The organism is Burkholderia sp. SIMBA_051, from assembly GCF_046534915.1.
Lineage (GTDB): Bacteria > Pseudomonadota > Gammaproteobacteria > Burkholderiales > Burkholderiaceae > Burkholderia > Burkholderia ambifaria.
This window is the reverse complement of the sequence record NZ_JAWRXS010000003.1, coordinates 1-56,709: the sequence shown is the minus strand read 5'-3', so window position 1 is coordinate 56,709 and position 56,709 is coordinate 1. Positions and strand designations below refer to the sequence as shown.

At 61.6% G+C, this 56,709-nt stretch carries 56 protein-coding genes and 1 tRNA gene (1 of these 57 only partly in view); 26 read left to right on the top strand and 31 right to left on the bottom strand.

What is annotated here, in order from left to right; genetic code table 11:
- Both SB771_RS07710 and SB771_RS07705 read left to right on the top strand, forming a co-directional pair.
- Positions 1–299: the end of an MFS transporter gene (locus SB771_RS07710; RefSeq protein ID WP_175662643.1), read on the top strand. It extends 1,063 nt beyond the left edge of the window; only the last 299 of its 1,362 coding nucleotides appear in the window; the start codon falls outside the window, past its left edge; the stop codon is at positions 297–299.
- Positions 286–1,335, top strand: coding sequence for a lactonase family protein (locus tag SB771_RS07705; RefSeq protein WP_175662642.1), 1,050 nt, complete (start codon positions 286–288; stop codon positions 1,333–1,335). Before SB771_RS07710 ends, SB771_RS07705 begins: the two co-directional genes overlap by 14 nt.
- Positions 1,336–1,404: 69 nt before the next feature.
- On the opposite strand, the gene SB771_RS07700 is transcribed toward SB771_RS07705, so the two are convergent.
- Positions 1,405–2,442, bottom strand: a complete 1,038-nt coding sequence (locus SB771_RS07700; RefSeq protein WP_175662641.1) for an AraC family transcriptional regulator — start codon at positions 2,440–2,442, stop codon at positions 1,405–1,407.
- Positions 2,443–2,668: 226 nt separating this feature from the next.
- Here SB771_RS07700 and SB771_RS07695 point away from each other — a divergent pair, with 226 nt between their 5' ends.
- The gene (locus SB771_RS07695; RefSeq protein ID WP_175662640.1) at positions 2,669–3,781 is read left to right on the top strand and encodes a fatty acid desaturase; all 1,113 of its coding nucleotides are present in this window, start codon (positions 2,669–2,671) and stop codon (positions 3,779–3,781) included.
- Between the two features lie 41 nt (positions 3,782–3,822).
- On the opposite strand, the gene SB771_RS07690 is transcribed toward SB771_RS07695, so the two are convergent.
- Complete coding sequence (locus SB771_RS07690; RefSeq protein WP_175662639.1) at positions 3,823–4,443, bottom strand: HAD family hydrolase; 621 nt, start codon at positions 4,441–4,443, stop codon at positions 3,823–3,825.
- Between the two features lie 224 nt (positions 4,444–4,667).
- Here SB771_RS07690 and SB771_RS07685 point away from each other — a divergent pair.
- A tRNA-Ser gene (locus tag SB771_RS07685) sits at positions 4,668–4,758 on the top strand.
- 932 nt (positions 4,759–5,690) lie between these two features.
- Here the strand turns inward: SB771_RS07685 and SB771_RS07680 are convergent.
- The 4 genes from SB771_RS07680 to SB771_RS07665 all read right to left on the bottom strand — a co-directional run bounded on the left by SB771_RS07680 (position 5,691) and on the right by SB771_RS07665 (position 9,346).
- Positions 5,691–6,899 carry a hypothetical protein gene (locus SB771_RS07680; RefSeq protein WP_410721793.1) on the bottom strand — a complete coding sequence of 403 codons (1,209 nt, stop codon included), beginning with the start codon at positions 6,897–6,899 and terminating at the stop codon, positions 5,691–5,693.
- Positions 6,900–6,943: 44 nt separating this feature from the next.
- Complete coding sequence (locus SB771_RS07675; protein ID WP_410721792.1) at positions 6,944–7,357, bottom strand: hypothetical protein; 414 nt, start codon at positions 7,355–7,357, stop codon at positions 6,944–6,946.
- A gap of 364 nt (positions 7,358–7,721) precedes the next feature.
- Positions 7,722–8,633, bottom strand: a complete 912-nt coding sequence (locus SB771_RS07670; protein ID WP_410721791.1) for a hypothetical protein — start codon at positions 8,631–8,633, stop codon at positions 7,722–7,724.
- Positions 8,634–8,749: 116 nt separating this feature from the next.
- Positions 8,750–9,346: a recombinase family protein gene (locus tag SB771_RS07665; protein ID WP_410721790.1), complete on the bottom strand. Its 597-nt coding sequence runs from the start codon at positions 9,344–9,346 to the stop codon at positions 8,750–8,752.
- A 360-nt stretch (positions 9,347–9,706) separates the two neighbouring features.
- Between SB771_RS07665 and SB771_RS07660 the strand changes: the two genes are divergently transcribed.
- From SB771_RS07660 to SB771_RS07645, 4 genes are all read left to right on the top strand, one after another.
- Positions 9,707–11,335, top strand: coding sequence for an RNA-directed DNA polymerase (locus SB771_RS07660; RefSeq protein ID WP_410721789.1), 1,629 nt, complete (start codon positions 9,707–9,709; stop codon positions 11,333–11,335).
- Entirely contained in the window at positions 11,328–12,062 is a 735-nt protein-coding gene (locus SB771_RS07655; RefSeq protein WP_410721788.1) for a hypothetical protein, read from the top strand. The genes SB771_RS07660 and SB771_RS07655 overlap by 8 nt, the downstream gene beginning before the upstream one ends.
- 304 nt (positions 12,063–12,366) lie before the next feature.
- Entirely contained in the window at positions 12,367–14,952 is a 2,586-nt protein-coding gene (locus tag SB771_RS07650) for an AAA family ATPase (protein ID WP_410721787.1), read from the top strand.
- A 296-nt stretch (positions 14,953–15,248) separates the two neighbouring features.
- The gene (locus SB771_RS07645) at positions 15,249–16,046 is read left to right on the top strand and encodes a hypothetical protein (RefSeq protein WP_410721786.1); all 798 of its coding nucleotides are present in this window, start codon (positions 15,249–15,251) and stop codon (positions 16,044–16,046) included.
- Between the two features lie 28 nt (positions 16,047–16,074).
- On the opposite strand, the gene SB771_RS07640 is transcribed toward SB771_RS07645, so the two are convergent.
- The 5 genes from SB771_RS07640 to SB771_RS07620 all read right to left on the bottom strand — a co-directional run bounded on the left by SB771_RS07640 (position 16,075) and on the right by SB771_RS07620 (position 20,307).
- Positions 16,075–17,181, bottom strand: coding sequence for a hypothetical protein (locus tag SB771_RS07640; protein ID WP_410721785.1), 1,107 nt, complete (start codon positions 17,179–17,181; stop codon positions 16,075–16,077).
- 63 nt (positions 17,182–17,244) lie between these two features.
- Positions 17,245–17,844, bottom strand: coding sequence for a hypothetical protein (locus tag SB771_RS07635; RefSeq protein ID WP_410721784.1), 600 nt, complete (start codon positions 17,842–17,844; stop codon positions 17,245–17,247).
- A gap of 61 nt (positions 17,845–17,905) precedes the next feature.
- On the bottom strand, positions 17,906–18,988 hold the full coding sequence (locus SB771_RS07630; protein ID WP_410721783.1) for a type VI immunity family protein: 1,083 nt from the start codon (positions 18,986–18,988) through the stop codon (positions 17,906–17,908).
- 39 nt (positions 18,989–19,027) lie between these two features.
- Positions 19,028–19,543: a VRR-NUC domain-containing protein gene (locus SB771_RS07625; RefSeq protein WP_410721782.1), complete on the bottom strand. Its 516-nt coding sequence runs from the start codon at positions 19,541–19,543 to the stop codon at positions 19,028–19,030.
- 218 nt (positions 19,544–19,761) lie between these two features.
- Entirely contained in the window at positions 19,762–20,307 is a 546-nt protein-coding gene (locus SB771_RS07620; protein ID WP_410721781.1) for a PAAR domain-containing protein, read from the bottom strand.
- Positions 20,308–21,095: 788 nt separating this feature from the next.
- On the opposite strand from SB771_RS07620, the gene SB771_RS07615 reads away from it, so the two are divergent.
- Both SB771_RS07615 and SB771_RS07610 read left to right on the top strand, forming a co-directional pair.
- Complete coding sequence (locus SB771_RS07615; protein WP_410721780.1) at positions 21,096–21,392, top strand: hypothetical protein; 297 nt, start codon at positions 21,096–21,098, stop codon at positions 21,390–21,392.
- Positions 21,393–21,408: 16 nt separating this feature from the next.
- The gene (locus tag SB771_RS07610) at positions 21,409–22,047 is read left to right on the top strand and encodes a hypothetical protein (RefSeq protein ID WP_410721779.1); all 639 of its coding nucleotides are present in this window, start codon (positions 21,409–21,411) and stop codon (positions 22,045–22,047) included.
- Between the two features lie 52 nt (positions 22,048–22,099).
- Here the strand turns inward: SB771_RS07610 and SB771_RS07605 are convergent, their stop codons facing one another.
- The gene (locus tag SB771_RS07605; protein ID WP_186165079.1) at positions 22,100–22,351 is read right to left on the bottom strand and encodes a helix-turn-helix domain-containing protein; all 252 of its coding nucleotides are present in this window, start codon (positions 22,349–22,351) and stop codon (positions 22,100–22,102) included.
- A gap of 233 nt (positions 22,352–22,584) precedes the next feature.
- On the opposite strand from SB771_RS07605, the gene SB771_RS07600 reads away from it, so the two are divergent.
- A complete protein-coding gene (locus SB771_RS07600) occupies positions 22,585–23,160 on the top strand; it encodes a hypothetical protein (protein ID WP_410721778.1) in 576 nt (191 codons plus the stop codon).
- A 169-nt stretch (positions 23,161–23,329) separates the two neighbouring features.
- On the opposite strand, the gene SB771_RS07595 is transcribed toward SB771_RS07600, so the two are convergent.
- The 9 genes from SB771_RS07595 to acs form a co-directional block, all read right to left on the bottom strand.
- Positions 23,330–23,641, bottom strand: coding sequence for a hypothetical protein (locus SB771_RS07595; RefSeq protein WP_410721777.1), 312 nt, complete (start codon positions 23,639–23,641; stop codon positions 23,330–23,332).
- A gap of 343 nt (positions 23,642–23,984) precedes the next feature.
- Entirely contained in the window at positions 23,985–25,637 is a 1,653-nt protein-coding gene (locus SB771_RS07590) for a DUF927 domain-containing protein (protein WP_410721776.1), read from the bottom strand.
- 87 nt (positions 25,638–25,724) lie between these two features.
- On the bottom strand, positions 25,725–26,903 hold the full coding sequence (locus SB771_RS07585) for a phage/plasmid replication protein (protein ID WP_410721775.1): 1,179 nt from the start codon (positions 26,901–26,903) through the stop codon (positions 25,725–25,727).
- 178 nt (positions 26,904–27,081) lie between these two features.
- Positions 27,082–27,264, bottom strand: a complete 183-nt coding sequence (locus SB771_RS07580; RefSeq protein ID WP_410721774.1) for a hypothetical protein — start codon at positions 27,262–27,264, stop codon at positions 27,082–27,084.
- Positions 27,264–27,587: a helix-turn-helix transcriptional regulator gene (locus SB771_RS07575; protein WP_410721773.1), complete on the bottom strand. Its 324-nt coding sequence runs from the start codon at positions 27,585–27,587 to the stop codon at positions 27,264–27,266. Before SB771_RS07575 ends, SB771_RS07580 begins: the two co-directional genes overlap by 1 nt.
- A gap of 369 nt (positions 27,588–27,956) precedes the next feature.
- Positions 27,957–29,216, bottom strand: coding sequence for a tyrosine-type recombinase/integrase (locus SB771_RS07570; RefSeq protein WP_410721772.1), 1,260 nt, complete (start codon positions 29,214–29,216; stop codon positions 27,957–27,959).
- A gap of 268 nt (positions 29,217–29,484) precedes the next feature.
- Entirely contained in the window at positions 29,485–31,500 is a 2,016-nt protein-coding gene (locus SB771_RS07565; protein ID WP_175662638.1) for a sodium:solute symporter family protein, read from the bottom strand.
- 3 nt (positions 31,501–31,503) lie between these two features.
- Positions 31,504–31,848: a DUF4212 domain-containing protein gene (locus SB771_RS07560; protein ID WP_011657438.1), complete on the bottom strand. Its 345-nt coding sequence runs from the start codon at positions 31,846–31,848 to the stop codon at positions 31,504–31,506.
- Positions 31,849–31,933: 85 nt separating this feature from the next.
- Positions 31,934–33,916: an acetate--CoA ligase gene (gene acs, locus SB771_RS07555; protein WP_410721771.1), complete on the bottom strand. Its 1,983-nt coding sequence runs from the start codon at positions 33,914–33,916 to the stop codon at positions 31,934–31,936.
- A 322-nt stretch (positions 33,917–34,238) separates the two neighbouring features.
- On the opposite strand from acs, the gene SB771_RS07550 reads away from it, so the two are divergent.
- From SB771_RS07550 to SB771_RS07510, 9 genes are all read left to right on the top strand, one after another.
- A complete protein-coding gene (locus tag SB771_RS07550; RefSeq protein ID WP_175662636.1) occupies positions 34,239–35,147 on the top strand; it encodes a DMT family transporter in 909 nt (302 codons plus the stop codon).
- Between the two features lie 115 nt (positions 35,148–35,262).
- Positions 35,263–35,868, top strand: coding sequence for a TIGR00645 family protein (locus tag SB771_RS07545; RefSeq protein WP_011657441.1), 606 nt, complete (start codon positions 35,263–35,265; stop codon positions 35,866–35,868).
- Between the two features lie 34 nt (positions 35,869–35,902).
- Positions 35,903–37,426 carry a fumarate hydratase gene (locus SB771_RS07540; RefSeq protein WP_175662635.1) on the top strand — a complete coding sequence of 508 codons (1,524 nt, stop codon included), beginning with the start codon at positions 35,903–35,905 and terminating at the stop codon, positions 37,424–37,426.
- A 193-nt stretch (positions 37,427–37,619) separates the two neighbouring features.
- Complete coding sequence (bfr, locus tag SB771_RS07535) at positions 37,620–38,096, top strand: bacterioferritin (protein WP_012364283.1); 477 nt, start codon at positions 37,620–37,622, stop codon at positions 38,094–38,096.
- 46 nt (positions 38,097–38,142) lie between these two features.
- Positions 38,143–39,006 carry a glutamate racemase gene (gene murI / locus SB771_RS07530; protein ID WP_175662634.1) on the top strand — a complete coding sequence of 288 codons (864 nt, stop codon included), beginning with the start codon at positions 38,143–38,145 and terminating at the stop codon, positions 39,004–39,006.
- A gap of 149 nt (positions 39,007–39,155) precedes the next feature.
- A complete protein-coding gene (locus SB771_RS07525; protein ID WP_006755389.1) occupies positions 39,156–39,392 on the top strand; it encodes a bacterioferritin-associated ferredoxin in 237 nt (78 codons plus the stop codon).
- Between the two features lie 217 nt (positions 39,393–39,609).
- On the top strand, positions 39,610–40,341 hold the full coding sequence (locus SB771_RS07520) for an energy transducer TonB (RefSeq protein WP_011657445.1): 732 nt from the start codon (positions 39,610–39,612) through the stop codon (positions 40,339–40,341).
- A 34-nt stretch (positions 40,342–40,375) separates the two neighbouring features.
- Positions 40,376–41,107, top strand: a complete 732-nt coding sequence (locus tag SB771_RS07515; protein ID WP_011657446.1) for a MotA/TolQ/ExbB proton channel family protein — start codon at positions 40,376–40,378, stop codon at positions 41,105–41,107.
- Positions 41,108–41,120: 13 nt separating this feature from the next.
- Positions 41,121–41,549 (top strand): ExbD/TolR family protein, encoded by a 429-nt coding sequence (locus SB771_RS07510; RefSeq protein ID WP_006754473.1) that lies wholly within the window; start codon positions 41,121–41,123, stop codon positions 41,547–41,549.
- Positions 41,550–41,914: 365 nt separating this feature from the next.
- Here SB771_RS07510 and SB771_RS07505 read toward each other — a convergent pair whose 3' ends face one another.
- The gene (locus SB771_RS07505) at positions 41,915–42,892 is read right to left on the bottom strand and encodes a LysR family transcriptional regulator (protein ID WP_105832435.1); all 978 of its coding nucleotides are present in this window, start codon (positions 42,890–42,892) and stop codon (positions 41,915–41,917) included.
- A 122-nt stretch (positions 42,893–43,014) separates the two neighbouring features.
- Here SB771_RS07505 and SB771_RS07500 point away from each other — a divergent pair, with 122 nt between their 5' ends.
- From SB771_RS07500 to hemP, 3 genes are all read left to right on the top strand, one after another.
- Positions 43,015–43,887, top strand: a complete 873-nt coding sequence (locus SB771_RS07500; RefSeq protein WP_175662633.1) for a pirin family protein — start codon at positions 43,015–43,017, stop codon at positions 43,885–43,887.
- 98 nt (positions 43,888–43,985) lie between these two features.
- The gene (locus tag SB771_RS07495; protein ID WP_138847426.1) at positions 43,986–44,468 is read left to right on the top strand and encodes an SRPBCC family protein; all 483 of its coding nucleotides are present in this window, start codon (positions 43,986–43,988) and stop codon (positions 44,466–44,468) included.
- A 138-nt stretch (positions 44,469–44,606) separates the two neighbouring features.
- A complete protein-coding gene (gene hemP / locus SB771_RS07490) occupies positions 44,607–44,852 on the top strand; it encodes a hemin uptake protein HemP (protein WP_006760849.1) in 246 nt (81 codons plus the stop codon).
- 319 nt (positions 44,853–45,171) lie between these two features.
- Here the strand turns inward: hemP and SB771_RS07485 are convergent, their stop codons facing one another.
- The 5 genes from SB771_RS07485 to uvrB all read right to left on the bottom strand — a co-directional run bounded on the left by SB771_RS07485 (position 45,172) and on the right by uvrB (position 50,717).
- Positions 45,172–46,569, bottom strand: a complete 1,398-nt coding sequence (locus SB771_RS07485) for a 4Fe-4S binding protein (protein ID WP_175662632.1) — start codon at positions 46,567–46,569, stop codon at positions 45,172–45,174.
- A complete protein-coding gene (locus tag SB771_RS07480) occupies positions 46,566–47,408 on the bottom strand; it encodes an FTR1 family protein (RefSeq protein ID WP_006760847.1) in 843 nt (280 codons plus the stop codon). Before SB771_RS07480 ends, SB771_RS07485 begins: the two co-directional genes overlap by 4 nt.
- 58 nt (positions 47,409–47,466) lie before the next feature.
- A complete protein-coding gene (locus SB771_RS07475; RefSeq protein ID WP_006760846.1) occupies positions 47,467–47,799 on the bottom strand; it encodes a cupredoxin domain-containing protein in 333 nt (110 codons plus the stop codon).
- 55 nt (positions 47,800–47,854) lie between these two features.
- Positions 47,855–48,406, bottom strand: coding sequence for an iron transporter (locus SB771_RS07470; RefSeq protein WP_011657453.1), 552 nt, complete (start codon positions 48,404–48,406; stop codon positions 47,855–47,857).
- Positions 48,407–48,626: 220 nt separating this feature from the next.
- Positions 48,627–50,717 (bottom strand): excinuclease ABC subunit UvrB, encoded by a 2,091-nt coding sequence (uvrB, locus tag SB771_RS07465; RefSeq protein WP_175662631.1) that lies wholly within the window; start codon positions 50,715–50,717, stop codon positions 48,627–48,629.
- 248 nt (positions 50,718–50,965) lie between these two features.
- Here uvrB and SB771_RS07460 point away from each other — a divergent pair, with 248 nt between their 5' ends.
- Entirely contained in the window at positions 50,966–52,165 is a 1,200-nt protein-coding gene (locus tag SB771_RS07460) for an amino acid aminotransferase (RefSeq protein WP_011657455.1), read from the top strand.
- A 148-nt stretch (positions 52,166–52,313) separates the two neighbouring features.
- Here the strand turns inward: SB771_RS07460 and SB771_RS07455 are convergent, their stop codons facing one another.
- Positions 52,314–53,102 (bottom strand): 3-hydroxybutyrate dehydrogenase, encoded by a 789-nt coding sequence (locus SB771_RS07455; RefSeq protein ID WP_175662630.1) that lies wholly within the window; start codon positions 53,100–53,102, stop codon positions 52,314–52,316.
- A 164-nt stretch (positions 53,103–53,266) separates the two neighbouring features.
- Between SB771_RS07455 and SB771_RS07450 the strand changes: the two genes are divergently transcribed.
- Positions 53,267–54,238, top strand: coding sequence for a potassium channel beta subunit family protein (locus tag SB771_RS07450; protein WP_012364295.1), 972 nt, complete (start codon positions 53,267–53,269; stop codon positions 54,236–54,238).
- A 111-nt stretch (positions 54,239–54,349) separates the two neighbouring features.
- Positions 54,350–55,195 (top strand): 23S rRNA (adenine(2030)-N(6))-methyltransferase RlmJ, encoded by an 846-nt coding sequence (locus SB771_RS07445; protein WP_011657458.1) that lies wholly within the window; start codon positions 54,350–54,352, stop codon positions 55,193–55,195.
- Positions 55,196–55,209: 14 nt separating this feature from the next.
- Here SB771_RS07445 and SB771_RS07440 read toward each other — a convergent pair whose 3' ends face one another.
- The 3 genes from SB771_RS07440 to cueR all read right to left on the bottom strand — a co-directional run bounded on the left by SB771_RS07440 (position 55,210) and on the right by cueR (position 56,456).
- Entirely contained in the window at positions 55,210–55,578 is a 369-nt protein-coding gene (locus SB771_RS07440) for a hypothetical protein (protein ID WP_175662629.1), read from the bottom strand.
- Between the two features lie 111 nt (positions 55,579–55,689).
- Positions 55,690–55,836: a DUF3563 family protein gene (locus tag SB771_RS07435; protein ID WP_006478295.1), complete on the bottom strand. Its 147-nt coding sequence runs from the start codon at positions 55,834–55,836 to the stop codon at positions 55,690–55,692.
- Between the two features lie 215 nt (positions 55,837–56,051).
- A complete protein-coding gene (cueR, locus tag SB771_RS07430) occupies positions 56,052–56,456 on the bottom strand; it encodes a Cu(I)-responsive transcriptional regulator (protein WP_105832843.1) in 405 nt (134 codons plus the stop codon).
- Between the last annotated feature and the right edge of the window lie 253 nt (positions 56,457–56,709).

The window sequence follows — 56,709 nt, the reverse complement described above, 5'->3', positions numbered from 1 at the left end:
CGGCGCTGTTCTGGCCGATCCCGCAGGGCTACCTCGACACGCGCGTGGCCGCGGCCGTGATCGCGCTGATCAACTCGATCGGCAACCTCGGCGGCTTCGTCGCGCCGACGGCATTCGGCTATCTGAAGCAACATACGGGTTCGATCACGGGCGGCCTGTATGCGCTCGCGATCGCGTCCCTCGTCGCGGCGGTCGCCGCGCTGTTCGCGCGCACCCACCGGCGCAGCGATCCGCCGCGCGGCCTGCCGGCCGACGAGTCCTTCACGAACACCGCGATGCTCCGCCATGCCGAACACTGATCGCCTGACCGTCGTCGTCTCGAATGCCGTCGACGGCGACCTCGCCACGTTCTCGCTCCCGTCCGACGGCGCGCTGGCGCCGCTCGCCCGCTACCCGGCCGGCGATGCCGCGATGCCCGTCGCCGTGCAGCCCGATCGCGCGCGGCTGTACGTCGCGACGCGCGGCGAGCAGCCGACGATCGTCGCGTTCCGCGTCGCGACCGGCACCGGCGCGTTCGCACGCATCGGCGCGACCGCGATCGACGCGAGCCATGCGTACCTGTCGCTCGACCGCAGCGGCCGCTGGCTGCTCGGCGCATCGTACGGCGGCAATTCGCTGAGCCTCTACGACGCCGCGCGCGTGCGTGACGGCGACGGTGCGCCGCTGCAGGTCGCGCACGGCATCGCGAACGCGCATGCCGTCGTCGTGTCGCCGGACAACCGCTTCGCGTATGTGAGTTCGCTCGGCTCGGACCGGATCTTCACGTTCGCGCTGGTCGAGGATGCCGGCGGCCTGCGTGCGCTCGAACACGGCGAAACGCGCGTGCCGGGCGGCTTCGGGCCGCGTCATCTGCGCTTCGCGCGCGACGGCCGCGCGCTCGTCGCGGTCAGCGAATTCCAGGCCACGCTCGCGACCTTCGCCCGCGACACCGACAGCGGCCGCCTCGGCGACGCGCAGGTCAGCGCGCGGCACGCGGCCGTCGCCGACCTCCCGCAAGGTCACGCGCGCCCGCCCGCGCCGACCGGGCCCGCCGTGTGGGCCGCCGATCTGCACCTGACGCCCGACGAGCGCTTCGCGTATGTCAGCGAACGCACGTCGAGCCAATTGCTCTGCTATCGCCGCGCCGCGGACGGCAGCTTCGAACCCGCGCACGCGACGCTCACCGAAACGCAGCCGCGCGGCTTCGCGATCGATCCGTCGGGACGCTGGCTCGTCGCGTGCGGCGAACAGTCGGAATACGTGGCGGTCTACGCGATCGCGCCGGACGACGGCACGCTGGCGTTGCACGCGCGCGTGCCCGGTGGGCGCGGCGCGAACTGGGTTGCGATCGTCTGATTAGTCGAATGACCACCGGATCGACGCCGTGCGCCCGGTAGGCACCGGTCCGCGCCGCCCCGCGCGCCGTCAGCGCCGCTCGCTCGGCGCGACGCCGGTCCAGCGCTTGAACGCGCGTGTGAAATTCGCGCGGTCGGTATAGCCGACCCGCGCCGCGATCTCGTCGACCGGCAGTCGCGTGCCCTCCAGCAACCGCAGCGCATCGCGCAGCCGGATCTCGTCGAGCAGCGTCGAATAGGTCGCGCCGAATTCCGCGAGCTTGCGTTTCAACGTACGCGCCGATACGTGCAGTTCGCGCGCGACGTCGTCCACCGACGGATAGCCGGCGTCACCGCAGATCAGCAGGTTGCGCACGCGCTCGACGATGCTTTCCGCATAGCCGAGCCGTGCGAGCTCGGCCTCGCATTGCTGGACGATCATCTGCGCGGTCTGCGCGTTCGCGGTGCCGATCGGCTCGTCGAGCAGCGCGGCGTCGCAGCGGATGCGGTTCGCGCTCGCGTCGAAATGACAGCGCGGCAGCCGCGCGCGATAGCGCTCGAACCACGGCGGCTCCGGCCATTCGAAATGCAGCTCCGCACGCGACTGCAGCGTGCGCCCCGGCGCGGGATCGAGCAGCGAGTTGAACAGGATCGCCGTCTCGACCAGGAAGTTTTCCACCGCGAACTGGCGCAGCCGGCCAAGCGCAAACGCCTCGAGCACGTCGATGTCGACGATCCCGTCGAGCTGCGTGAGCCGCACCGAAAAGAACGGCACGCGCGTCGGCAGGTAGCGGATGCCGAGCGCGATCGCTTCGCCGAGCGTCGCGCAACTCATCAGCCCGAAGCCGATCAGCCCGGATTTCGTCAGGCTGCTGCGCAGGCCGATCTCGATCGCGATCGACGGATCGTTCGTCGCGTCGAGCAGGTTGAACACGATCGCCGCCTGCTGCAGCGGCGTGATGCGCGCGTCGGGCTGCGCGAGCCGCTCGCGCGCGACGCCGGAGCCGGCGAGAATGCGCTCGCCCTCGATGCCGCGCTCCTCGGCGAGCATCAGCATGAACAGCGCATACGCGGACGATACCGTCGCCTTGTTCAGCTGGCGCGCGGCATCCGGGGCGGACAGGGCCATGCGGCGGACTCCGGTGCGGTTTCGGCGGATTGTAGCGTCGCTGGCCCGCAATGACACCACGGCGGCACTCTACCCGCGCGGGGCCGCATCGGGTGCTGCCGCGCCGGCGACCGTGGCCCGAAATGACACCATCATTGGCACCGGCGGCCCTCGTGTGCGTGACGGGGTGCGCCTATGCTTGTCACATCGGCATTGCGCCCCACTCTTTCCGCACGGATTCCGGTCGATGAGCCAACCCGCACGAACCGTCTTTCGACACGACGCCGACAAGGTCGCGTATGTCCGCCGCGAGGTGAACGCCGCCAGCGACGCGATCCGCGCGCGCTTTCCGCTGCTCGACAACCAGAATCTCGTCGGCGCGACCGTGATGGCCGTGTCGATCAGCGCGATGCTCGCGATCGCGTGGCTGTATGCGCGCGGCGCAATCGCGTGGTACGTCGCGCTGCCGCTCGCCGCGTTCGTCACGTCGCTGATCCACGAACTCGAGCACGACCTGATCCACCTGATGTACTTCAAGAAGACGCCGTGGGCCTATCACCTGATGATGGCGCTCTGTTGGCTCACGCGGCCGGGCACGATCAACCCGTGGACGCGCCGGCGCATGCACCTGCATCACCACAAGGTATCGGGCGGCGAATCGGATCTCGAGGAATTCGGCATCACCAACGGTGAACGCTGGGGCGTGAAGCGGCTGCTGATGATCGCGGACGGCATGCTCGCCGTCGTGTTGCGGCCGGATGCGATGCGCCGCAAGGTCAGGCAGTACGTCGCCGCGCAGCCGGTGCAGGATGCATCCGAACGCGCGCAATTACGCGTCGAGCAGGTGTCGTCCTACATGCCGATCGGTCACGCGTACTACGCGCTGTGGCACGCGTTCATCGTCTATCACGTCGGGCTGTTCGCGCTGCATGCGTTCGGCCATGCGATCACCGTGCCGGCCCTCGTCGAGCGCGTGATGCACGTCGTCGATTTCCTTGCGGTCGTGTGGCTCGGGCCGAACTTCGTGCGCAGCTTCTGCATCAACTTCGTCAGCTCGAACATGCATTACTTCGGCGACATCGATTCGCGCAACGTGATCCAGCAGACTCAGGTGCTCAACCCGTGGTGGATGCTGCCGTTCCAGCTGTTCTGCTTCAACTTCGGCAGCACGCACGCGATCCATCACTTCGTGGTGCGCGATCCGTTCTACATCCGGCAGTTGACCGCGCGCACCGCGCATGCGGCGCTGCGTGAAGTCGGCGTGCGGTTCAACGATGTCGGCACGTTCAGGCGGGCGAATCGCTGGGGCGCGTATTGTCCGGATCGCGGGATGCGCAGCGTGCAGCGGGCCGACGCGTAACGGCGGCGTGCCGGGCTCGGCTCGGCGCCCCCGTCAATTCATCAATCGCCGATCGGCGGCATCGGTCCGTGCCCGCGGATCCATGCCCAGTTCGCGAGTTCGGCCATTTCCTTGTCGCCGCGGCTGTCACCGTAGGCGAACAGTTTCGCGGGCGCCCGATTTCCCCACCAGCCGCGCAAGCGCACGACTTTCTGCGGGCCCCAGCAGTTCTCGCCGTTCAGCCGCCCGGTGAACCTGCCGCGCTCGAACGCGAGGTGCGTCGCGAGCACCGTGTCGATGCCCGCCGTCTTCGCCCACTTCTCCAGATACAGCGACGGCGACGCGCTGACCAGCACGACTTCGTGCCCGCGCGCGCGATGCTCGCGCACTCGTTCCAGCATGTCCGGACGCACGAGGTTCGGCAGATAGCCGTCGACGAACCGGCGCGCGAGCGCATCGAGCGCGTCGTCGCCAATCGGGCCGAATGCAAACCACGCGAACTTCGCCTTCGCGTCGCCGCGCGACAGCAGCCCGGCTTTCATCGCGACGATCCACGGCAGCGCGCGCAGCCCGGCCCACGCGAAGCGCGGCGTGCCGACCGCGTAACGGACGAAATGGCGGAAGCTGTCGGTGGTCGTGATGGTGCCGTCGAAATCGAACGCGGCGACGATGCGGTCAGTCATGGAGAGGCGGGGAAGCGATGAGATGCGGGGGAAGATAGCAGACTTGGGGGCGGGGGCGGTCATCCCGGATCATGTCGAACGCGGCGAGCACGTCTATCGCCCCGAGGATCGCGCACGGCGGCACGAACGCGCAGGCCACGGAAACCGGATTTCCGGCAGCTTACAGCCGCGCGTCGAAGGGGCTGGCGGGAGGTCGCGGGAGTTTGCTATACTCTCGGTCTTCCGGAGAGATGGATGAGTGGTTTAAGTCGCACGCCTGGAAAGCGTGTATAGGTTAATCGCCTATCGGGGGTTCGAATCCCCCTCTCTCCGCCAGATGATGGCGGAAAACCCCGTAAAGTCAATGACTTACGGGGTTTTTTGTTTTTCGACTCACAAGCCGACTATCAAACATCAATTGCGCGAGTTGCTAAGAGCGTCGCAAGGACTCTTCGGTCGCCCGTCGTGCGCGAGACCCGGCGATACGTGGCATCTAGTCGAGCCGATGAGGGGACGAAAGATCGTTTTCGGCACGGGCTGCATTGCTTCTAAGGCTTGGTTGCACGATCCGCGCCGAACATTGAGGTTCTGGCAGGCCGGGCCCAGCGCGAGTCTGCCGCTGAGCGGTTGGCGCGAGGGATTTTGATGCAAAACTAACGTAGCTTGAAGACGAACCTGCAATCAATAGCTCACGGGGCAACGGCATGAGCCTGAACTACAATTCGCGCATTATTGCAGATGCTCGAATCACCAACGTCAATGGAATGCGCGGCTTGGGAGTAAGTATCCTGCGCCTAAATGTAGAGTTTCGTAAGACACCGTGGAAAGCCGACGAAACGCAGATCGGTGCCAGCGTGCTATGGGGAGTTTTGAACTTGCGAACCGACTCTGGAATTGCCCGAGAGTTGGGGCGTGTGCATCCCGATCTTCCGATTCATCTGGCTCCAAGCCCTGACGGCGGTATTGTCTGCCACACCTTTTCCATTGCTCTGAGTGACGCTCAAATGTTCGCCATCGAAGAAGTGCGGACAGGCGGAAACGTCGAGCTGAGGTTGAATCTCGTAGCATCGGGATTCTCTGCTCAATACGGTCACCTAGCCATCACGGACGACATTCCTTGCACGGTGAACCTTAGCGACTGGGCGCGAATTTTGAAAGAGCTCGGGCACGGCGATGTAATCGTGCTCGGCGTTCACCTTCCCATTGGGGAGGAGGCAGTCCCGCTGCGCTCAGCCATCGAGTTTCTCCACCAAGCCAATAGGCATCTGTTAAATGGCGAGTACGACGCAGTCGTCGCGCGGTGCCGTTTGGCCATCGAAAGCGCGCAGAAAATTCTTGGCGATGAGGCTGCCACACGAGATGCGATGCTGTTGTACCAGAAGCACCGTGTGAGCATGTCGACACTTCAGCGTGAACAGATGATTCGAGAGGCCGTAAGGAACTACACTCATCTCGCACATCACGTTGATAGCGAGGGGGGAGTAGAACAGTATGGGCGCTCGGACGCGACCTTCCTTCTCATGATGGCGGCTGCGGTAATCACGAGAGCCGCAGCGAGAGCGCCAGCTCATAAATGAGGTCGGGGGTGTTCGCCGCGCATCACGTAGAGCGCTCGATTGGTTGATGCGGCGGACTGTCTTCTCGACGTCGCTAAGCGCCGCGTCGATCTGATTCCTTTGAATGCTCCGAACCTCGCGTGCGAAGCCCTCAGTGCCTAGGGCCGACTTGATGCCGCTTACTGAATCCATGAGGCTACGACTAAACGAGCTAAAGGCGTCGTAGTTATCTTGTTTGACGGCTGACAGAGTTGCAATGTCCAGCCCGTCCAAAACAGGCACGTTCAGCGAAAGTAAAGCTTGTAGGTGACCATCTGATAGCCAGTCGTGTCGCTGATGAAAAAGCGACGCGGCACCGAAATGTCGAGGAAGATCGACTTCGCGCTTCAGGAACTCGAGTTCCATAGCTAGAGGCGGGATGAACGGAGCATAGACAACCTGACCGGTCCTCATGTAGTCCCGTCCGCGGCCACCAATCCAGTCCAAAAATTCCGAAGGGATTGGGTGGTAGTTCGAACCCGCATAGGCGACGTGCAGTCCGTTGTTCAAGGTCTTGGTTGTATTGGTCCAGTAGAGGTCCGGACGATAAAGCAGTGACAGCGGCGACGGTGGGAGCTCGCGAAGTTCATTCAAGGTATCCGGCAAAAATCCCGGTAGGTAGTCGCCGGTCGGGACCGGCATATCGCGATAACCCGCCCTGTCCGCAGCCCAGTCCCGTGTGTCCCGAAGTATCAACGTGTCTGCCAGCAGAAAGAGGCGCCTTGCGAGCGTCTCGAAATTGCTGAACGACCGCACGTTCAGGATAAGGTTGAATCCGTGATGCGCCGTCAGGGCCGCGGACAGGGCTTCGCTATTCGCTCGATACCAGAATTCGACCAGACCAGTAAAGTCGTCTGAATCGCGTTCAGTGAAATCGAACAAGTCTCGCTGAATTCGCGCTAGAAGCATATCGGGGCTAGGTTTGATCATTGGTCGCGTTCGGCAAACGTTCCTAGATTCCACGGTATCGGTTGGCGTAGACTCCGTTCGACATGGCTTATGTAGCGCGACACGTCGGGTGCCCAATCAAAGTAAAGTCCGGCTCCAGATGCACGAATTTCGTCGGCGGCTTCCGGAGTTACTTCAAGTTCATCAGAGAACAACAGCCTCTGTTGCTCATCGCCGACCACATGGACCAATACGTCGAACCTGTACTGACCAGCGGCGAACCTAAACACCTCCCTATTTGGCGCAAGCAAGAAGTGGTGGTTGGCTTCAACACCGGTTTCGCCGACGAATAGACCGCTTCCTCGGACAAGCTTTTCTCGCTCGCCATAGACCCAGATATTGAAAACCTGCTGCGCCTCGTCACGGGTTAAGAGGACATGCATGCTTTCCACTACTCGGCCTCGTTTGGACGTGGCAAACATCAAGGATCGTAAATATATCTTTGGCGATACTGAGGCGCCCTCCCATCGCGAACTATCCGTCCCAAAGAAAATCTGGGTCGGGCGAGTCATCCTTACCGTTCCCCGGTGAACCAGCGTGAGCCAAGCTGTAATTACCGATACGGCGAGAGCGAGAACTGATATCGTCACTGAGACCACTTCCGCCATATGCTTTACCTCATCAGGAAGACGATGAATCTCACGAGAAAAATAGCCTTGAGCGTAATGGCATGCCGCTGCACCAGCCTGATGGCATCCCCTTGGCGTGCAGGTTGCACGCGCCGTAGTTCTGCATTACGCAACGAAAGCGTCGAGGTCAAGTTTCGTACGTTGAAGGATTCCTCAAGCATTCTCTGTCTGCGCCGTTGAATCGTCCGTGAGGCTGGAAACTCATTAGGTTTCCATGCTTTAGAACTTGGTAGCAAAACTCAGTGCGGTGCCGCGGGGTTCCTTCGAGAATATCGTTGTAGTCAATCCACCCCCAAACATACACAAATTGATTACCGGCTGCGACGTGATCGAGCAGGGGGATAGGAATGTCGACATGTGCCGAGTGCGCTTCTGCACGAGGACCGATCATCAATAAGCGGCGGCTTGCGCCTGCGCGATCCGGGAAATCAAAATCTGCAGGCATCGGTTGATTCATTGGTTGCCAATTAATATTGCAGAGCGCGTTCTTCGTCGGCGTGCTCCCGCCGTTTGACCATGCAACGGCGATCCGCCAGTTGTTGACCAAGCCCGGATCGGAAGACTCGACCTCTGTGGCGGTAATTTCACCCACAAAAACATAGGCGCGTAGCTGCCTCTCGGCGGTGGCGTCAGCCCCGGTTACGAGTCGACGCGTAGCTCCCCAAAGTCGAGCGGTATAGAGCGCCAACGCGCCGGTGACAAGTACGAGTAAGCCAGTGAATCCGACCAACCACCATTCAGATGCGAATCCCCACAGACGTTGTGTTTCTGGAACCCCTTGCTTCTGACTGGATGCGACTTCCGACGTAGGTTCCGTGCTTGGGAGCACGCGTACGACTAGCGGCATATCCTCAGTCCCGCGTCGATCGACTGAAGCTTGCTTGCTCACTCCGTGGATGACTCGTTTTGTGCCTACACTCGCTGCGTTTCCATCCATCAATTGCGAAGCACTTCCCCCGATAGAGATCAAGCTCATGACGCAGAACAACACGGTCCTCAGCAATGCAGCGGATACGTTCAACATATGGCACACGTCCATGAAAATGATCTCATGCCTTTTTGCTACTTATTGTGCGCGCCAATGAATTCCGCGGCTTTGCAGGACTGGCAAACCTATTTGCCACGATGTCGCGGCATCAATTGTATGGCAACGGTTTAAGCGCTACGCTCGGCACACGCCCGCTTGACGGTCGCCGTTCCAACGCCAAAGGTCTCAGCAGTGACGCGGATGCTCGCGCCGTGCTCTTCCCGCCATGCTCTGATCGCCGCGTAGTCGTGTGAGCGCGCGCGCCCCCTATATTTTCCTTCAGCTTTTGCGAGCGCCACACCCCGACGCTGCATCTCTGCACGATTCTTGTAATCAGCCTCCCCCTGCGCCGCCATGAACGCGAGCACAGCGTCGCGCGTCGCCTTCTGGATCGGGTCTTTCTCGTTACCGTCAAACGTCATTCCGTTCAGCGTGCAGTGAACGCGCACACCCAACGCCATGAGCCGTTGCATCGTTCGGTGTAACTCGTCGTAGCGGCGGCTAATTCGGTCGAGCCAGCGCACGATGAGAATACCGCCGTGCCGTAGATCGTGCTCGACTTTCCGCCATTGCTCCCGCTCGTCAGGCGCCACGTGGTAGCCGCTCACCCCCTCGTCTATGAAAATATCGGCGTCGCACACGCCGTGACTTCTGGCGTCCTCGTATTGGCTCGCGGCGGTCTGGCCGTCCGTGGTCGATATCCTGCCGTAGTACAGTTTTCTCATGATAGACCCGGATCAATAGGGTTGATAGATCAATTCTATCATGGATCGAAAACACGGTTGACTCTATTGATCCAGGATGGCGGCCCCTGGCACTTGGGCCATTACGGTGTACCCAATTGAGCCGTCTCTCACTGGCCCAACCGAAGCATCCACTGGCCGGTACAAATCAACGTCCCAAGTGACCGGACGACGGCCCCAAGCTGGTGAGCTCCCGCGAAACCCTTGGCTTCGGCGGGAATGCAATCACGACGTCCGCAAAAATTTGCTTGCCCTCATGATCGAGCAATCCGAAGGATATACTTTGCGTACCCGCAGGCTTTGCCCTGTGACGCAACTTCTCGAGAATAGGCGAGCGTTAAAATGCCAGAGGTCACGTTGCAACACTTTTCCCGCGCCGCGGCGGATATCGGTGCGCACGGCGACAACGATACTCTTCCGTTTGATTTGGATACTCGATTTGTGCAGCAGCGACAAGCCGAGTTCGCGGACGTGGCTTTTGGCCTCTTCGACGAATTGCAGCGAGATGGTTCAAGCAACAGCAAACGCAAGATAGACGCCCTGAGCATCTTCAATGAGCGTCTTCTCACGCCCACCGGATCGGCTGGGTTTCGCGTTACGACAAAAATTCATCCTTTCTGGTCCGTCTACTTCAATGGCCTAGGTGTTGCAATAGCCGATGCGCTTGAAGACCAACGTGATCCTCACGCGCGTTCATACCGCTTCCGGCGCGACGGCACCGAGGAGTTGTTTGACAGAAGCTTCTCGTGGCGATCGTTCCGAGAGGCTACCGTTGCTGAGGCCCGCAGCATGCCTGACGATGCGATAGTTGTTCAGACCGACATTTCCAGCTTCTATGAGCATGTTTCGCATCACTACGTCCAAAACTCAATCAACGATCTTTTTCCTGACGGCCGGGTTGGCAATCAGATCACCGCGTTACTAGGGAAATTTTCGGCGGGCCGCTCGTTCGGGCTTCCTGTCGGCGGCCAAGCATCGCGCGCACTGGCTGAACTATTCTTGAATCCGGTCGATCAGCGCATGACCGTCAGCGAAATCCGGTGGTTCCGGTACGTTGACGACTATGTGCTCATCGCACCGTCGAACGCCGATGCGTACCGCGCGTTGTCGGTACTTTCCTACGCTCTGGCAGACTACGGCCTCACTCTAAACCGGGGCAAGACCGTCATGCTGACGACGAAGCACTATGTCGACTACGTCACGGCACAACTGGGCGGCGACGAAGATGGTGCATCCCGACTTCGGGCAGTCGACCTGCATTTTGATCCGTATTCGGACACTGCCATCGACGACTATGAATCACTGAAGGAGACGGTGGCGACGTTGGAGGTTCAATCGATTCTGGCCCAAGAGCTTGAAAAAGCTCTGCCGGATAACTTTCTTGTCACCCAAATCAGTAGAACGTTAAAGCTTCAGCAACCTGTAATCGCTCTTCAACTTGTAGCGACGCTTCTCGCGCCGGAGAACCTTCACGCCTTTCGGGGGTCGTGGTCGACGATCATGCGAGGGATAACTGGTCTGCGGGCGGACCCAGCGTTCGATAGCATCGCGCCGGAAGTTGATTCCATGCTTGACGCAATCGCAGACCATTCGTCTCACTTGCTTCGGGCAGAGGCCAGCATACTGCACTATCTGCGAACTCTACAGGCGCGGCGCACTACTGAGCGTGCGACATTCGTCCAGCGCACCTATGAACGCGCTCGGTCCGAAACGGTGAAGCGAGCGTGCATTGAGTGCTGGCGGCGCTGGAAGGACCGAGCTGCGTTCACTGCTCTCCGCGGCACTTGGTCGAGCATGAGCCCCGAATGCCAGCGGTTAGTTTGGCTGGCAGCGGATTCGTTTGGCGATCAGGGCGATGGATTCAGGCGCCAGGTCGAGCTCAATTTTAAACACGCCCTCAAATTGGGAATTGAACGGCAGGACAAGGCGACGTTTGCGTCGATTTATGAAGGATGGTGCTCCGATGCCTAAGCTGCTGCATGACCCGCGGACCGTGGCGCGAGATGTGCCCGGCTTGTTTGACGCCGTGTTTCCTCGGTTGACCACCGGGGTTGTTGCGTACCTGAACAAAAGGAAAAGCTCTGCCTCGGGGATGCAGCCGATCTCCGCCGAGTTGCTCGAGCAAAGCAGCCTCGACCGCGCAATGTTGTTCGAGCTTGGTGTTGCTGCGGGCGAGATGCTTTTAACGTCCGGAAACGCAAACTGGGAAGAGTGCAAGCGGGTGGCGCTGGCAAGACAGCGCCGATACTTCGACGCTGAGCTACCCGACAAGATCACGGACGTAGACCAAGTTATCGCAGAGTTGGTCGGGCGGAACATTGCCACGAGCATCGGTCAGTTTGCAGTTGAGCGAGCGCAACCTGTCATTGTCGCCCCCCTTATACCTGGTCTTCGTTGGGTATCCTCCGGCCGCGGTGACTTTTCGACGGGGCCTAGTCTTATTGAAGTCAAATGCTCGAATCGGAATTTTTCAGCAGCGGATTATCGACAGGTAGTACTGTATTGGTTGCTTGGATATGCTGCGGCAGTCGAGAATCGTGGGCAGGAGTGGTCGGAGGGTATTCTGCTGAATCCGCGCTTGGGCCACTATGTTTCGTTCAAATTTGACGAAATTTTGCATGTCATCGGAGCTGGGCGAACAAAGGTCGAGGCTCTGCAGCTCTTTGCGTCTATGGTTGGAGACGACCGCTTGCGCTAGACCGAAGTTCGAGCATCGATCGTTGTTGCTCTTGTCAATCGAGGCGCGAGGACATACGCTTATTGGACGTCGGCAGAGCCAGTCGAATGAGAACATCGTAAGGGGCGACCATGGCAACGGGGAAAAAGGCTGCGTCTGACGCGGCAAAGATTCTGCGCGATCCGAAGTCCAGCAAAAAGCAAAAAGAAGTGGCGGCTTCCGATCTTTCTCAGCGCAAAGGTGCGACAAAGACCAGGACAAAAACAAGATAAGAATCTGCGCAGTTCGGCATGGTGTGCCGAAGGCGCAACCGCGTGGGGGCAGGATGAGTAAAGACTCATTTGAAGAATGGTTGGCCGAGCGTCCGCGCTGGCTGCAAACGGCGGCTGCGCGGTTGCTCGGATCGCAACGATCGCCAGAGGACAAGGATATAAACGCCCTTGCCGAACTCTGTCTTGCCGAGGCGGCGAAAGATCAAGCCGCCGTATACGAGAAGGTGCCTACAGGTGCGTTTGCTGCTGCGATCGCGGCGCTGAATATCAGATTGTCCAAAATCGAGAAAGTGAATGGAGTCAACGCGATCCGGCAGGACGCCACACTCGATTTTGACAACAAGGATTTCGTCATTGTCTATGGTCCAAACGGTGCCGGGAAGTCCGGCTTTGCGCGGCTGGTCAAAAACGCGTGCGGTGCGCGAACGCGCACGGACCTTCTTCCCGACGTCTTCTCAGTGAAGTCCGTTCCACCTTCGGCAGAATTCGTGGTGGTGCAGAATGGCGCGTCCGAGCCCGTTGAATGGACGGCGGCAGCGGGGCCAGCCGCAAAGCTCCGGCATATCCACGTTTTCGATTCTGCCGTCGCCGCCTCGTACGTCAACGATAAAAATGTGGCGTCTTATGAGCCGCGCCGCATGCGGTTCATCTCGCGGCTAATCGGAATATCGGAACTGGTGGCCGCCGAATTACTGCGGCGGAAAAACGCGTTGCCGACAAAGCTTCCGCTAATGCCGCCGGACCATACTGACACGAAAGCTGCGGTATTCTGGGCGGCGATTAAACCTGTGACAACGCAGGCAGCCGTAGATGCCGCGTGCGTTTGGACCGCAGCTGACGTGGACGAGCGCCTCAAGATCGAGACGAGCCTAAAGCAGCAAGACATTTCCGGTCGCCTGAAGGAACTGGAGCGCCAGAAGAAGCTCCTCGTTCAGCTTGAAAACGAAGTGAAGAACCTTCGTGATGCGCTGTCGGATGACAAGCTGCTCGCAGTTCTGAATGCTCGACGGGACGCGGCCGAAAAACGGAAGGCGGCTACAGAGGACGCCGAGCGCGTGTTTGCCAATGCACCGCTCGATGGCGTTGGAAAGGAAAGCTGGCGCCTGATGTGGGATCAGGCGCGGCAGTATTCGGAAGAACTGGCTTACCCGGATAGATCCTTCCCTGCTGTCGATGAAAGCGAGGATAAATGCGTCTTGTGTCAGCAATCGCTGGATGACGCGGCGCGCACCCGGCTGTCGAGCTTCGAAACGTATGTGAAAGGCGGACTTGAAACTGGGGCGAATACTGCGGAAAAGCTGCGCGACTCTTTGATCAAGGCTTTACCTGCGTTACCGTCCGTCGACAAATGGCGCCTCGACGTTGGACTCGTGAAGATCGAAGCAACCGACGCTGACAGCTTGCTTGAGGATATTCAGGCTCGCCGCGCGGCGGCCGAGACAGCTATTGTCGCGGCCGACGTGCCGCCAGTCAGCTGGGCGCAGTTGGATGAGGGAATGGTCGCTCTTACGGCATCGCTGTTGAAAGAGGAAGCGATTCTTACCGAGTTGCAGAAAGATGGGAAAAAGGCCGAACATGAAAAGACGCTGAAGGAGCTTCGCGCGCGCGAATGGATGACGCAGCAGAAGACTGCTCTGGAAGCGGAAATTGTTCGGAAAGGCATCATCGGCAACATTGACGAAGCGATCCGTTTGACGGGCACGAATGCTCTCACCCGCAAGAAAAACGATCTCACGGACGAGGAGCTTGCGAAGGGCTATCAGGAAAGATTCCTCGCCGAGATATCGGCCCTTGGCGGGAAGCGCCTACTCGTCAGTCCAGAGCCTTTGCAAGAGGGCAAGGGCCGAATTTCGTTTGCGCTTAAGCTACGCGACACGAAACAGAACGCCGCGGCCCATGCCGTTCTGAGTGAGGGAGAAAGCCGGATTGTCGCGCTGGCAGCCTTCCTCGCCGATATCACCGGCTCTGGGCAGTCGATGCCGTTCGTTTTTGACGATCCGATTTCATCTCTCGATCAGGAGTTTGAAGAGCGCGTTGCCGATCGCCTGGTTGAGCTGTCGCGCACACGGCAGGTGATCGTTTTCACACACAGACTGTCATTGCTGGCTCTTCTAGAAGATGCGTTGGATAAGGCCAGCAAGAACGCAGCGGCCACGGGAGGCGGTTCGCCGTCACGAGCCTTCATATCCTTGCGACGACTTGGCACGCTAGTGGGCGTCGTGGATACGCTTGATGTGAGAAGAGAACGTCCCGACAAAGGCTTCGCGAAACTGCGTGATCACCGGTTACCCGTTTTGCGCAAGCTTATAGATGCGGGCGATGTGGGTTACGACAATGAGATGAAAGCGGCCTGTGGCGATTTTCGAATACTCGTCGAGCGGTCCGTCGAAAAGGTCATGCTGAGTGGCTTAATCGAGCGGTTCCGGCGCTCCGTCCAGACTCAGCAGATTCGCGCATTGGCGAAGATTACCCCAGAAGATTGTGTGCTCGTCGATCAGATGATGACGAAATATTCTAGGTTCGAACATTCGCAATCCGCCGAGGTTGATGCCAATCTTCCGGGCGTTGACGAGCTGGCTGATGATCTCAAAACTATGATCGATTGGATAGGGGAATTCGACAAGCGCGCGGTGGCGTAGAGATGAGGCATTTTCTTACGCTTGCGCCGACGAACTTCCGAGATTGGCCGGGAGTTGGCGATGATATTACGCGTCAAAAGCGAACTTTGCGTGGAACGGAGATCGACTTGGACGCATCGGACAACATGATTCAATGCGTACGTTGCCCCCGAGATCTATACCGCAAATACTGTAGAGTAGGCAGACGCCGATTAGCAACAACACATCAGCGCAGATTGATTGAGGGTTGATTTCATAACCGCCGTTTTGGATCGCAGGTTTTGCGATTGATATCATTTTTTTGCACTAGGAACACCATGTCCGCCAACATCTCCACGTCAATTGAATCGATTGAGAAATGCCTGCGCGAGGCTGGCAACGCATTTCTAAGCGCGTGCTACAACCGAGGTGGCGGAGACCATGACGACGATGATGACGTCGCCGACTACTACGTAGAGAGAGCGTTCGTTGAGCTGCTGATACTTCTTGAACATTTGGGGCTAGTCGAAACCTACCGAACCGTCTCTTCGATGCTTATTGAGGCTCGGAAGAACTTCGCTGATAGCAAGATGGGACCGGAGGAGCCGTATCTGGTTTGGCCTGAAAAGTTGAGAATGTTTGTTGACGGAGTCTCCAGCCTCCACGGACTGGGTGATACCGCCAAGTCGGAAATGCGGGACCTGACAGCAATCATCAAGAGATCGCTCTACGTCATCTGTGATACCAATCTCTTTCCGAAACTACCAAGCCGCGAGGCTGACGTGCATGACCGCATCGAGGCCATACTCAAGTGCCACTTTTCGGACCTAAAGAGAAAGCCCTCCTTGAACAAACCTATCAAGAATTTTGAACCGGACACCGGCATCCCATCCTACAAGACACTGATAGAGTACAAATTTGTGACGAATGGAGCGGAAGCCAAGCGTGTCGTGGACGAAATCCTTGCCGACACAAGTGGATACAGATCATCACAATGGAAGAATCTGCTATTCGTGATCTATGAAACTCATCGCGTCATGCCGGAGGAGAGCTGGACCTCACTCCTCCGGGAATGCGAACTTGGGAGCAACTACGACGCGATAGTTCTGTCTGGCGACGCGAAACCCGGAGTCTGACTTTGCTCGAGCCGCCAGCGAAGGCAGGCTAACCTCGAGTACCTCGCGGGACAAAAACACGAGTTTCGCACTGCCACGACGGCCCTACGCCTTCGACATCCAACTGAAATCTGAATCGCTGCCAGTCACCATCGGCCTCCGGCAGTAGTTGCTCGACCTGTCGAACTCGCGTCACGCTATGCATCGGCGTATATTCCTGCCTCCCGATTGGGTCGCGATAAGGGATACAAGCCAATCGGATCACCTCAAGTTTGATCAACCGGGGGAGCCACGGAGAACCTCTGAGGTCGTCAAAATATTCCTTGATTCTTGCTCCAAATGTCGGACTCGAGGAAATCTCGCCGCGCAAGGTGGATAAACACATCGAAATTTTTTGTGGAAGAGAATCCAAACCAGACACGATAGCAAGGTCGCCATTCGAAACAAAAAGATCGTGTGCGTCATTTAGCGCAAGGTCGGCCGGTAAGCGGTGGGCATTCGTACGAGGGACGCTGGGGCGCACGTCGCACGAAATGATGCATCCGCGATCTGTCTTTTCCCATGTAGGCGCTGCGAGTAGCTGTCGACCGTCGCCTAAGGCGTTGACTAGCACGTAACGATCATGCGGTTCAATGCTGGCGAAACTCTCGCTGAACCCAATCAGCGCGGGGATGTCGCCAATCAAGAAGTGATCGACATGTATTCTCCAAGATGTGCCACTAGCTCCAACCAGCTCACCCGTAAGAACGAGGTCTGGGCCGATCGCCACAAAATCCAAGTCCGTGGTCGATCTGGAACTCGCATGGTCGACCCCATACAGGCGAGACTCGTGATCGGATTTCATCGTGCGCAGAACATCTGCCGTGTAACGATTTGGCTCTCGATCGATCAGGATGCTGTGATTCGAACATAACCAAATTCCGTTCGCGATGTCGGAACGCTCGTTCGCCTTCATGCCTTCGAGATATCGTGGCCCACCTGGCGAGGCCGCGTGTATGTGTGCTGCCACACCAATACTGACGATTGCGCTCGGCGAATCTTCACCGGGAGCAGAGGTACGAATTCCGCACCCGGAAAAGGAACAGCGGTGATCGGCGCGCTGTGCGAGAACTCGCTTGGTCTTCTCGGAAAAGTCGTCTCGATTAGATTTGGCCATATTGGGGCTCCCAAGACGCTATAGAGGCTGCATCTTGCGAATTCGATCGATCCGCGTTCGACGCTAATCTTGCAACTCGGAGCGCATCTGTTTGATCATGCGAGTCAGAGCGCACTGAAACTCCTCGTATGCGTCAGCGGCCGGTTGCTGGAACTTTGCCGTTGGATTTGGCGCTTGGAGAATCGAAATAGTATCGCCGCCAATCTTTATCCTGCGCGGTGTTGCAAGGCAGTGAAGCGACGACCATTTACGAATATGCTCAGCGACATCTTGATATAACCTGATCACGGCTTCAGACCCAATAAGATACAGCTTTGCGTTGATTTCGCTCAATTCCCTGTCCAGCGAAAACTCCTCCGCGTTCTGCACCTTCTTGATGGACTGTTCCAGCGCGACAATGACACTCGAGTAAAGGTCTTTAATTTCCTGCCGCCGTTCCCGAGATTCGATCAGCGACCGTTCGTTTGTGTCTCCGGAGGATTTCAGTTTCCACGCAAGATATGCGCTACTCAGCGCGAAGATACCGGCAATGACGGCAGCGATAACGACCCCGTAGTCTTTCATTGCGGACAAGTGATAAGTTGTGGGTGGCTCGGCACATGTTACCTGATCGGCGCTTGTCCGCTGAGCACGATTCATCGATGGGCCGTGGCTGGTATGCATCGAGCGCGCCGGATCGAACGTTGGCGCGCCCCTGACCCTTACGGACCGAGCGTCGCGAGAGTTATAGGGAATTGGGTAATGCGTTGGCCGCCGAGAGAGGTGGCGCGTCGAGGATAGCCGCCTTGGCAGCAAGCAGTTTATCTTCGTCGAACTCGAATCTGCGAAGCCATGCGGCGGTCGATTCCTTGGTGTTGTAGACGGGAGCATCGCCGTTGACAGTGCCTCGCTGAAGGCTGTCGAAACGCTCGGCACGGATCGGACGCAGGGCTTTGTCTAGGACGATGTAGGCTGGAGGTGGCGCTGGCAATTCATCTTCGCTGTCGGACAACCCCGATTCGGGCAACACACCTGCTCGAATAAGGACACCGGCTCCATAGTCTCCGATGGAGAACCAATCGGGAGGCAATTCTGAACGTAGCGTCCGGACACCGCCAACCCGCTCGAACATTTCCTTGCTGATCGCTGTCAGCCAATCAACACTTTTGATCTGGTCCCGCAGGTCGCGCTCAGCGTTCGCGCCGGGATAGCCGACATCAAGTCCAGGCATGATCTGGCTGATCCAATATTCGGTCGACTCATTCTCCGTCTGTGCGGTTGGCGACAGGTTGACGGCAAAACCGGCATGGCCGCGCAACGCGTTGAGCCGCTGAGCGAAGCGGAAGAACAGACGAGCGAACATGTCGGGGTCTTCTTGAACGGTGACGACCGGAAGCGAAAAGTAAAGCGCATCGACGCCGCGTGTGCCCATTTTCTCTTCCCAGCCACGCATTCCGAAAACGTGGAACTCCCAAAAGCCTGCGTCGCTCGCGCGTTCGCCACTCATGTAGTCGAAGTCGAAGCGATCGTTTTCACCGAGCTTGCCAGCAAGTTCTCGCATCGACTTAGCCTTCTTGAAAGCTTGCGCCGCCTTGCCGTTATGCCAAAGGAATGTCAACCGATCACCGGCCACTGCGCAATATTCGTCGAAGCACTGCGCGACTGCCTCGCGGACCGTCACATCATAGGCTTTCTCGAAATACAGGCAGCCCCGAATGACGACCGCCGCGCCGATCCCCTCGTGTGAATGACGAGGTTCCAACAGGGCGTTGGGTATGAGGGCCTTCGACTGGTTCTCCTTGGCCCATTGCAAAAAATTCTTGTCCATCGTGTGTCTCAGTCAAGCGCGGCAAGCGCTCAAAGGCTATCAGGGAATGGGCAGTGGCGGGAGAGGCGGCGGCATGCCACCAAACCCCGGCAGAACTGGCGGACGCGAGGAAAAAAGCGCGCGAAGCGAGCGACCCAGCTCGGACACCGCGTCGGAAACTGCGGCCTTGACGGGATTCTCGTCGCCATCATCTTGCGAGCAGTCACAATCGCTAGGGCTAAGCACAGTCGTCTTGTCGGGAGAACCGGCGATTCGGCCGTCAGCGGCCTGCTGTTCCCGATCGATCGTCTGCGGTGGAAACTTGATCTCTACCACGGAGCGCAGGTTGTCCTGCGTCGGGGGACGTGAGGGATCGCTGACGATGACCACATCCGGGCGGCGCACCGCCCCTGCACCTGCTGGGTAGGCGTCCAACCCGCCGGGCCAATATTTCTGAATCCAGCCGGGCAAGTAGGAATGGGGCTCCAGAGGCGTGGCTGAGCGCATGATAGGCGTGGGCGGCTCCTTGGACATGTCGTAGTTGACTTCGGCCTTGTAGGGGCTTTGCCACTCCATCGACTTGTCCAAGTCTCTGAGATTGCGTGAGACGCACTGCTGCTTCAAGTCCGCCCCGTCTTTGCCAGCGTCGGGCTGACGGCTGCACACGCAAATGGCTTTGCAGAGAACTTTTTTGTCCGTCGGGCTGAGGACGGTTGGCCGAAGGCGGACGGCCGTTGTTTGGCCACCCCCGGACAAACGGCCTTGGCCAGAACCTGCTCCGTAGGTCTCGCCGCTCATGCGTTACGGTTCCAGCCGACCGCTTGGGTTGATGCCGACGAAAACTGGAGAGATGCGGGCGCGTCGGCCTCATGCCACTCCGTGTAACCGTTCAAGTCAGTTTCGCCAGAGAGGGTTCGGCCATCGGCGGTGTGCAATGTGTACGGATGGTTGGGGACCGGTTCGCCAGTGGTCTCGTTAATGACCTGGAACCGGCCGCGATATCGACCATCTGAACGATCCGAAGTCTCGTGGGAAACCGACGCTCCACCGCCAGCCACCATGCCCGCGCCGGTCGGAACGTTGGCCGACGCAAGCGATTGCGACGAGATCAGTGTCGCGCCACAAGCTGTTTTGTCACCTTCGAAAGCCGGTGGACGACCGTTCATATTCATGCCGGGGTTTTTGCTCGTGACAATCGGATATGCGCCGCCGCATTTGAGGCAAGAGACCATGTCTCCCAGTCGCGCGATTCGCTTGCCGTTAATTATGCTGATCGAGGCGCAGCCGAATACCTTTCCGCCATGGGAGGTCGTGTCGCCTTCAACGATAAATGCGCTCATTGGTTTACCGGATGCTTGGACGCTCGTCACTGTACATCATTTGTCTGCTGATAAGGTGAACGCGCGATGGCATATACCACGGTCACGAACCGGTAGCGTTATCGCTCCGAGAGAAGTCTTGCTTGGACAGGCTGAAGCTCGCAAGAACTAGGTTCGGCGCGACCTCTCCAAACATTCGGACTACCAAACACCTAAATCAACTCGATTTGCTCAAAAATTAAGCAAAATTGCCATTTTTCGACTCCCAAACGGGCAAATGCAGCGATAGATCCGCCGCAGAATTAATTTCAATACCCTTTCATTCTGAGATGTGCGCCGTGCCGCCGCTGCGTGACCGGCCCCTACCCAAACCCTATCCGGGGCAAACCGAAGCCGCTAGCGGGCCGGAAAACGGGTCGGAGGGCCATTCGCGGTGCCCGCGAAGCGTCCGAAGCGCGGCTGGCTTGCCGGTTCGGTAATTATTGCCGATTTTGAGGGAAATCGATGCGTCCCTGTTTTTATGAACGAGTCGTTTGTGCTACATTTCTCCCAATGAAGGGCCGTCCGCAGCCGTTTTGGTGCGATTTTGGGAAAAATCGCATTGTTTTGCCGTCTGCCCCTGTAGTGCCTGCCCGCTTTCTGGCTCCGCCTGAGAGTTGGACCTTCAGCAGTGCCCTCGGTCCAATTCGCCGCACCTCTTTTCCTGAAACGCCACTGTAGTCGCCTCGCGTTTCAGTTTTTCTAGTTCAGAGCCTGATCCCGAACATCCGTTCGGTGCCGTTGCTCGCCTTAATAAATTCGGATACCTAATGATGAGAGCGATTCATCTCGAACCCCTGTTTCCTCTTGGACGCATCCTTGCCACGCCGGGAGCGATTGATCTGCTCGATAGAACCGGCACCAATGCCGATGACCTATTGCGACGCCATTTGCGGGGTGATTGGGGTGTCGTCTGTTCGGCCGACGCGTGCGCCAACAATCTGGCCGTCGTGAATGGCACTCGCATCCTCTCGGTCTACGAACTGGGGGGCCGCCGGGAAAAATTGTGGGTGCTCACCGAGGCGGACCGCCGAGCGACGTTCATTATCCGGCCCTCCGAATACTGACCCGATGGAGGCCACCGTGCAGAAACTCCATCCGGCTCTTCGGTCCGGCCGACGCCTTACGCTTACTGGCTCCGATATTCCGGCATTCAGTTTCCAAGGCTGCTGGGACGGCGGCTGCGCGCTGCATGCGACGGCAATGGCGCTTGCGATGCTTGGTTGCTTGTCCGATCCGCTACGTGTGCCGTCGCGTCGTCGCGACTGTGAAGCGGAATTCTGGCGTCGGGCGCAGCCGTTTTACCTCTCCGGCGTGTCGCTCGAAGAACTGCAAGCGCTGATTCGGGAACTCAAATGGGGATTGCGCCCGACCTGCTTTGAGGGAGCGCACGCCGACGTTTTCCGGTTCACCGAACGAGAAGTGTCGCGCGGTCGACCGGTGATCCTGACGTTTCGACAGTCGCGCCGGGCGACCCTCCACGCGGGACTTGCCGTCGGCATCGAAGGTCGGAGGATCGGCCGAATCTTCGATGGACACACGTTGTTAGTGGTCGATTCCGCCGAAGCGGAACCCGTACTCGCGACCTACAACGCGCGGCTGACGCGGACAGAGGACCACCGTGGCCGCCCCACCGGCCACGCGCAGTACATCACCGGGTTCGATAAGCGAAAAGTCGCACTCACCGGCGCAATGTCAATCCGGGGCAGCAAGCCGCCATAGCTCGTGCGGCCCTTGCCCGCCCACTTTGACGTGTGCAGCCTTCTGTAAGGACTTACGGACGCTCAAACAATTGGACGGGCTCGACGTCAAGGGCAATTGCCAAACGTTCAATGTTATCGATTGATACGTTCACTCGGGCACGCTCGACTTGACTGATAAACGTGCGGTCTAACCCAGCAGCAAAGCCCAGCTCTTCTTGAGACAACGACTTCGCGACGCGATTGGCGCGGATGTTGTAAGCCAGCACGTCCCGAAGGGAGACGAGTTTAGCTTTGGGATCGGGGCCTCGGAGCGGTGCGGACATGCCCCGATCTTTACGATATGATGCGTTTTCATCTACGGACTTTGCATCACATAACGGCTGTACGAGGATTCTACGAAGGGAGCGAGAGATCGTGGACTATGCCGCGCTATACCAATAGCCAAGTCGTGCAATGACGACGGCAGCACCGATCCCGCAAGGGGCTTACTCGGACGCCCGGACAATTTCCATTCAACTGTAGGGCTATCTTCTATTCGTTACGGAGACCAGAAACCATGAGAATTTCGCGAATTTCGATCGTTCTCGCCATCATTGCGCCTGCCGTCGCAAACGCGCAGATGAACCAGATTTTTGGGGCGATTCATTCAGCTCAGTACGCCGTCACAGAAGTGAAGAACCTGATACCACAGCAAGACACCGCCCAGCAGCAAGCGCAGCAAGCTCAACAGCAACGGATCGACTATCTGAAGCAGCACTCGCCTTGCAACGCCAACTGTCCGCTCGATGCTGATGACAAGCAGAAATATGAGGCTATGCAGCGGCGCGATCAGCAGCAAGGGCAGCAGCAACTTGACGCTGCGCGGACAATCGCGGGCATGTGTCCCGACCTGACAAACTCGAAGTTCAACTCTGGGGAACGGATTATTCGATGCCGCAATAAGGGGCTAACGGAGGAACAACAGATGGCCTTTGTGGGTGGTTTGCCGGTAGTGGCTCAAGCCTATGCGACTTCCATGGTCCAAGATATCTACGAAGACAACATCGTCGATCCTGGCAGGGGCAAGGCAATTTCTGAGTATTACAACGGTTGCATGCAGCGCGGAACGGCGTGCGCCCGGCCGAAGTGGTGATTCGGGCCGTCGATACCCAGTGGCGACAATTGCGCTGGGTTGCCCCTGCAATTGCGGAGCGCTAGCAGCAACGCGGGGATTTGACTCGCAGCACGATATGTTCAGCGATGTCAGTCGGGGCTACCATGGGAGCCCCGACGTTAAGCACGTTGTTCCTTCGCTTTCTCATCTACACCTTAACGTTATGCGGAATTGGCGAACCTGCGGCTTGCCAGATCGTCACGGCCAGTGCGACGCGAGTACTCGTGGTTGATGAAGCGAACGGTTCCACGTCGTCGTTGATGAGGTAGTGATGCCATTGCCGATCCTCGCCCTCGGTCGACAAGGCAAGAATCGTGCAATCCGGCATTCGCGCGGCAACCGCGTCTTCAATATTCCGAAAGTTAGGGCGTGTCGTCTCAATGACTACGACGCCGTCGTTCGAAAGATCACTGCATACTGCGTCGAGATCAATCGGGTCTCTGTGAAAATCGATCAGCATGAAATCCCCGCATGCATCCTTGAATGTAGTTGCTCGTCTGGCGGTTTCCGGGTCGTGAGGGACATACTATACAGCGTCACTGCCACCAGTGAAGCGCCTCGAGCGCGGGCGAGGTGATCACGGACTGCTGTATCAGCCGCATTCAGCTCACAACCTCTTGCGCCGGGGACGAGACTTGACGGAGAACGGTTCAGTGATCCCCAGCGACTTACGCGAAGCGTGGGTTTGAACGCCCGTGGGCTAACCTCATTGTTCCTCACGCCACCTCATATTTCGCGTAGATTTGTAGATTCGTATAGCATCGGGCGCGTGTCCATTGACCGACAAGCGCCCTGTACAGCTTCTACTCCGCAAATATCGCGTCCTTGCGCAAGGCGTAGGTGCTCGGCTTCAAGTTGGGATACCCGACCACGACAAACTGACTCGTCGGACGACCTTGCAGCCCGGGAACCAGAAGTCCCTTCCGGACCAAGGCATCTTTAACTGCCTTCTTGCCATACTTTTCGTTGATTTTGCGCATGGCCTGCGGGAGCAGCAACACCATATCCGTGCCGTTTACCGTGTGGGTGAATCCGACCTGCGTGTCACGATCGGTATCGCAAAATGCCGAATACGGCGGCAAGCGATTCCGATGCCTCAGCACGAGGTCGCGCACTTCCTCCGCAATGTCGTCCTCCCGCGTATGCGAATCCGCCCGGTACTGCTTTAGTGCATCAGCGAAGCAGCGAAGCATGGCGTCAACGACTTGCCCGTACGTGACACAGAGTACGCCAGCGTCAATAGCAACGAACGCCGAAAAGGCCGCAAATGCGAAGTGCTCAAGCATGCGCTCTTGAACACCGTCTGCAGCATCTAGGTTGCAGCCCTCGCGAATATTCGCCTTCAGTCCGGGATAGTAGTCTTCGTGCTTTCGACGAACCGCCGGGATGCTCGCCGCAATGTACTTGCCAAACGACTGCCATGCGATCCCATGCACCTCACGCAGCTTCGAGCGAACCACTGCGGAGAACGCTGCGCCGTTCCTTTCACCGTGCAGGTTGTCGAACGCGCCGTGCTGGCCGTTTACAGGCAGCGTAATGAAGCGTGCGAGCTGACCAGCCACCGCTTGCTGGCCGCTACGACGAATACGCTCAGCCGGGCTTTCTTCGCCCGCCGAGATAATCACGGTTGACAACTGGGCCTGATCGGCAAGACCGCCGTTCGTCTTCGCGCGCAATCTGCCGCTCCCGTTCGTGAGGCGATACACTGATTGCCCGAAAGACGCGATATTCGACTGGCCGAGTTCGTCAATGATGAGCGGCAAGTCCTTGTGCTGCGCCGCGTACGCTTCCAAACCGTTCGCGGTCGCTTCCCAGTTAGCAAGGACCTCCGGCGAACCAATCAGGGCTTGCACGAGGCGCAGGATCGTCGATTTTCCAGTGCTGGAGCTGCCGACCAGATTCACGCAAACGCCGCTCTGACCGAACAGCTTCAGGAGCGCCGACGCGAAGGCGAAGCAGAGTGCGACGATCATGAGTGCATTGCCTCTGCACAGGGCTGTCAGAGCGTTCCAGTCCGCGAGCGTACCCGCCGATGGGCGCACGTTCGCCTGAACACGGACTACGCGCTCGACACGATCGGAAAAACGTTCGTTGCCGAAAACGTAGCTCAGCTCTTGGCCGTGGTCGATCCATCCGTCGCGCTCTACACGCAGAATCGTCGTGCCGCCGCGGCAGGTGCGCAGGAAATCCGCGACGTGCTTCGGCGCATCGTTCGAGTGCAGATCGACACCGTGTTCGATCAGGTGACGCGCAAGCTGCTTCGGGCTCAGGATCAAGGTGACCGGAATCTCGATCTCCTTCCAGGCGTCACCCGCGCCCTTGATTTCCACCAGGTACGCGGGATGGCCGCCGTCCGCATTGACTACTTTGGCGATGTACGTCATTTCGGAGCACGGCAACTTCCACACGTCAGGGGGCGCGTTGAGCGCCGCACTTTCAACGTCAGTAAGGTTCATATTGTTTGGTGTTCCATTTGCGGCCCGCGATGCCTCGTGATAGCGCGGGCCGTAGTTGAAATTTGCGTCATGCCTGTTCGTACAGTTCTACGCGATCCTAGACACACGCCCCTTTACGGGAGACGGCAATGCGCTTGCTTCACAGGGCAGCGGTGCGAACCGTGCCTCGATCAACCGCGTCGGTGTCGGTTTGATACGCGAAGCGGTCAGCACTTTCGCCAGCGGCACGAATTTGGCGCGCGCGGGGGACTTCAGGTCGATCTTCTGCTTGCGGAACGTCGCGCGATGCCGAGCCATAGTGCGCACGGAATACACCAGTTCCATCGGCGCGTTCAGCTTGTGCAGCGCGACGACGGGTCGAAGGCGATCCGGCACGCCATCGAAGTCGGCACGGGTCATCCCCGACGACACGACATTGAGGACTGGGACGTTGCGGTAGTAGCGGTTGAAAATCTCCTTCGGCGCATCGCCACGCCATGCCTTAACGTTCTGCAATCCGCGCTTCTTCAATTCCGCACTCCGCAAGCGAACTTCAATGCGCAGCAGGCCGTCACACTCGTTGCACATGGCATCGAAGAATCCCTGCTCCTCGTTGCCCCCGCGCTTCGCTTTGGGGAGGTACTTACGGCGTACGTCTTCACCCTTGTCGTAAAAGATAATGCTGTAGTAGCGGCTGTTTTGCGGCGTCCAATAGACCGAGGTGAACGCCTTCCTCACCATGCAATCGTGTTCGATCAGTTGGCGCGCGATCTGACGCAAACACGTCTTCACGAAACGACCCGAGCCGAACTGCAGGTTGACGGCCAAATCGACACGATGCAACGTCACATGCTCATCGATCAGTTCCTGCATCGGCACGACAAACGAAAATCCCAGCTTCTTCTTGAGGTGCGAGATCACGCACGCCAATCCTTTCGCGAGACGCTGCGAAGTGAACACGTTCTGACCGAGGATGAACCCGAACAGCGAGCCTTCCACGCGCAACGTCTTGGTGATCGGGTTGTATCGGACCTGCAAGCTGTGCATGCCGTACTTTCCAGTGACCGGCAGGCGGTTGGTGCTGCTGAACACAAGTTCGCCGTCACCGTTGCTAACCAAGCAGCGTGTCTGATTAGACACGTCCCACTCGATGCCGCTAACCGTGAACTCGACCGTATCGACGTTCACACAGTCGGCCGGGCGGAACGCCATGCCGATCTGCGCGAGCGTCGTGGTCGTCGCTTTCAGAGGCGGGCTGACAATTTGACTCGGACGAACCCTCATCATGCATCCTTGCGCAGCGATGCCAACGGTTGCGTGATGAGGCTATCCGAACCGCATGCCAATTCGTCATCCGCCGGTTGATCTTGGATCATGGATTTTTTCATAAGCATACCTATGTAACTAGAAGGATGTCATATTGGGTATATAGAGTATGTAATTACAGCCGACCGGAAATTCGCGATCAGCCGATATCGCGCGCACACGCCGTAATTGGCATCATCCGCAGCAGCGCCATTGCGTTAAAGGTTGCGGTGCAGCTCGAGATGGCCGAGACAATACGACTGCTGCCAATCACGAGCACGACGCCAGCAGTCGGCGTCATCTCACCGACTAAAGGCGACACGGTTCGCGGCTGTTGCGTCATTATTCGGCCCCCTTCGAGGCGAGGAATGCCTCGATTGTGGACAGGGGCCACACACGGATGCGGGCAGTGATGCGTAGCGGCACGAGCTGGTTCGATTTGACGAGCTTGTACAAAGTCGTCCGCCCGATCTTGAGTATCTGGCAGACCTCGTGCGCGAGAAAGTTGGGTTCGACGCCGGGCGCACTCGGATTGACCGTGCCAGTGTCCGACAGCGGCACGGCGACCGCATGCTGCGCAACCTGCGAATTGGTCGTGACCAGAGAGCCGTCCGAAAGGGCAGCGGCCAGAGGCGACGGAACGGGAGATTTTTTGCGTGATTCCATTTGCGTACTGGTTCGGGTTGACACACGTTCATGTGTGCAACGTCCAGACGCAGAAGGGGCTACCCGATCTGTTCACGCACGCGACGGCGATTCGCCAAAGCATGCGCTGCGCTGGACGCGCAAACATAAACAGACAGGTAAACCCCGCTCACGCAGTGTGACGGGCGTTCAGCTGACGGCTCCGAATCGGCTAACGACTCCGACTCGGGAACTTCACCGATTTGGTAGATATAGGTGGTCGATTTGTCAGAACCGATCCGGCTCACTGCTCCGGATCAGAACACTTCGGCAAACTGGCCTACCGATCTACGAAGACAGAATCTAGTACGCGAAATCTAGATTGTCAATCTTCGTAGCTGTTCCTTGGCGTCATGCGTGTTCATCTGAAGCCGGTACGTGATTAGGTTCTGTCGGTGCGGATGGCATCGCCACCGCCTGCTTACTGTCGCAGTATTTGTCCCAGTCTTGCATCAACGCCGCACGCTTCGCGAACAGATCGCCGCGAGCATATGCCGCTTCGGCCTTGTCCTTGATGCCATGCGCCAGCGCAGCCTCGCAGACTTCGCGCGGATAGTGTGTCGTTTCGCCAGCCCAATCGCGGAACGTCGAGCGAAAGCCGTGAACTGTAATATCGTCGCGCTTCATGCGCTCCAGCAGTTGCAACATTGCCATGTTGGACAGCGGCTTCTTGTCGCGAGCTCCCGGAAAAACATAGTCCCCCCGCTGCAATTTCTGCTGGGCCTTGACAAGTGCAATCGCGCGCTCCGAGAGCGGTACGCGATGCTCCTTGCGCATCTTCATACGCTCGGCCGGAATGGTCCAGACGCCTTCGTTCAGATCAAATTCCTGCCAAGTCGCGCCAATCGTCTCGTTTGTTCGCGTGGCTGTCAGAATAAGGAACTCAAGTGCGCGCGCGGCAGTGCCTTCCGCAGTTCGCAGAGCTTTCATGAAGTCAGGAAGGTCCGCGTACGGGAGAGCTGGGTGATGTTCTACCTTCTGGACGCGGGAGCGCTTCGGCAGCAACGTGTCCAGGTGGCCCTTCAAGCGTGCAGGATTTTCGCCAACGCGGTAGCCGCGAACCGTGGCCCAGTCGAGTACCGACTCGATACGACCTCGAACGCGGGACGCCGTTTCGGTTTTCGTCGTCCAGATCGGCTCCAGCACCTTCATAACCAAAGCGGTATCGATTGCAGAGACGGCGAGCGAATCGAAGATCGGATACGCGTATGTGGCGAGCGTGTTCGTCCATTGGTCCGCGTGCTTGGCGTTCTTCCACGAGGCCCGGTGCGCTTCGATGTACTTCTCGGCGCAATGCTGGAATGTCACCGCATTGGCTTGTGCGATCCCCTGCGCCGCTCGTTCAGCGTTGCGCGAGTCGATAGGATCGATGCCGTCGAACAGAAGGCGGCGGCAGTCAAGGGCGCGTGCTCGGGCGTCAGCAAGACCGATCGTGTGTACAGGGCCAAGACCCATTCCGCGCGCTTTGCCGTTCCGCATGTAGCGGAAGAGCCACGACTTGACCCCGGCAGTAGTGATCTGCAGATACAGACCGCCGCCATCGGCATACAGCCCCGGCTTGGTTGTCTTGGTGACGGTCAGTGGACTCAGTTTGTTTATGGCTCTCGGCATAGATCAACTATCAATTCGACTATCAAATGATAGTGTGATTGTAGCGCAGTTCGTTTTCGTTCACTTGACGACGAATTCCCACAAACCCCAATGGAGGCAAGGGCCTCATCGATATTTCGTGAACTTTGGCGAACGCCGATGCATTCAATACTGACGGACCCTCTCTCCGCCAGAATTCAAATGCCCGCGCAAGCGGGCATTTTCGTTTGTGGCCCGCCACCCCGCCCCTCCCAAACCGCCCCCGGTTGGCCGTCCCAAGCGACTCCCCTCACGGATGCCGAATATAATCCACCAACGCCCTTGTATATTCATCCGGCGGCCGATCGACCAGACTGACCACGATCGCCACCACAAACCCCGCCGGCACCCCGAACACGCCTGAACTGATCGGCTCGATCCCGAACCACGTCCGCCCCGCAAATCCCGTCAACTGCGTGAAATACGGGTACGTCGACACGATGTAGTACACGCACACCGCAAGCCCCGTCACCATCCCGGCGATCGCGCCGCGCGTCGTCGTCCGTTTCCAGAACACCCCCAGCACGAGCACCGGAAAGAAACTGGACGCCGCGAGCGAAAACGCCGCACCGACGAGAAACAGGATCTTCCCCGTATTGAGCGACGCGACATACGACGCGAACAGCGCAACGCCGAGCAGCAGCACCTTCGAGACCGTCACGCGCCGCTGGCTCGATGCATCGGGCGCGACCATGCAGTAATAGACGTCGTGCGACAACGCATTCGCGATCGTCAGCAGCAATCCGTCCGCGGTCGACAGCGCCGCGGCCAGCGCACCGGCCGCGATCAACCCCGACACGACATACGGCAGCCCCGCGATTTCCGGCGCGGCCAGCACCACCATGTCCGGCTGCATCTGGATTTCCGACCAGTGGACGATGCCGTCGCGAATCACCTCGACGACGCTGATCAGGTCCGGTTCGAAGTGATGCCACTGCGTGACCCACGCGGGCAGCTCGGCGATCGGCCGCCCGACGAGGCTGGTGAGAATCTCGTACTTGATCATCACCGCGAGCACCGGCACGCTCAGGTAGAACAGCGCGATGAAGAACAGCGTCCAGCCGACCGAGCGCCGCGCGGAGGCCACCGACGTCGTCGTGTTGTAGCGCGTGAGGATGTGCGGCAGGCTCGCGGTGCCGAGCGACAGGCACAGCAGCAGCGCCAGGAAATTCCGCTCGCGCGGCTTGCGCTCGTCGTCGCTCGCGGCAGGAAACGGCTCGTGCATCGGCACGGGCGGCTCGGCGCGCGCCAGCAGGTCGTCGCGCGCCTGGGTCCAGATCACGCGCGCGCCCGTCGGGTCGCGCGGGAAGTCGGCCAGCTCGCGCTCGCGCTGATTGATCTCGCGCAGCGGCCCGTTGTGGCGCCGCAGGTCCGCAAGCTGGTCGACGAGTTGCCGGCGTGCGTCCGCATACGATCCGGGCAAGCGATCGAGCTGCGCCTGGACGAGCGCGGCCTGCCCGCGATACGCATCGCGCACCTGCTGCTCCTCGGCCGCATCGCGCACCTGCGCCTCGCGCGCCGCCACACGCTCCATCAGCTTGCCGTAATTGAACTGCGGCACCGGCCCGAGCCCGTTCTTCATCGCGATCAGCGACACGGGGATCAGGATCGCGCTGATCAGGATGATGTACTGCGCGACCTGCGTCCACGTGACCGCGCGCATGCCGCCGAGAAACGAGCACACGAGAATGCCCGCGAGCCCGCAGAAGATGCCGATCGCGAAGTCGACGCCGATGAAGCGCGTCGCGATCAGCCCGATCCCCTGGATCTGCGCGACCAGATAAACGAACGAGCACAGGATCGCCGCACCGGCCGCCAGCGCGCGCACGGCCGTACTCGAAAAGCGCGTGCCGAGAAAATCGGGAATCGTGTAGCGCGCGAGCTTGCGCACGTACGGCGCGAGCAGGAACGCGACGAGGCAGAACCCGCCCGTCCACCCCATCACGTAGGCGAGCGCATCGTAGCCAGTTGCGTAAAGCGAGCCGGCGAGACCGATGAACGACGCCGCCGACAGCCAGTCGGCCGCGGTCGCCATCCCGTTGAACGCGGACGGCACGCGCCGCCCGGCCACGTAGTATTCGACGAGATCGGACGTGCGCGACAGCAGCCCGATCACCGCATACACGGCGATCGGCACGAACAGGAATACATAGCCGATCCAGACGCCCGAGCCGGCCGCGCGCTCGATGCGCCACAGCAGCAGCACGAAGCCCAGAAAGCCGAGCGTATAGAGCGCGTACGCGCGAATCAGTCGATGCGTCAGCATGGATCAGCGGGCATGGTGCGGATTGCCCGCGTGCGCGGCATGCTCGTCGTACGCACGCCGCAGCGCGCGGTCCGCGCGCTGCATCAGACCGATATAGACGACGATCAACACGAGATACACGAGAATCGCGCCCTGCGCGCCGACGTAGAACGGCAGGCTGAAACCGGCGAAGCGGATGCCCGCGAGCGCGGGCGCGAAGAACGGCACGACGAACGACACCGTGAAACCGATCGCCATCAGCACCAGGATCAGCGCGACGTTGAAACGCCAATAGCGCGCATGAGCGCGCGCGAGCGGCTCGGGAACGGGCGGCGGCGCGGCACGCGCCGGACGGGACGGAACGGTCATGCCGTTATTTAGCAAAAAGCCCCTGCGCGGACAATCGGGATTGCCGCGCGGGGGCTCGTGCGCACGACGTGCGCAACGGGTTCGATCAGCGCACTTCGGCGAGTTGATCGAGGATCGCCGGGTTCTCGAGCGTGGACGTGTCCTGCGTGATCGCCTCGCCCTTCGCGACCGAGCGCAGCAGGCGTCGCATGATCTTGCCCGAGCGCGTCTTCGGCAGGTTGTCGCCGAAGCGGATGTCCTTCGGCTTCGCGATCGGCCCGATCTGCTTGCCGACCCAGTCGCGCAAAGTCTTCGCGAGCGCCGCCGCTTCCTCGCCTTCCGGGCGCGAACGCTTCAGCACCACGAACGCGACCACCGCCTCGCCCGTCGTGTCGTCCGGACGGCCGACCACCGCCGCTTCCGCCACCAGCTCGTGCGAGACCAGCGCCGACTCGATCTCCATCGTGCCGAGCCGGTGGCCCGACACGTTCAGCACGTCGTCGATGCGGCCCATGATCGTGAAGTAGCCGGTGTCCTTGTCGCGCACCGTGCCGTCGCCGGCCAGATACAACCGACCGCCCAGTTCCTCCGGGTAGTAGCTTTTCTTGAACCGCTCCGGGTCGCCCCAGATCGTGCGGATCATCGCCGGCCACGGCCGCTTGACGACCAGGATCCCGCCTTGCCCGTTCGGCACGTCCTGGCCGGTCTCGTCGACCACCGCGGCCATGATGCCCGGCAGCGGCAGCGTGCACGAACCCGGCACCGTCGGCGTCGCACCCGGCAGCGGCGTGATCATGTGGCCGCCGGTTTCGGTCTGCCACCACGTGTCGACGATCGGGCAGCGCTCCTGGCCCACATGCTTGTGGTACCACATCCACGCTTCCGGATTGATCGGCTCGCCGACAGTGCCGATGATGCGCAGGCTCGACAGGTCGTAGCTCTTCGGATGCACCTTGTCGTCGGCTTCGGCGGCCTTGATCAGCGAGCGGATCGCGGTCGGCGCGGTGTAGAACACGGTGACCTTGTGATCGCCGATCATCTTCCAGAAGCGCCCGGCGTCCGGATAGGTCGGCACGCCCTCGAACACGACCTGCGTGCCGCCGCACGCAAGCGGGCCGTACGTGATGTACGTGTGGCCCGTGACCCAGCCGATGTCGGCCGTGCACCAGAACACGTCGGTGGGCTTCCAGTCGAAGGTCCACTTCATCGTCTGCGCGGCCCACAGCAGGTAGCCGCCGGTGCTGTGCTGCACGCCCTTCGGCTTGCCGGTCGAGCCCGACGTATACAGGATGAACAGCGGATGCTCGGCGCCCACCCACTCCGGCGCGCACGTGTCGGACTCGGCGTGGGCGAGTTCGTGCATCCACAGGTCGCGCCCGGCGTGCCAGTCGACCTTGCCGCCGGTGCGGCGATAGACGATCACGCTCTTCACCGCATCGCAGCCGCCCATCGCGATCGCTTCATCGGCGATGCTCTTGAGCGGCAGCGTCTTGCCACCGCGCGCCTGCTCGTCGGCGGTGATCAGCGCGACCGCGCCGACGTCGACGAGCCGCTCGTTCAGCGATTTCGCGGAGAAGCCGCCGAACACGACCGAGTGCGTCGCGCCGATGCGTGCGCAGGCCTGCATCGCGACGATGCCTTCGATCGACATCGGCATGTAGATGACGACGCGGTCGCCCTTCGCGATTCCGCGTTTCTTCAGCGCATTCGCGAAGCGCGACACGCGTGCGAGGAGATCCGCATAAGTGACGCGCGTGACGGTGCCGTCGTCGGCCTCGAAGATCACCGCGACGCGCTCGCCGTTGCCGGCTTCGACGTGACGGTCGAGGCAGTTGTACGACGCGTTGAGTTCGCCGTCGTCGAACCACTTGTAGAACGGCGCGTCGCTCTCGTCGAGCACCTTCGTGAACGGCTTGTGCCACGAGAGGCCTTCGCGGGCGAGACGCGCCCAGAAGCCCTCGTAATCGCGCTCGGCTTCGGCAGCCAGCGCCTGATAGGCCGGCATGCCGGAAATGGTTGCCGCCTTCGCAAGCGCCTCGGGCGGCGCAAACTGACGGGTTTCGTGAAGAACCGATTCAATCGCAGACATCGACTACCCCTTGGTGAACATGAATCCTCTGCATGGCGGCGCGATCGTGCGCACCGCGTCTTGGCCGGCGCACGCGTGCGCCGCTGTCTCCCACCACCTGCGCGCGCCTCGAAGGCACGCACGATGCTGCGCCGCACCACGTCACGCGACGGTGAACGTATGGCCCGGCGATTTCCACGATAAGCGCTCGAACTTACCCGTCACTTACGCGGCCTCGCCGTTTCGCACGCCGCCACGCTACGGTCGACGCTTGACCGTCGGCTTTACGCTGTTACAACTGCGACCCTACAATCGTAACTGAACTCGCCCCCCGGACTCCAGCTTGAATCGCTACGCCCTCTTCCTCATTCTGTCGATGCTGTTTGTCGGCAGCAACGTCGGTATCGGTAAATCCATCGTCGTCTTCGTCCCGGTCGCCATCCTCGCCACGCTGCGCTTCGTGATCGCGATCGCCGTCCTGTGGCCGCTGTTCAGCCCGGTGAAGATGCGCGCGGTCCGGCGCGCGGAATGGCTGAACCTGTTCCTGCAGGCGTTCTTCGGCACCTTCATGTTCACGTTGCTGATGCTCAACGGCGTGCAGCGCACGAGCGCGGTCGCGGCCGGCGTGATCACCAGCACGATCCCCGCCATCGTCGCGCTGTTCGCGTGGCTGATCCTGCGTGAAAAACCGAACGGCCGTGCGCTCGTGTCGATCGCGCTCGCGATCGCCGGCGTCGTGACGATCAATCTCGCGAACGGCGGCGCGTCCGCGCATGACGCCGGCGCCGCCTCGTCCGGCTCGCTGACCGGCAACCTGCTGATCCTCGGCGCCGTCTGCTGCGAATCGATCTACGTGATCCTGTCGCGCCGGCTCACGCAGACGCTCGCGCCGATCGACATCTGCGCGTACACGCACCTGTTCGGCCTGTTCCTGATGCTGCCGCTCGGCGCGTCGGCGTTGTGGCAGTTCGATTACGCGAGCGTGCCGGCCGGTACGTGGGCGCTCGTCGTCTGGTACGGGCTGTCGGCCAGCATCTTCTCGTTCTGGCTATGGATGAAGGGCATCCGGCACGTGCCGGGCAGCCTCGCCGGCGTGTTCAGCGCGGTGCTGCCGGTCGCGGCCGCCGCATACGGCATCGCGTTCCTCGGCGAACGCCCGACGCTCGCCCACGGCGTCGCGCTCGCGTGCGTCGTCACCGGCATCGTGCTCGCGAGCCTGCGCGTCAAACGCGCGCCGGCCGCGGCTTCCTGATCCGTCCCCTGCTCTCCCGGCGCGTCGCTGCAGTCGCGCCGGCCGACGCGTTACAATAGCGCGCCTTTTCAAGATTACCCCCGATACCTGCGCACAGCGCCCCCGTACCTCCATCATGTCTGCCTCGCATTCGCCCGGCCACACCCGTCGCTCGCTACGCCCCCTTCCCGCGCTGATCTTCATGAGCCGCTGGCTCCAGGTTCCGCTTTATCTGGGCCTGATCGTCGCGCAGGCCGTCTATGTATTCCTGTTCCTGAAAGAAGTCTGGCATCTGCTGTCGCACGCGACCAGCCTCGATGAGATCAGCGTGATGCTCGCGGTGCTGGGCCTGATCGACGTCGTGATGATCTCGAACCTGCTGATCATGGTGATCGTCGGCGGCTACGAAACGTTCGTGTCGCGCCTCGGCATCGAGGGCCATCCCGACGAGCCCGAGTGGCTCGACCACGTGAACGCGGGCGTGCTGAAGGTCAAGCTGTCGATGGCACTGATCAGCATTTCGTCGATCCACCTGCTGAAGACCTTCATCAACCCGGACCAGCACACGACGCACGCGATCATGTGGCAGGTGATCATCCACGTGTCGTTCCTCGTATCGGCGCTCGTGATGGCGTGGGTCGACCGCCTGACGACCCATACGCACCCGGCCCATTTCCACGAGACGCACGCGCCGGCAGCGAACGAGTCCCGCAAGCCGGCCGAAGCAGCCGTCAACGCATAAACGCATTCCCCACTGTCCCCACAGAGTCTCAGCCATGACCGTCATCAAACAGGAAGACCTGATCCAGAGCATCGCGGATTCGCTGCAGTACATCAGCTACTACCACCCGCTCGACTACATCCAGGCCCTCGGCCGCGCGTACGAGCTGGAAGAGAGCCCGGCCGCGAAGGACGCGATCGCGCAGATCCTCACGAACAGCCGCATGTGCGCCGAAGGCAAGCGCCCGATCTGCCAGGACACCGGCATCGTCACGATCTTCGTGAAGGTCGGCATGGACGTGCGCTGGGACGGCGCGACGATGGGCCTCACCGACATGATCAACGAAGGCGTGCGCCGCGGTTACACACACCCGGACAACGTGCTGCGCGCATCGATCGTCAACCCGCCGGAAGGCGCCCGCAAGAACACGAAGGACAACACGCCGGCCGTGATCCACTACGAGATCGTGCCGGGCGACAAGGTCGACGTGCAGGTCGCGGCGAAGGGCGGCGGCTCGGAGAACAAGTCGAAGTTCGTGATGCTGAACCCGTCGGATTCGATCGTCGACTGGGTGCTGAAGACGGTCCCGACGATGGGCGCCGGCTGGTGCCCGCCGGGCATGCTCGGGATCGGCATCGGCGGCACCGCTGAAAAGGCGATGCTGATGGCGAAGGAATCGCTGATGGAGCCGATCGACATTCAGGAAATCATCGCGCGCGGTCCGAAGGACTGGGTCGAGGAACTGCGCGTCGAGCTGCACGAGAAAGTCAACGCGCTCGGCATCGGCGCACAGGGCCTCGGCGGCCTCGCGACCGTGCTCGACGTGAAGATCATGGCTGCTCCGACGCACGCGGCGTCGAAGCCGGTCGCGCTGATCCCGAACTGCGCGGCCACGCGCCACGCGCACTTCGTGCTCGACGGCTCCGGCCCGGCCAAGCTGGAAGCGCCGTCGCTCGACGCATGGCCGAAGGTCCAGTGGGAACCGAACACGGAAACCAGCAAGCGCGTCGACCTGAACACGCTGACGCCGGAAGAAGTCGCGAGCTGGGCACCGGGTCAGACGCTGCTGCTGTCGGGCAAGATGCTCACGGGCCGCGACGCCGCGCACAAGCGCATCGCCGACATGCTCGCGAAGGGCGAGAAGCTGCCGGTCGATTTCACGAACCGCGTGATCTACTACGTCGGTCCGGTCGATCCGGTGCGTGACGAAGTGGTCGGCCCGGCAGGCCCGACGACGGCCACGCGGATGGACAAGTTCACCGAGACGATGCTCGCTCAGACGGGTCTGATCTCGATGGTCGGCAAGGCCGAACGCGGCCCGGTCGCGATCGAGGCGATCAAGAAGCACAAGGCGGCCTACCTGATGGCGGTCGGCGGTGCGGCGTACCTCGTGTCGAAGGCGATCCGCGGCGCGAAGGTGCTCGCATTCGAAGACCTCGGCATGGAAGCGATCTACGAGTTCGACGTGCAGGACATGCCGGTGACGGTGGCCGTCGATTCGTCGGGCACGTCGGTGCACCAGACCGGTCCGAAGGAATGGCAGGCGAAGATCGGCAAGATCCCGGTCGCAACCGCTTAAGCGCGATCGAACGAAAGGCCGGACAAGCGTCCGGCCTTTTTACTTCCCATTCTCATTCTCGCGCGCGGCCGGTTACGCAAGGCTGATTCTCATTACACGCAAAAGGCAGGCCCGGCAAGGCTTCGAGGCTTGGCTTTTCTCGGTCGAGCGATTATCGTTCGGTTTCTGAAGCCCCACTGAACAAGGAACAGCCATGCAAGGCGACAAGAAAGTCATCGAATACCTGAACGCCCAACTGAAGAACGAACTCACGGCAATCAACCAGTACTTCCTGCATGCGCGCATGTACAAGCACTGGGGCCTCGACAAGCTCGGCAAGCATGAATACGACGAATCGATCGGCGAAATGAAGCACGCCGACTGGCTGATCGAGCGCGTATTCATGCTCGACGGCCTGCCGAACCTGCAGGACCTGCACAAGCTGCTCATCGGCGAGGAAACCGAGGAGATCCTGAAGTGCGACCTGAAGCTCGAGCAGATCTCGCAGAACACCTGCAAGGAAGCGATCGCCTACTGCGAATCGGTGCGTGACTACGTGTCGCGCGAGATCTTCGAAAAGATTCTCGACGACACCGAAGAGCACATCGACTGGCTGGAAACGCAGATCGACCTGATTGGCAAGGTCGGCCTGCAGAACTACCAGCAGACGATGATGGGTTCGCCCGAGTAAGCGCCATCACGGCCACCACCGCCACGCCCGCCACCTCGCCGTCCGCATGACGATGACGCACCAGCCAGCCGCTTCCGGGGCCCGCCCCGCCGCCCCCGTCGGGATCTTCGATTCGGGGCTCGGCGGCCTGTCGGTGCTGCGCGCCGTGCGCGCGCACCTGCCCGGCGAGTCGTTCGTCTACGTCGCCGATTCGCAGCACGCGCCGTACGGGCCGCGCGACGAGGCGTTCATTACGGAACGCACGCTGGCCATCGGCGAGTGGCTCGCCCGCGAAGGGGCGAAAGCGCTCGTGATCGCGTGCAACACGGCGACGGCGCGAGCGATCGCGGCGATCCGCGAACGCCTGTCGATACCTCTGGTCGGTGTCGAACCGGGCATCAAACCGGCCGCCGCGCTGTCCACGACCGGCGTCGCGGGCGTCCTCGCGACGCAATCGACGCTGAACAGTCCGCGCTTCCAGGCGCTGCTCGACCGCTACGGCGCCGGCCGCCGCTTCATCTGCCAGCCGGGCCACGGGCTCGTCGAAGCGATCGAACGCGGCGACACGAACTCCCCCGCATTGCGCACGTTGCTCGAGCGTTATCTGCAGCCAATGCTCGACGACGGTGCCGATACGCTGGTGCTCGGCTGCACGCACTATCCGTTCTTCACAGAAACGATTCGTGACATTGTTGGCGACCGCCTGACGATCGTCGACACGAGCGATGCCATCGCCCGCCAGCTCGCGCGGGTGCTCGACGAACGCGGCCTGCGCGCGCCGGCCGGCACGCGTGCCGCGCCGCCGCGCTTTTGCTCGACGGGCGACGGCCGGCAACTGCACGCACTCGCGTCGACGCTGCTTGGCCTCGACGCGCCCGTCGAATCCGTCACCATTTCCTCGCCGAACGCGCGCGCCTGCGCGACCGCCTGACGCGCGCCGGCGCACCGCCGGCACGCCCTCTCCTGCTATCCCGCCGCTTGAAGGGTCCGATGACCTTAAAAAAAGCCGAACCCAGGCTTGTCAACCTCCGCAAATTTAATGATAATAATTCGCATTACCGTTAGCTATCGCAACTCATCATGATCGTCTGCGTGTGCAAGTCAGTTTCGGATCGCAAGATTCGCGCGTCCCTCGCCGAGGGCGTGGGTTCCTTCGACGAACTCCAGTTCGAGCTCGGCGTGGCCACGTGCTGCGGCAAGTGCGAGGAGTCCGTACGCGACCTCATGGCCGAGCAAGGCGTCTGCGCGAGCCGGTGCGGCGTCGAGCACCACGCTCATCCGATCCCGGTCACGTTCTACGACCGCAAGGCCGCCTGAGCGGCGCCGAGCGTGCGCATGCGGCCGCCGCCGCATTTTATGTCCGACCGTCAGCAAGCCATTTTCCGCGCGAGCCAGCGGCTTACCTGCCAAGGAGCCTGTCATGGAATTGCTGATCGGATTTGTGACCACCGTTTGCATCTCGCTGCTGATCTTCCGCAAGTAGTGCCGATTCACCCGCCGCGCCCCGGGTGCGACGTCGTTCTTTCAAGCTAACATGCAGGCTTCGCAATCCGCTCCTGCCGGCATCCTGCCGGCTGCTCCACGTATGAATCCCCGGGTCATCACGGTCGCGGTCGGTGTGCTTGCCGCACACGCGATCATGCTGACGGCTGCGTGGCTCCATCGCAACGCGCCGCCGCCGAAATCGGTCGAAGTCCAGTCGATCACCGCGCAGCTCATCACGCCTGCGCCGATCGCCCAGCAGGTCGCGGCCGAATCGATCCCGCAACCCGCGCCGCCGAAGCCCACCCCGCGCGTCAAACCGAAGGTCGAGCCGAAGCCGGTGCAGAAGGCGGCCAAGCCCGCGCCTCAGCCGGTGGCGCAATCGCCTGCCCCGTCGCCGACGCCCGCGCCGGCTGCCGATCCGACGCCGGCTCCCGCCGCGCCCGCCGCTGCAGCGCCGGCCGCAACGCCCAGCCCGGCTCGCGAAACGATGCAGGTCAGCGCGCCGAAGAACGTGCCGACGCTTCAATGCAACTTCGTGAAACCCGACTACCCGTCGATGTCGCGTCGCCGCGGCGAATCGGGCACCGCCTATGTTCACTTCGTCGTCGGCGTGACCGGCAAGATCGAAAGCGTCGAGCTGCAGAAGAGCAGCGGTTATCCGCGCCTCGACGATGCCGCACTCGACGCGATGCGCTCGACCACCTGCCGCCCGTATATCGAGAACGGCCAGGCGATCCGCGCCGCCCGCACACAGCCCTACAACTTCGGGCTCACCGACTAACCTGCCTCATCCGGAAGATTCAAAGGAAACAAAAATGCAAAGCTACGGTATCGCGCACGTCTGGGCGCAAGGTGATTTCGTCACGCGCGCCATTGCGATCACGCTGCTCGTGATGTCGGTCCTGTCGTGGATCGTGATCATCGTCAAGGGCTGGAACGTGATTCGCCTGAACCGCCTGACGAAGAACGCGGAACAGGCGTTCTGGCATTCGGATGACTTCGACGACGGCATCAAGAAGCTCGGTCTCACCGCATCGACGCCGAGCGACAACCCGTTCCTCGCGCTCGCGCTGTCGGGCAAGGAAGCCGCCGATCACCATCACCAGACGCAGCCGCACCTGCACGACCGCATGGACGTGTCCGACTGGGTCACGCGCTGCCTGAAGGACACGATGGACGAAGGCATCTCGCGCATGCAGGCCGGCCTCGCGATTCTCGCGTCGATCGGCAGCACGGCGCCGTTCGTCGGTCTGTTCGGCACGGTCTGGGGCATCTATCACGCACTGCTCGTGATCGGCGCAACCGGCCAGACGTCGATCGACCAGGTCGCGGGTCCGGTCGGCGAATCGCTGATCATGACGGCCTTCGGCCTGTTCGTCGCGATTCCGGCCGTGCTCGGCTACAACGCACTGACGCGCGCGAACAAGGGTGTCGTCAGCAAGCTGCGCCGCTTCGCACACGGTCTGCACGCCTACTTCGTGACGGGCGCGCGCCTCGCGTCGTCGTCGCCCCGCGACGGCCTGCGTCTCGCGACGCGCGCCAGCTGAGACGAGGTGAACCATGGCAATGAACACCGGCTTCAGCGATGACGACGACGATGGCGTGATGAGCGAGATCAACATGACGCCGCTCGTCGACGTCATGCTCGTACTCCTGATCATCTTTCTCGTGACGATCCCGGCGATGCAGCACGCGGTGAAGATCGACCTGCCGCACGCGAGCAGCCAGCCCGTCGACGAAAAGCCGCAAACGGTCGACGTCGCGATCCAGGGCAACGGCACGATCCTGTGGAACGACCAGACGGTCACGCGCGAGCAGCTGCAGGCGCACATCGCGGAAGCGGCACAGCATCAGCCGCAACCGGAGTTGCACCTGCGCGCCGATCGCAAGGTTGCCTATGAGCGTGTGGCGGAAGTGATGTCCGATGCGCAGGCCGGCGGCCTGACGAAGCTCGGCTTCGTGACCGAGCCGACCGCGAAGGCGAAGTAACGCACGCGCGTTTGGCGGGTCGGCGGCGGCGCCTGACCGGCCCCACAAAGTAAAAGGCCTTCATCGCCAGATGAAGGCCTTTTTTCATGCGCACGCGGGCGCCTTCGGGCGGCGGGCTCTTCGGCGGTATCGGTTGCGCCTCGAGCAACGCAATGCGGCTACCGTGGTCTGCACGGACTGCGCGTTCTGCCCTATCTGGCTCGCAATATATGCGGCCACCTGATTCCGCTCAGAACTTCCTTCGCGAAATGGGATTTCAATATAGGCCCGCGCGCGAACGCATTCAAGGCCCCTGCGATTGAAACTTGCGATTGCCGGCGGCACTTCAATGACAAAACAAATTTGCCACGACGCGCAGTTTGCATTCAGGTGGACGAAGCATCGGCCGCCGCGGCTTCCTTCTTGTCGCGCTCCGGGCAGCTCGGCTGCTTGTAATCGCCGTGATCGAGCTTCTCGACCAAATAGTCGACGAACGCGCGGACCGCGGGCGGCATCCCCTGCCGCGACACGAACACCGCATAGAGTTGCGGCACCGGCAGCGTCCAGCCCGGCATCACGGGCGACAACTGTCCGGCGCGCAATGCATTGCCGTACATCATCTCCGGCAGCGCCGCGATGCCGAGGCCGTCGAGCACGGCCTCGCGGATCGTCATCAGATCCGCCGTCACGAGCCTCGGATCGTGCTCGTGCAAGTGGCGCGTGCCGTCCGGCGCGATCAGGTTGAACACGTGCCGTCCGTCGACGCTCGGCGTATCGAGCGTCTCGAAGCGCGCCAGATCGTCCGGCACGAGCGGCGGCGCATTCTGGCTCAACAGGCTCGGCGCGCCGACCAGCATCTGCTCGGTCCGCCACAATGGCCGCACGACGATGTTCGCGTTCTGCGGTGGCTCCGAACGCACGCGCAACGCGACATCGACCGAATCCTCGAACAGGTCGATCACGCGGTTCGTCACGCGGATGTGCACCTTCACCTCGGGATAACGGTGCAGGAATTCGGGCAGGATGCGCGACAGCATCGTCTGCGACAGCGTAACAGGGACGCTCACACGCACCGAGCCGCGCGGCGACGAGCGCAGCTGCTGCACGGCGTTCATCGCGGCCTGGGCTTCGGCGAGCATCGCCTGGCAATGCTGGTAGAACAGCTCCCCCGCCTCGGTCAACGCGAGCTTGCGCGTCGAACGCTGCAGCAGCCGCACGCCGAGCGCCGCTTCAAGTTCAGTCAGGCGCCGCGACAGGCGCGATTTCGAGATACCCAGCACGCGCTCCGCAGCCGAGAACCCGCCGTGTTCGACGACCTGCGAAAAGTACATCAGGTCGTTCAGGTTGTGTGCATCGATGTTCATTTCATCGTTCCAATTTCAGAACAATCCATTGCGAACCGCCGCAAATCGGACCGCAAAACGCCCAATATAATAGCGCTATGTTTCAAAAATAACGCTATTCCGATGATTTCGAGGGCTTCTGCATGACGACCGCTCGCTCGCTTGACCGCACCTACCCCGCGCTTCGCACCACCGAAGGCGGCGGCTTCGTGGTTCACCGCCCGTTCCCGACCCGGCTGCTGATGGATTTCGATCCGTTCCTGTTGCTCGATGAAATGGGCCCCGTCGACTATGCGCCCGGCGAAGCCAAGGGCGCGCCCGACCATCCGCATCGCGGCTTCGAGACGGTGACCTACGTGCTCGACGGACGCTTTCGCCATCGCGACTCGGCCGGCCATGCCGGCACGCTCGGGCCCGGCGACGTGCAGTGGATGACGGCCGGCGCGGGCGTCGTGCACAGCGAAATGCCGGACCCCGAATTCGCGCAGGCGGGCGGCCGCTCGCACGGCTTCCAGCTGTGGGTGAACCTGCCGCGCCGCGACAAGCTGATCGCACCGCGCTACCAGGAAATCCCGGCCGACCGCATCCCGAGCGCCACGTCGCCGGACGGCCGTGCGCAGGTCCGCGTGATCGCCGGCGAAGCGTTCGGTGTGCGTGCCGCGATCGAGACGCGCACGCCGATCCTCTACCAGCATTTCACGCTGCAACCGGGCGCAACGGTCACGCAGCCGGTGCCGCCAGGTTATCGCGTGTTCGCCTACCCGCTCGACGGAGCGGGCCGCTACGGGCCCGACAGGCAACCCGTCGACGCACGGCAGATGGTCGTCTACGGTGACGATGGCGACGCGGTGACGTTCGAAGCCGGCGATACGCCGCTCGACCTGCTGCTGATCGGCGGCGTCCCGCTCAACGAGCCGATCGTCCGCTATGGCCCGTTCGTGATGAATACCGAGGAAGAGATCCGGCAGGCCGTCGTCGACTACCAGACGGGCCGCATGGGCCGCATCGAAGCGTGACGCGCAATCGGGGCCGCAGCTGCCGCGAAACGGCTTGTTTTGCGTCACAATAACTTCTTGATCCATGTGGCTGCCGCCACCAGAAGGAACCCGTCCCCTTGAACTTCGAACATCTGATCCAGATCAACTCCGACGATCCGGCCGTGCCGTCCCTTACCCGCGACCAGCTCTGGGAAGGCCTCGTGCTGCGCGCCGAACAGCCGCAGCTGTTCGTGATCGGTCTCGACAGCTGTGTCGTCCACGAACGAACGGACACGACGCTCGAACGCGAGCTGCACTACGGGCATGCGATCGTGCGCGATCGCGTGACGTTCATCCCGAACCAGCAAGTGCGCTACGACATCCATGCAGCCGGCGGTGAAATCGGCGGCTCGCTGACGATGACGATCGAGGAGCGCGACGATCACGAGCTGTTCCTGCGTTTCGAATACCGCACGACGCTGACCGTCACGGACGACAGCGAGGAAGCGCGTCACACGCACGGTATCGTGAAGGAAGCGTATCGCACGTCGGACATCGACACGGTGCGCCTGATCCGCGAATACGCACAAGGGCGCAAGGACCCCGACCCGCTCCACTGACGTCGACGGCGGCCGGCGGGCCGCCTCTTTGACTCACGCTATCGGGTTTGTTGCATCGATCGATAAAGAGTTTTTGTAAATGGGAATAGTTATCATTTAGAATTCATTCCATCGCATCGACTGTTACCGATCAACCGAATGACCGACACCACGCGCCCGACCACGCTGACCTTGCGCCGCACGACTGGCACCGCAAGCGGCAACCGTCAGAAGACGGCAGCGGTCACGACGCCGGCGAAACCCGCCGGAAGCCGCGATGCCGGCACACGGACCCTCAGCAGCGATGCGCTGCTGCAAGGTCACAGCCACATCAGCATCGCGCATAACGGAGAGACCTATCAGTTGCGTGCCACGCGGCTCGGCAAACTGATCCTGACGAAGTAACGACAGAGTATTGTGGGGACCACCTCCCTGAGAGGTGTTGGGCAGTAGCCAGCGTAACGGCTTGCACGCGAGATCTAGACCCCTTCGTGCAAATACACTCAAGCAGCCGTTGCAGCAAGCCAAGCCACTTTTTTGGTTCTCACACATCGAAGAAAAAAAGCGACACGTCGAAAGACGTGTCGCTTTTTGTTTGGGCGTCCGCAGACAAGGAAAAGGCGTCGCGGCTATCGGCGCTGCAGTTTCAGCGGACTCCTGAGCCCGGCAGCGGAACACCTCGCCTGCTACTCCGGCGCGTGGCCGCCAGGCCTTCAATCCCGCATCAGAAACCCCAGAACATCAACCACCACGCGCTGTCGATCACGGCCAGGCCAGCCGCGAACCACGCGAATGCAGCCAGTCGGCGCGGCCACGCGGCATAGCGCCCCGTCACCTTCCAAGCGAGCCACGCGCTCCACGCGTTGGCGCAAACGAGAATCGCGATGCGCACATCCGTCGCCCAGCCGAGCGGCACATGTTCGGCCCGCAGCAGCGACAATGTCGTCGCCGACAGCCCGAGGAACACGCCCGCACCCGCGATCGGGATCAGCGCCTGCGCGAGATGATGAAGACGCACGCGATCGAAACGGCCGAGCATCAGCGTCGCGCCGGCCAGCAGCACGAGCAGCGCGGTACCGTACACGAGCCCCGTGCCGACGATATAGCTAACGACCAGCCCGCCGTCGAGCCACGAGAATACGTCGTTGCGATCCGGATAATGCGTGAGCAGGAACCACGGCGCGTTGGTCTCGAGCGGCCACGTGATGTCGCGGTCGATCAGCCAGCCCGCGAGGAATTGCTTGATCTGCACGAACCACGGGCTGACGGTCCAGTGGAACGCACCGATCGCGACGCCGAGCAGGCCGTACAGGATCAGCGCCGTGTCCCACGGGTTCGCCTGTTGCGCGCCGAGATTCACGACCTCGTCGGACGGCGAGCGCCACGACAGTTCGATCGCATCGCGGTGCCCGCTGCAGCGGCCGCACATGTGGCACTCGGCGGCACCTTTCATGTTGCGCAACGGCACGAGCGGCGCGCAGTTGATCGGAATCACGCGATGTCCGTGCTCGCCGTTCTTGTACGAGCGGCGCCACGCATCCTCGTCGACCTTATAGCGCATCGGCGCGAGCCGCGACAGCAACCCGAACACGCCGTTGACCGGGCACAGGTACTTGCACCACACGCGCTTCTCGCGACCGTACAACAAGCCGATCACGATCGCGCCGACGGTCGAGCCGCCGAGCACGAACAGCACGGCGAGCGGGTACTGGTACACGCTGACCATCTGCCCATAGATCGTCGTGAGCCCGAATGCGACGAACGGCCAGCCGCCCCACCGCATCCAGCGCGGAATCGCGCCGCCGCGGCCGAACCGGCTCGCATATTCGGTGAGCGCGCCTTCCGGGCACAGCACGCCGCACCAGACGCGGCCGAGCATCACCATCGACAGCAGCACGAACGGCCACCAGATGCCCCAGAACACGAACTGCGCGATCAGCGTGAGGTTGTTCCACAGGTGAGCGGAATCGTCCGGCAGCGGCAACACCGCCGGCACGATGATCAGGAATGCATAGACGGCGACGACGATCCACTGGATGCCGCGGATCACCGCGCCGTGGCGCTGCATCCACTGGCCGGCCTGTGCGAGCCAGCCCGGCTTGGCTGCGGCGGCAATGCTCATGCCGTGCGGCCCGCTGTGACGGCCGGGCGGCGGCTCGCGCGCTTCATCAGCAGCCAGACGACCGCCCAGTACACCGCATAGGCGACCAGGTTGGTCAGCGCCGGATGCGCGCGATAACCGGTCAGCGTCGCGACGAGCGAACCGAACGTGCCGGAATCATCGAGGATCGCGGACGTGTCCCACAGCTGCGAGATGCCGAGCGGCAGGATTTCCTTGTCGATCAGCTTGTCGACGCCGGTCTGGAACAGGCCCGCGCCGAGGAACAGCAGCATCACTTCGGTCACGCGGAAGAAATGCCGCCACGAGAAGTACTTGCCGCCGAGCTGCAGCAGATAGAACGTGAGGAACGCGAGGCCGAGGCCGATCACGACCGCGAGCATCTGGCTGGCGTCCACGTGCCCCGACTGGCCGAAACCGAGCCCGTACAGGAAGATCACCGTCTCGCTGCCTTCGCGGGCGATCGCGAGCGCGACCAGCACGGCAACGCCCCACCAGTTCGAATCGCGCGTGCTCTGCTGCAGCGACTGCTCCATGTCGCGCTTCAGCGTGCGGCCGTGCCGGCGCATCCACAGCACCATCTGCACGATCAGCACGCAGGCGATCAGCACCATCGCGGTCTGGAAATAGTCCTGTGCGTCGCCGGACAGCACTTCGGTGAAGCCGACGAGTGCGGCGCCGAGACCGACGGCCATCAGCAGGCCGACCGCCACGCCCGTCCACAGAAAGGGCAGGCCGCGGCGCGCGTCGTCGTCGCCATTCTTCAGCCATGCATAGAGGATGCCGACGACGAGCAGCGCTTCGACGCTCTCCCGCCAGACGATGAACAAGATCTGACCCATTGAATCCTCCTGACGTGCGGGGCGCGGCATTCGTGCACCCGTACGCAGATAAAACGCATTACTTCGCGACGATCACGCCCTGTGCCTGCTGGTGGAAATCGTCGAAAAACTTGTACTCGCCCGGCGACAGCGGGGCGACAACCACGAACGAATCGGCGCCCGGCGCGAGCACCTTCTCCTTGCGCAACTGCACGCTCTCGAATTCGGCGGCGCCCTTGCCGGTATTCCTGATCTCGATCTTGAAGCGCTGACCGGCCGGCACTTCGATGCGGGCGGGATTCAGCTTGCCGTCCGTCATCTCGAGCTTGAACGTCGGCAGATCGGCGGCATGCGCCGCGCCGGCGAGCCACAGCGCGGCGGCTGCGGCGACGATTTTCTGGGGAAATTTCATTCTGGGTTCTCTACGCTGACGGCGCGCCGAAGCGCGCCGTCCGTGATGCCACCGATCAGTACCCGCCCTTCTTGCCGATGCCGGCGAACGGGAAGTCGTATTCGAGGGTGACGGGCTTGAACCACGGACCCACACCGGTTTCCTTGTCGACGTGACGGCCGAATGCCATGTGGCCCGACTGCATCGGCGGCTTGACGATCATCGTCAGGTGGTACTTGCCCGGGCCGGCCAGCTTCACGTTGTCGCCGTAGTGCGGGCCATCGCTCGCGACCATGCCCATCAGGTCGCCTTCGGCCTTCCACTTCGTGTCGCCCTGCTTCGTCAGCTTGTACGTGACCTGCAGGTACGGCATCCAGTCGCCTTCCGCGAAACCCGTCGGGTTGTTCTTGACCGCGTGGATGTCCGCCTCGAGGTGGATGTCCGAATCCGACGCCTTGCGCATCATCCCTTCCGGATCCATCGTGATCGGCTGCAGGTATACCGCGCCGATTTCCATGCCGCCCTGGATCTGCTGCTTGCCGATCGGATATTCGGCCGCCGAGGCCGACATCGCGGCCAGCGCCGCCGCTACCGCAACCGACGTGCGGATGAACGAAGAACCCAACATGGACACTCCTTGTTATTTGTCTGACACGCTGCCAACCGCCCTCCTGGACGGCTCGCCGGAAACACTAACGCAATGAAGAACGTTAATGCGAACTATTCTCAATACTTGCGAAGTGTAGCACCGAACCGGCTCTGGAACAAACGAGACCCCCGCTAAACCCCTGATGCGACAAGGCTTACAGCCGAGTTACCGGGAGGTTTCAGTGACGTTTTGGAAAGGTTTACCGGCCGCCGTTGATGTGGTCGCCCACATTCGCGCCGAACACGCGTTCGCGCAGCAGCGCCAGCTGATCGCGGGTGGCCGCGGCCTTTTCGAATTCGAGGTTCTTCGCGTAGTCCGCCATCTGCTTTTCGAGTCGCTTGATTTCTTTCGCGATCTGCTTTTCCGACATGTCCTCGAACTTCGCGCGTTGCTGCGCTTCCTTCAGTTCGGCGCGCGCGTCGTCAGCGTTGTAGACGCCGTCGATGATGTCCTTGATGCGCTTCACGACGCCGCGCGGCGTGATACCCATCTTCTCGTTGTGCGCGATCTGCTTCGCGCGGCGCCGCTCGGTCTCGCCGATCGCGCGCTTCATCGATTCGGTCATCGTGTCGGCGTAGAGGATCGCCTTGCCGTTCACGTTGCGCGCCGCGCGGCCGATCGTCTGGATCAGCGAGCGCTCGGCGCGCAGGAAGCCTTCCTTGTCCGCGTCCAGAATCGCGACGAGCGACACTTCCGGAATGTCCAGGCCTTCGCGCAGCAGGTTGATCCCGACCAGCACGTCGAACGTGCCGAGTCGCAGGTCGCGGATGATCTCGACCCGCTCCACCGTGTCGATGTCGCTGTGCAGGTAGCGCACCTTGACGCCGTGGTCGGCGAGGAACTCGGTGAGCTGCTCGGCCATCCGCTTCGTCAGCACGGTGATCAGCACGCGCTCGCCGGCGTTCACGCGCGCGTTGATCTCGGTCAGCACGTCGTCGACCTGCGAGCTGGCCGGGCGCACTTCGATTTCCGGATCGACGAGGCCGGTCGGCCGCACCACCTGCTCGGCGATCTGCCCCGTCACGCGCTTCTCGTAGTCGGCAGGCGTGGCCGACACGAACACCACCTGGCGCATCTTGCGTTCGAACTCCGGGAACTTGAGCGGCCGGTTGTCCAGCGCCGACGGCAGCCGGAATCCGTAGTTGACGAGATTCTCCTTGCGAGCGCGGTCGCCGTTGTACATGCCGTTCAGCTGGCCGATCAGCACGTGCGATTCGTCGAGCAGCATCAGCGCATCGGGCGGCAGGTAGTCGACGAGCGTCGGCGGGGGCTCGCCGGGCGCGGCGCCCGAGAAGTGCCGCGAGTAGTTCTCGATGCCCTTGCAGAAGCCGAGCTCCTGCAGCATCTCGAGATCGAAGCGCGTGCGCTGCTCGAGGCGCTGCGCCTCGACGAGCTTGCCGTCGCGGTGGAAGAACTCGAGGCGCTCGCGCAATTCGTCCTTGATCGTCTCGACCGCACGCATCACGGTGTCGCGCGGCGTCACGTAGTGCGACGACGGATACACCGTGAAGCGCGGAATCTTCTGCCGCACGCGGCCCGTCAGCGGATCGAACAGCTGCAGCGTCTCGACCTCGTCGTCGAACAGCTCGACGCGCACGGCCATCTCCGCATGCTCGGCCGGGAAGATGTCGATCGTGTCGCCGCGCACGCGGAACGTGCCGCGCTGGAAGTCCTGATCGTTGCGCGAGTACTGCATCGCGATCAACCGCGCGATCACGTCGCGCTGGCCGAGCTTGTCGCCGGCGCGCAGCGTCAGGATCATCTTGTGGTACTCGGACGGGTTGCCGATACCGTAGATCGCCGACACCGTCGCGACGATCACCACGTCGCGGCGCTCCATCAGGCTCTTCGTCGCCGACAGCCGCATCTGCTCGATGTGCTCGTTGATCGACGAGTCCTTCTCGATGAACAGGTCGCGCTGCGGCACGTACGCTTCCGGCTGGTAATAGTCGTAGTACGAGACGAAATACTCGACCGCGTTGCGCGGGAAGAACTCGCGGAACTCCGCGTAGAGCTGCGCCGCGAGCGTCTTGTTCGGTGCGAATACGATTGCCGGGCGGCCGAGCCGCGCGATCGTATTCGCCATCGTGAAGGTCTTGCCCGAACCCGTCACGCCGAGCAGCGTCTGGAATGCGAGGCCGTCGCCGACACCTTCGACGAGCGTTTCGATCGCGGTCGGCTGGTCGCCTGCGGGCGGATACGGCTGGTATAGCTGAAATGGCGACCCTTCGAAGGTCACGAATTTCGATTCGTCGAGCGCGTCGCCGACTTCGGCGTGATGTTCGGACATGGAGTGCGGCCGGAGCGAGGGCAAAAGACTATTCTAGCGCTTCGCGGCGTTGCGGACCGCTGACGGCTCCTGACGCGCGGCAGCGGCCGAAATCGCAATTCGCCGCGCAATCGGCGCCCCCGGGAGCATGAATTCGCTACAATATCAGGCTGCTGCGCTTTCCGGCGCCGTGCCCGTTGGCGCGCGGTCCGCTGCGCCCGCCCCGCCGGCTGAAAGCCTGACCCTCTTTTCACAACTGCCGAATCATCATGTCGCTCTTCTCCGCTGTCCAGCTTGCTCCCCGCGACCCGATCCTGGGCCTGAACGAAGCCTTCAACGCCGATGCGCGTCCGACCAAGGTCAACCTCGGCGTCGGTGTGTACACGAACGAAGAAGGCAAGATTCCGCTGCTGCGCGCCGTTCGCGAAGCGGAAAAGGCGCGTGTCGACGCCGGCCTGCCGCGCGGCTACCTGCCGATCGACGGGATCGCCGCCTACGACGCAGCGGTGCAGAAGCTGCTGCTCGGCAACGATTCGCCGCTGATCGCCGCAGGCCGCGTGGTCACCGCGCAGGCACTGGGCGGCACGGGCGCGCTGAAGATCGGCGCCGATTTCCTGCGCACCGTGAACCCGAACGCGAAGGTCGCGATCAGCGATCCGAGCTGGGAAAACCACCGCGCGCTGTTCGAAGCCGCCGGCTTCGAAGTCGTCGCGTATCCGTACTACGACGCCGCCACCAACGGCGTGAACTTCGACGGCATGCTGTCGGCGCTGAACGGCTATGCGGCAGGCACGATCGTCGTGCTGCATGCGTGCTGCCACAACCCGACCGGCGTGGACCTGACCGAAGCGCAGTGGCAGCAGGTCGTCGACGTCGTCAAGGCGCGCAACCTCGTGCCGTTCCTCGACATGGCCTACCAGGGCTTCGGCGAGAACATCGAGGCAGATGCAGCGGCGGTGCGCCTGTTTGCCGCGGCCGACCTGAATGCATTCGTGTCGTCGTCGTTCTCGAAGTCGTTCTCGCTGTACGGCGAGCGCGTCGGCGCGCTGTCGATCATCACGTCGAGCAAGGAAGAAGCGACGCGCGTGCTGTCGCAACTGAAGCGCGTGATCCGCACGAACTACTCGAACCCGCCGACCCATGGCGGCGCCGTCGTCGCGGCCGTGCTCGCGTCGCCGGAACTGCATGCTGCATGGGTGCAGGAACTCGGCGAAATGCGCGACCGCATCCGTGCGATGCGCAATGGCCTCGTCGAGCGCCTGAAGGCGAGCGGCGTGGATCGCGACTTCAGCTTCATCAACGCGCAGCGCGGGATGTTCTCGTATTCGGGCCTGACTTCGGCGCAAGTCGATCGTCTGCGCGAAGAGTTCGGCATCTACGCAGTCGGCACGGGCCGCATCTGCGTGGCAGCGCTGAACACGCGCAACCTCGACGCGGTCGCAAACGCGGTCGCAGCAGTCCTGAAGTAAGTCGGCATCCGCGGGCGGCAGCCGTCACCGGCCCGCCCCGCCGAAACAAAAAACGCGCTCCCCGGAGCGCGTTTTTTATGGCATCGTGCATTGCCGGCGAGGGCTCGCCACGAACGGTCCGCGTGGCGACCGCGCGTGCCGGACTCCGTTACTTCATGAACCAGCCGTGGCTGACGACGACCGACTGGCCCGTGAGCGCAGCGGTCGGGAACGCCGACAGGAACAGCACCGTCTGCGCGACGTCCTGCACCGTCGTGAACACGCCGTCGACCGTGTTGCCGAGCATCACCTTCTTGATCACTTCCTCTTCGCTGATCCCGAGCTCCTTCGCCTGCTCCGGAATCTGCTTGTCGACCAGCGGCGTGCGCACGAAGCCCGGACACACGACGTGCGAGCGCACGTTGTGCTTCGCGCCTTCCTTCGCCAGCACGCGCGCGAGGCCGAGCAGACCGTGCTTGGCCGTCACGTAGGCCGACTTCAGCGGCGACGCTTCGTGCGAGTGCACCGAACCCATGTAGATCACGACGCCGCCGCGATCATCCTTGTACATGTGCTTGAGCGCGGCCTTCGTCGTCAGGAATGCGCCGTCGACGTGGATCGCCTGCATCTTCTTCCAGTCGGAGAACGAGTAGTTCTCGATCGGATTGACGATCTGGATGCCGGCGTTCGACACGAGGATGTCGACCGAGCCGAACGCTTCGGCTACCTTGTCGATGCCGCTGTTCACGGCGTCCTCGTTGGTCACGTCCATCGCGACGCCGATCGCCTTGCCGCCTGCCTTGTTGATCTCGTCGGCAACCGCGTTCGCGCCGTCCTGGTTCAGGTCGGCGATCGCGACGGCCGCGCCCGCCTTGGCGAGCTCCAGTGCGATTTCCTTGCCGATGCCGCTTGCGGCGCCCGTGACGACTGCGGTCTTGCCGCTCAGATCTGCTGCCATGTCCGTCTCCTTCCGTTATCGGATCGAAAAAGCGCGCCCCCGCCGCATCCGCTTTCGTCGCGGGCTCGTGCCGGCGGGCCAGCCGCTATTGTGCACGATCGGCCCCGCCGTTCGCGCGCAAAACGTCTAAGCTTAAGGTCGGTTCCGAGTCGCGGGAGATTTTCATGCACTATCGACGGCTAGGCCGCTCCGGCCTCCAGATCAGCGAGCTTTCGCTCGGCTCGTGGGTCACCTACGGCAACCAGGTCGATCAGCGGGCCGCCCGCGAATGCCTCGCGGCGGCCCGCGATGCGGGCGTCAATTTCTTCGACAACGCCGAGGTCTACGCGGGCGGCAAATCCGAGGAAATCATGGGCCAGGCGCTCAAGTCGCTCGGCTGGCCGCGCATCAGCTACCTCGTGTCGACGAAGTTCTTCTGGGGGCTCGCGGAAGCCCCGAATCAGTACCACACGCTGAACCGGAAATATCTGCTGAACGCGATCGACGGCTCGCTGCGCCGGCTGCAGCTCGACTATGTCGATCTCGTCTACTGCCATCGCCCGGATCCGAACACGCCGATCGAGGAAACGGTGTGGGCGATGAGCGACATGATCGTGCGCGGCAAGGCGCTGTACTGGGGCACGTCCGAATGGAGCGCCGACGAGATTCGCGCCGCGTATGAGATTGCCGAGCGGCACCATCTGCACAAACCGGTCGTCGAGCAGCCGCAGTACAACCTGTTCCACCGTACCCGGGTCGAACGCGAATACGCGCGGCTCTACGACGACTACGGCCTCGGCCTGACGACCTGGAGCCCGCTTGCATCGGGGCTGCTCACCGGCAAGTACCGCAATGGCGTACCGCCGGGCAGCCGCGCGGAACTGCAGGGCTACGACTGGCTCCGCGACCGGCTGACGGACCCGACCAGCAACGATGTGGTCGAACGGCTCGGCGGGATCGCGGCCGAACTCGGTTGCAGCACCGCCCAGCTCGCGATCGCGTGGGTGCTCGCGAATCCGCGCGTGAGTTCGGTCATTACGGGCGCCTCCCGGATCGAGCAAATCGGCGACAACATGCGCGCGCTCGACGTCGCCGCCAAGCTGACGCCGGAGGTCAGGCAACGCATCGAGGAGGCCGTCGGCGACGCATACGAGTAAGGCGACTCACGTCCACTCGCGTACAATACGCGGCCGCATTGGCGTGCGGCCTGACGGCCGCGCGCGATCGTCCGTTTTCATCGATTCATCCTTCGTTTCAGGCAGCCAGCCATGCTCAGTTATCGTCACGGTTTTCACGCAGGCAACCACGCGGACGTGCTCAAGCACGCCGTCGTCGTCCAACTGCTGCGCTACCTGAACAAGAAAGACAAGTCGTACTGGTACATCGACACGCACGCCGGCGCCGGCGTGTATTCGCTGCGCGAGGGTTATGCGGCCAAGACGGGGGAATTCGACACTGGCATCGGCCCGCTGTGGAACGACAAGAACCTGCCGGAGGCGCTCGGCGATTACATCGACGAGGTGCGCGCGCTGAACGACGACGGCGAGCTGCACTACTATCCGGGCTCGCCGTATCTCGCATGGCGCGCGATGCGCGAGCAGGACCGGATGCGCCTGTTCGAGATGCATACGACGGAAATCGACGTGCTGCGTCACAACTTCCGCGACGCCGGGCGACGCGCGATGATTTACGCCGGTGACGGCTTCGAGGGCATCAAGGCGCTGCTGCCGCCGCCGCCGCGACGCGCGCTGGTGCTGATCGATCCGTCCTATGAGGACAAGAAAGATTACGCGCGCACGGTGACCTGCGTAACGGAATGCCTGAAGCGTTTCGCCACCGGGTGTTATGCGATCTGGTATCCGCAGGTTGCGCGGGTGGAGTCGCAGCGTTTTCCTGAACAGCTCAAGCGCCTGCAGCCGAACAACTGGCTGCACCTGACGTTGACGGTATCGAATCCGCCGGCAGATGGCCTGGGACTTTACGGCAGCGGAATGTTCATCCTGAATCCGCCGTACACGCTCGCACAGAGCATGAACGAAGCGCTGCCCTACCTCGTCGAACGCCTGGGACAGGACAGCGGCGCCCGATGCGAGATCGAGCACCGCGGGAACTGAGCGGAGGCGTGCCGTTACGGTTGCAGTCTCGGGGCAGGTCTTGCCTGATTCGCACGCGACGCACTCCAGCCCGGCACATTGATATACGGCGCGACGAACAACGGGACCGACGAATTCGGCCCCTGCCCGGCCGGCATTCGCATGCCCGCGGGTTCGACAATCGGCTCGGACGATAACGGCGCCGTTTGCAACACAAGGCCGCCCTGGCCATCCTGGATCCCCCGTTGCGTATCGAGAATCAACGGCTTGGACGAAGTCGCAGCACCGGCCGCGATGCCGTGAACGAGCACCGCAGCGCCCAGAACGAGACGCGCACGGGAAGCGTGACGCACATCGAGACGCAAGCGCATGGTCGTAATCTTCCTATGGAAAAGCAGGTGCATACCATAGCGCCACGCTGACGATTTCGCCAGATCCGGCGCACAAAAAAACAAAGCCCCGTCAATACGGGGCTTGCTTTTTCGCTCGGTGCCACACGGCACCTGGTACTCCGATTACAGCGAGTAGCCGTTGGTTTCGAGCGAACGGATGCGGCTCTCGAGCTGGACGATATCCGACGACGTAGCGAGGTAAGCCTCACGGCGCTCGCGCTCTGCGGATTCGAACCAGTTGCTCAGCTTTTCGACGATGTAGGCGATCATGACTTTCTCCAAGGAAGGGGAACCCTGGCGAATTCGAGATTCAGGGATTTCCCGTATAGGGTTATCCCGAATTATAGCGATGTCGCACCAAGATGCTAATGAAATGCTTGCATCGCAACCATTCCAATACGGAATGGTTTGTGAACCATCTCCGTCAACTCATTGAATTATAAGGAGATTGAATTGAGGCCCCTCTTCGACCTCCAGGGTATGCACTAATCTGGTTCACCGACGGGATCGGCGAGACGCGCCAAGATCGGGCATTCCGGGCGCCCGTCACCATGGCAGTGCGCGGCGAGATCGGCCAGGGTATTGCGCATGTCGCTCAATTCCGCGATCCGCTTGTCGAGTTCGGCCACGTGTTCGAGGGCGATCGACTTCACTTCGGCACTGGCGCGGGAGCGGTCTTGCCAGAGCATCAGCAACTTGCGGATGTCCTCGACGAGAAAGCCGAGCCGTCGCGCCTGGCGGATGAAACGCAGGATATGGATTTCGTCCGAACCGTAGATCCGGTATCCGGCGTCGCTACGCTTGCTCGGCGCAAGGAGGCCGACCTGTTCGTAGTACCGGATCATTTTTGCGCTGACGCCGGATTCGCGCGACGCGTCGCCGATATTCATTCCTGCCCTCCCTCCATCAAGCTCTAGTCGAACACGAACGTCGACGCACGAAGCGGTCGACGACACTTCGATCGTATCAAATCGCGTGATTTCGTTCCCGCGTGGGCCATGAGGGCAAGATCAACGGCGATGAGATCCTTGTCGGGCTGCCTTGGCCATTTCCGTCGCGCCAATGCAAAAACCCCCGCCTTTCGGGCGGGGGTTCTTGGCTTAGGGAGCCTGACGATTACCTACTTTCACACGGGAATCCGCA

Excerpts from the sequence above, each read along its gene's own strand:
- SB771_RS07455 (WP_175662630.1), bottom strand. The coding sequence starts at position 53,102 with ATGGCAGCAGATCTGAGCGGCAAGACCGCAGTCGTCACGGGCGCCGCA.
- SB771_RS07520 (WP_011657445.1), top strand. The coding sequence starts at position 39,610 with ATGCAGGCTTCGCAATCCGCTCCTGCCGGCATCCTGCCGGCTGCTCCA.
- uvrB (WP_175662631.1), bottom strand. The coding sequence starts at position 50,717 with ATGTCCGAACATCACGCCGAAGTCGGCGACGCGCTCGACGAATCGAAA.
- SB771_RS07575 (WP_410721773.1), bottom strand. The coding sequence starts at position 27,587 with ATGGAATCACGCAAAAAATCTCCCGTTCCGTCGCCTCTGGCCGCTGCC.
- SB771_RS07665 (WP_410721790.1), bottom strand. The coding sequence starts at position 9,346 with ATGAGAAAACTGTACTACGGCAGGATATCGACCACGGACGGCCAGACC.
- SB771_RS07450 (WP_012364295.1), top strand. The coding sequence starts at position 53,267 with ATGCACTATCGACGGCTAGGCCGCTCCGGCCTCCAGATCAGCGAGCTT.
- SB771_RS07590 (WP_410721776.1), bottom strand. The coding sequence starts at position 25,637 with ATGAACCTTACTGACGTTGAAAGTGCGGCGCTCAACGCGCCCCCTGAC.
- SB771_RS07640 (WP_410721785.1), bottom strand. The coding sequence starts at position 17,181 with ATGGCCAAATCTAATCGAGACGACTTTTCCGAGAAGACCAAGCGAGTT.
- SB771_RS07645 (WP_410721786.1), top strand. The coding sequence starts at position 15,249 with ATGTCCGCCAACATCTCCACGTCAATTGAATCGATTGAGAAATGCCTG.
- SB771_RS07470 (WP_011657453.1), bottom strand. The coding sequence starts at position 48,406 with ATGTTGGGTTCTTCGTTCATCCGCACGTCGGTTGCGGTAGCGGCGGCG.
- SB771_RS07485 (WP_175662632.1), bottom strand. The coding sequence starts at position 46,569 with ATGAGCATTGCCGCCGCAGCCAAGCCGGGCTGGCTCGCACAGGCCGGC.
- SB771_RS07650 (WP_410721787.1), top strand. The coding sequence starts at position 12,367 with ATGAGTAAAGACTCATTTGAAGAATGGTTGGCCGAGCGTCCGCGCTGG.
- murI (WP_175662634.1), top strand. The coding sequence starts at position 38,143 with ATGACGATGACGCACCAGCCAGCCGCTTCCGGGGCCCGCCCCGCCGCC.
- SB771_RS07655 (WP_410721788.1), top strand. The coding sequence starts at position 11,328 with ATGCCTAAGCTGCTGCATGACCCGCGGACCGTGGCGCGAGATGTGCCC.
- SB771_RS07440 (WP_175662629.1), bottom strand. The coding sequence starts at position 55,578 with ATGCACCTGCTTTTCCATAGGAAGATTACGACCATGCGCTTGCGTCTC.
- SB771_RS07505 (WP_105832435.1), bottom strand. The coding sequence starts at position 42,892 with ATGAACATCGATGCACACAACCTGAACGACCTGATGTACTTTTCGCAG.
- SB771_RS07445 (WP_011657458.1), top strand. The coding sequence starts at position 54,350 with ATGCTCAGTTATCGTCACGGTTTTCACGCAGGCAACCACGCGGACGTG.
- SB771_RS07560 (WP_011657438.1), bottom strand. The coding sequence starts at position 31,848 with ATGACCGTTCCGTCCCGTCCGGCGCGTGCCGCGCCGCCGCCCGTTCCC.
- SB771_RS07565 (WP_175662638.1), bottom strand. The coding sequence starts at position 31,500 with ATGCTGACGCATCGACTGATTCGCGCGTACGCGCTCTATACGCTCGGC.
- SB771_RS07670 (WP_410721791.1), bottom strand. The coding sequence starts at position 8,633 with ATGGACGTGTGCCATATGTTGAACGTATCCGCTGCATTGCTGAGGACC.
- SB771_RS07600 (WP_410721778.1), top strand. The coding sequence starts at position 22,585 with ATGAGAATTTCGCGAATTTCGATCGTTCTCGCCATCATTGCGCCTGCC.
- SB771_RS07630 (WP_410721783.1), bottom strand. The coding sequence starts at position 18,988 with ATGGACAAGAATTTTTTGCAATGGGCCAAGGAGAACCAGTCGAAGGCC.
- SB771_RS07580 (WP_410721774.1), bottom strand. The coding sequence starts at position 27,264 with ATGACGCAACAGCCGCGAACCGTGTCGCCTTTAGTCGGTGAGATGACG.
- SB771_RS07480 (WP_006760847.1), bottom strand. The coding sequence starts at position 47,408 with ATGGGTCAGATCTTGTTCATCGTCTGGCGGGAGAGCGTCGAAGCGCTG.
- hemP (WP_006760849.1), top strand. The coding sequence starts at position 44,607 with ATGACCGACACCACGCGCCCGACCACGCTGACCTTGCGCCGCACGACT.
- SB771_RS07570 (WP_410721772.1), bottom strand. The coding sequence starts at position 29,216 with ATGCCGAGAGCCATAAACAAACTGAGTCCACTGACCGTCACCAAGACA.
- SB771_RS07595 (WP_410721777.1), bottom strand. The coding sequence starts at position 23,641 with ATGCTGATCGATTTTCACAGAGACCCGATTGATCTCGACGCAGTATGC.
- SB771_RS07620 (WP_410721781.1), bottom strand. The coding sequence starts at position 20,307 with ATGAGCGCATTTATCGTTGAAGGCGACACGACCTCCCATGGCGGAAAG.
- SB771_RS07635 (WP_410721784.1), bottom strand. The coding sequence starts at position 17,844 with ATGCATACCAGCCACGGCCCATCGATGAATCGTGCTCAGCGGACAAGC.
- SB771_RS07475 (WP_006760846.1), bottom strand. The coding sequence starts at position 47,799 with ATGAAATTTCCCCAGAAAATCGTCGCCGCAGCCGCCGCGCTGTGGCTC.
- cueR (WP_105832843.1), bottom strand. The coding sequence starts at position 56,456 with ATGAATATCGGCGACGCGTCGCGCGAATCCGGCGTCAGCGCAAAAATG.
- bfr (WP_012364283.1), top strand. The coding sequence starts at position 37,620 with ATGCAAGGCGACAAGAAAGTCATCGAATACCTGAACGCCCAACTGAAG.
- SB771_RS07615 (WP_410721780.1), top strand. The coding sequence starts at position 21,096 with ATGATGAGAGCGATTCATCTCGAACCCCTGTTTCCTCTTGGACGCATC.
- SB771_RS07435 (WP_006478295.1), bottom strand. The coding sequence starts at position 55,836 with ATGATCGCCTACATCGTCGAAAAGCTGAGCAACTGGTTCGAATCCGCA.
- SB771_RS07515 (WP_011657446.1), top strand. The coding sequence starts at position 40,376 with ATGCAAAGCTACGGTATCGCGCACGTCTGGGCGCAAGGTGATTTCGTC.
- SB771_RS07690 (WP_175662639.1), bottom strand. The coding sequence starts at position 4,443 with ATGACTGACCGCATCGTCGCCGCGTTCGATTTCGACGGCACCATCACG.
- SB771_RS07695 (WP_175662640.1), top strand. The coding sequence starts at position 2,669 with ATGAGCCAACCCGCACGAACCGTCTTTCGACACGACGCCGACAAGGTC.
- SB771_RS07705 (WP_175662642.1), top strand. The coding sequence starts at position 286 with ATGCCGAACACTGATCGCCTGACCGTCGTCGTCTCGAATGCCGTCGAC.
- SB771_RS07585 (WP_410721775.1), bottom strand. The coding sequence starts at position 26,903 with ATGATGAGGGTTCGTCCGAGTCAAATTGTCAGCCCGCCTCTGAAAGCG.
- SB771_RS07625 (WP_410721782.1), bottom strand. The coding sequence starts at position 19,543 with ATGGAGTGGCAAAGCCCCTACAAGGCCGAAGTCAACTACGACATGTCC.
- SB771_RS07700 (WP_175662641.1), bottom strand. The coding sequence starts at position 2,442 with ATGGCCCTGTCCGCCCCGGATGCCGCGCGCCAGCTGAACAAGGCGACG.
- SB771_RS07510 (WP_006754473.1), top strand. The coding sequence starts at position 41,121 with ATGGCAATGAACACCGGCTTCAGCGATGACGACGACGATGGCGTGATG.
- SB771_RS07660 (WP_410721789.1), top strand. The coding sequence starts at position 9,707 with ATGCCAGAGGTCACGTTGCAACACTTTTCCCGCGCCGCGGCGGATATC.
- SB771_RS07500 (WP_175662633.1), top strand. The coding sequence starts at position 43,015 with ATGACGACCGCTCGCTCGCTTGACCGCACCTACCCCGCGCTTCGCACC.
- SB771_RS07540 (WP_175662635.1), top strand. The coding sequence starts at position 35,903 with ATGACCGTCATCAAACAGGAAGACCTGATCCAGAGCATCGCGGATTCG.
- SB771_RS07605 (WP_186165079.1), bottom strand. The coding sequence starts at position 22,351 with ATGTCCGCACCGCTCCGAGGCCCCGATCCCAAAGCTAAACTCGTCTCC.
- SB771_RS07525 (WP_006755389.1), top strand. The coding sequence starts at position 39,156 with ATGATCGTCTGCGTGTGCAAGTCAGTTTCGGATCGCAAGATTCGCGCG.
- SB771_RS07460 (WP_011657455.1), top strand. The coding sequence starts at position 50,966 with ATGTCGCTCTTCTCCGCTGTCCAGCTTGCTCCCCGCGACCCGATCCTG.
- acs (WP_410721771.1), bottom strand. The coding sequence starts at position 33,916 with ATGTCTGCGATTGAATCGGTTCTTCACGAAACCCGTCAGTTTGCGCCG.
- SB771_RS07545 (WP_011657441.1), top strand. The coding sequence starts at position 35,263 with ATGTCTGCCTCGCATTCGCCCGGCCACACCCGTCGCTCGCTACGCCCC.